The sequence below is a fragment of the Streptomyces sp. NPDC127177 genome (assembly GCF_042672475.1).
Classification (GTDB): domain Bacteria; phylum Actinomycetota; class Actinomycetes; order Streptomycetales; family Streptomycetaceae; genus Streptomyces.
The window spans coordinates 356,736-402,061 of record NZ_JBHXUW010000001.1 but is presented as its reverse complement, the minus strand read 5'-3'; the positions used below and the strand labels follow the sequence as shown (position 1 = coordinate 402,061).

The 45,326-nt window shown below is 70.8% G+C and carries 36 protein-coding genes and 4 pseudogenes (1 of these 40 only partly in view); 18 read left to right on the top strand and 22 right to left on the bottom strand.

Translation table 11 applies throughout. The features are described 5' to 3' along the window. Window positions 1-205 precede the first annotated feature (205 nt). On the bottom strand, window positions 206-1,519 hold the full coding sequence (locus ACFVJX_RS01770) for a lipase family protein (RefSeq protein WP_384126771.1): 1,314 nt from the start codon (window positions 1,517-1,519) through the stop codon (window positions 206-208). 433 nt (window positions 1,520-1,952) lie between these two features. Between ACFVJX_RS01770 and ACFVJX_RS01765 the strand changes: the two genes are divergently transcribed. From ACFVJX_RS01765 to ACFVJX_RS01755, 3 genes are read left to right on the top strand one after another with little or no spacing between them, the layout of a single operon-like run. Continuing rightward, window positions 1,953-3,725, top strand: coding sequence for a fatty acyl-AMP ligase (locus ACFVJX_RS01765; protein WP_384126769.1), 1,773 nt, complete (start codon window positions 1,953-1,955; stop codon window positions 3,723-3,725). Next, window positions 3,722-7,870: an acyltransferase domain-containing protein gene (locus ACFVJX_RS01760; protein ID WP_384126767.1), complete on the top strand. Its 4,149-nt coding sequence runs from the start codon at window positions 3,722-3,724 to the stop codon at window positions 7,868-7,870. Before ACFVJX_RS01765 ends, ACFVJX_RS01760 begins: the two co-directional genes overlap by 4 nt. Before the next feature lie 54 nt (window positions 7,871-7,924). Further along, window positions 7,925-8,962 (top strand): alpha/beta hydrolase, encoded by a 1,038-nt coding sequence (locus ACFVJX_RS01755; protein WP_384126765.1) that lies wholly within the window; start codon window positions 7,925-7,927, stop codon window positions 8,960-8,962. 43 nt (window positions 8,963-9,005) lie between these two features. Here ACFVJX_RS01755 and ACFVJX_RS01750 read toward each other — a convergent pair whose 3' ends face one another. Beyond that, the gene (locus ACFVJX_RS01750) at window positions 9,006-9,965 is read right to left on the bottom strand and encodes an acyl-CoA desaturase (protein ID WP_384126763.1); all 960 of its coding nucleotides are present in this window, start codon (window positions 9,963-9,965) and stop codon (window positions 9,006-9,008) included. A 296-nt stretch (window positions 9,966-10,261) separates the two neighbouring features. Between ACFVJX_RS01750 and ccrA the strand changes: the two genes are divergently transcribed. Continuing rightward, window positions 10,262-11,593: a crotonyl-CoA carboxylase/reductase gene (gene ccrA, locus ACFVJX_RS01745; RefSeq protein ID WP_384126761.1), complete on the top strand. Its 1,332-nt coding sequence runs from the start codon at window positions 10,262-10,264 to the stop codon at window positions 11,591-11,593. Window positions 11,594-11,736: 143 nt separating this feature from the next. On the opposite strand, the gene ACFVJX_RS01740 is transcribed toward ccrA, so the two are convergent. Next, window positions 11,737-11,919, bottom strand: a complete 183-nt coding sequence (locus tag ACFVJX_RS01740; protein WP_024489709.1) for a hypothetical protein — start codon at window positions 11,917-11,919, stop codon at window positions 11,737-11,739. 96 nt (window positions 11,920-12,015) lie between these two features. Further along, on the bottom strand, window positions 12,016-13,068 hold the full coding sequence (locus ACFVJX_RS01735) for a fatty acid desaturase family protein (protein ID WP_384126759.1): 1,053 nt from the start codon (window positions 13,066-13,068) through the stop codon (window positions 12,016-12,018). Between the two features lie 256 nt (window positions 13,069-13,324). On the opposite strand from ACFVJX_RS01735, the gene ACFVJX_RS01730 reads away from it, so the two are divergent. The 5 genes and pseudogenes from ACFVJX_RS01730 (at window position 13,325) to ACFVJX_RS01710 (ending at window position 20,990) form a co-directional block, all read left to right on the top strand. Continuing rightward, on the top strand, window positions 13,325-16,222 hold the full coding sequence (locus ACFVJX_RS01730) for a DEAD/DEAH box helicase (RefSeq protein WP_384126757.1): 2,898 nt from the start codon (window positions 13,325-13,327) through the stop codon (window positions 16,220-16,222). Beyond that, the gene (locus tag ACFVJX_RS01725; RefSeq protein WP_384126756.1) at window positions 16,219-17,619 is read left to right on the top strand and encodes an SWF or SNF family helicase; all 1,401 of its coding nucleotides are present in this window, start codon (window positions 16,219-16,221) and stop codon (window positions 17,617-17,619) included. Before ACFVJX_RS01730 ends, ACFVJX_RS01725 begins: the two co-directional genes overlap by 4 nt. A 218-nt stretch (window positions 17,620-17,837) precedes the next feature. After that, window positions 17,838-18,007 (top strand): annotated as a pseudogene (locus ACFVJX_RS01720) (N-acetylmuramoyl-L-alanine amidase); the annotation flags it as partial. Window positions 18,008-18,113: 106 nt separating this feature from the next. Further along, window positions 18,114-19,364, top strand: a complete 1,251-nt coding sequence (locus ACFVJX_RS01715) for a GAF domain-containing protein (RefSeq protein WP_384126755.1) — start codon at window positions 18,114-18,116, stop codon at window positions 19,362-19,364. Between the two features lie 102 nt (window positions 19,365-19,466). Then, window positions 19,467-20,990, top strand: a complete 1,524-nt coding sequence (locus ACFVJX_RS01710) for an aldehyde dehydrogenase family protein (RefSeq protein ID WP_384126753.1) — start codon at window positions 19,467-19,469, stop codon at window positions 20,988-20,990. 310 nt (window positions 20,991-21,300) lie between these two features. Here ACFVJX_RS01710 and ACFVJX_RS01705 read toward each other — a convergent pair whose 3' ends face one another. Together ACFVJX_RS01705 and ACFVJX_RS01700 are read right to left on the bottom strand one after the other, a co-directional pair. Then, entirely contained in the window at window positions 21,301-22,143 is an 843-nt protein-coding gene (locus ACFVJX_RS01705; RefSeq protein ID WP_384126751.1) for an ABC transporter permease, read from the bottom strand. Continuing rightward, entirely contained in the window at window positions 22,140-23,060 is a 921-nt protein-coding gene (locus ACFVJX_RS01700; protein ID WP_384126749.1) for an ATP-binding cassette domain-containing protein, read from the bottom strand. Before ACFVJX_RS01700 ends, ACFVJX_RS01705 begins: the two co-directional genes overlap by 4 nt. Window positions 23,061-23,192: 132 nt before the next feature. Here ACFVJX_RS01700 and ACFVJX_RS01695 point away from each other — a divergent pair, with 132 nt between their 5' ends. The 4 genes from ACFVJX_RS01695 to ACFVJX_RS01680 all read left to right on the top strand — a co-directional run bounded on the left by ACFVJX_RS01695 (window position 23,193) and on the right by ACFVJX_RS01680 (window position 27,709). Next, entirely contained in the window at window positions 23,193-24,377 is a 1,185-nt protein-coding gene (locus ACFVJX_RS01695; RefSeq protein ID WP_384126747.1) for a sensor histidine kinase, read from the top strand. Next, window positions 24,374-25,045 (top strand): response regulator, encoded by a 672-nt coding sequence (locus ACFVJX_RS01690; RefSeq protein ID WP_384126746.1) that lies wholly within the window; start codon window positions 24,374-24,376, stop codon window positions 25,043-25,045. The genes ACFVJX_RS01695 and ACFVJX_RS01690 overlap by 4 nt, the downstream gene beginning before the upstream one ends. 797 nt (window positions 25,046-25,842) lie before the next feature. After that, entirely contained in the window at window positions 25,843-26,463 is a 621-nt protein-coding gene (locus ACFVJX_RS01685; RefSeq protein ID WP_384126745.1) for a TetR/AcrR family transcriptional regulator, read from the top strand. Window positions 26,464-26,503: 40 nt separating this feature from the next. Continuing rightward, window positions 26,504-27,709 carry an acyltransferase family protein gene (locus ACFVJX_RS01680; RefSeq protein WP_384126743.1) on the top strand — a complete coding sequence of 402 codons (1,206 nt, stop codon included), beginning with the start codon at window positions 26,504-26,506 and terminating at the stop codon, window positions 27,707-27,709. Window positions 27,710-28,008: 299 nt separating this feature from the next. Here the strand turns inward: ACFVJX_RS01680 and ACFVJX_RS01675 are convergent, their stop codons facing one another. The 10 genes and pseudogenes from ACFVJX_RS01675 to ACFVJX_RS01630 form a co-directional block, all read right to left on the bottom strand. After that, window positions 28,009-28,251, bottom strand: coding sequence for an SDR family oxidoreductase (locus ACFVJX_RS01675; RefSeq protein WP_384126742.1), 243 nt, complete (start codon window positions 28,249-28,251; stop codon window positions 28,009-28,011). A 13-nt stretch (window positions 28,252-28,264) separates the two neighbouring features. Beyond that, a pseudogene (locus ACFVJX_RS01670) lies at window positions 28,265-28,402 on the bottom strand (SDR family oxidoreductase); the annotation flags it as partial. Between the two features lie 141 nt (window positions 28,403-28,543). Beyond that, window positions 28,544-29,353, bottom strand: a complete 810-nt coding sequence (locus tag ACFVJX_RS01665; RefSeq protein ID WP_384126741.1) for an enoyl-CoA hydratase/isomerase family protein — start codon at window positions 29,351-29,353, stop codon at window positions 28,544-28,546. 1 nt (window position 29,354) lies between these two features. Beyond that, on the bottom strand, window positions 29,355-29,879 hold the full coding sequence (locus ACFVJX_RS01660; protein ID WP_384126740.1) for a Zn-ribbon domain-containing OB-fold protein: 525 nt from the start codon (window positions 29,877-29,879) through the stop codon (window positions 29,355-29,357). Beyond that, window positions 29,876-31,057, bottom strand: coding sequence for a lipid-transfer protein (locus ACFVJX_RS01655; protein WP_384126738.1), 1,182 nt, complete (start codon window positions 31,055-31,057; stop codon window positions 29,876-29,878). The genes ACFVJX_RS01660 and ACFVJX_RS01655 overlap by 4 nt, the downstream gene beginning before the upstream one ends. Next, window positions 31,054-31,446 (bottom strand): CoA transferase, encoded by a 393-nt coding sequence (locus ACFVJX_RS01650; RefSeq protein ID WP_384126799.1) that lies wholly within the window; start codon window positions 31,444-31,446, stop codon window positions 31,054-31,056. Before ACFVJX_RS01650 ends, ACFVJX_RS01655 begins: the two co-directional genes overlap by 4 nt. Then, window positions 31,433-32,257, bottom strand: a pseudogene (locus tag ACFVJX_RS01645) (CaiB/BaiF CoA transferase family protein); the annotation flags it as partial. The gene ACFVJX_RS01650 and the pseudogene ACFVJX_RS01645, both read right to left, overlap by 14 nt. A gap of 292 nt (window positions 32,258-32,549) precedes the next feature. After that, a complete protein-coding gene (locus ACFVJX_RS01640; protein WP_384126737.1) occupies window positions 32,550-33,149 on the bottom strand; it encodes a TetR/AcrR family transcriptional regulator in 600 nt (199 codons plus the stop codon). Window positions 33,150-33,454: 305 nt separating this feature from the next. After that, window positions 33,455-34,072, bottom strand: a complete 618-nt coding sequence (locus ACFVJX_RS01635) for a DedA family protein (RefSeq protein ID WP_384126736.1) — start codon at window positions 34,070-34,072, stop codon at window positions 33,455-33,457. Further along, window positions 34,069-34,797: a class I SAM-dependent methyltransferase gene (locus tag ACFVJX_RS01630; RefSeq protein ID WP_384126735.1), complete on the bottom strand. Its 729-nt coding sequence runs from the start codon at window positions 34,795-34,797 to the stop codon at window positions 34,069-34,071. The genes ACFVJX_RS01635 and ACFVJX_RS01630 overlap by 4 nt, the downstream gene beginning before the upstream one ends. A gap of 132 nt (window positions 34,798-34,929) precedes the next feature. Between ACFVJX_RS01630 and ACFVJX_RS01625 the strand changes: the two genes are divergently transcribed. The 4 genes from ACFVJX_RS01625 to ACFVJX_RS01610 all read left to right on the top strand — a co-directional run bounded on the left by ACFVJX_RS01625 (window position 34,930) and on the right by ACFVJX_RS01610 (window position 37,811). Beyond that, the gene (locus ACFVJX_RS01625; protein ID WP_384126733.1) at window positions 34,930-36,078 is read left to right on the top strand and encodes a sensor histidine kinase; all 1,149 of its coding nucleotides are present in this window, start codon (window positions 34,930-34,932) and stop codon (window positions 36,076-36,078) included. Beyond that, window positions 36,075-36,725, top strand: coding sequence for a response regulator (locus tag ACFVJX_RS01620; RefSeq protein ID WP_384126732.1), 651 nt, complete (start codon window positions 36,075-36,077; stop codon window positions 36,723-36,725). Before ACFVJX_RS01625 ends, ACFVJX_RS01620 begins: the two co-directional genes overlap by 4 nt. A gap of 264 nt (window positions 36,726-36,989) precedes the next feature. Continuing rightward, entirely contained in the window at window positions 36,990-37,619 is a 630-nt protein-coding gene (locus tag ACFVJX_RS01615; protein ID WP_384126730.1) for a phosphatidylserine decarboxylase, read from the top strand. Window positions 37,620-37,676: 57 nt separating this feature from the next. Further along, on the top strand, window positions 37,677-37,811 hold the full coding sequence (locus tag ACFVJX_RS01610; protein WP_384126802.1) for a hypothetical protein: 135 nt from the start codon (window positions 37,677-37,679) through the stop codon (window positions 37,809-37,811). Here ACFVJX_RS01610 and ACFVJX_RS01605 read toward each other — a convergent pair. Together ACFVJX_RS01605 and ACFVJX_RS01600 are read right to left on the bottom strand one after the other, a co-directional pair. After that, window positions 37,770-37,958: pseudogene (locus tag ACFVJX_RS01605) on the bottom strand (hypothetical protein); the annotation flags it as partial. The gene ACFVJX_RS01610 and the pseudogene ACFVJX_RS01605 sit on opposite strands and share 42 nt — an antisense overlap. A 103-nt stretch (window positions 37,959-38,061) precedes the next feature. Then, on the bottom strand, window positions 38,062-38,925 hold the full coding sequence (locus tag ACFVJX_RS01600; RefSeq protein WP_384126729.1) for a helix-turn-helix domain-containing protein: 864 nt from the start codon (window positions 38,923-38,925) through the stop codon (window positions 38,062-38,064). Window positions 38,926-39,074: 149 nt separating this feature from the next. Between ACFVJX_RS01600 and ACFVJX_RS01595 the strand changes: the two genes are divergently transcribed. Further along, window positions 39,075-40,121, top strand: coding sequence for an NAD(P)-dependent alcohol dehydrogenase (locus tag ACFVJX_RS01595; protein ID WP_384126728.1), 1,047 nt, complete (start codon window positions 39,075-39,077; stop codon window positions 40,119-40,121). Window positions 40,122-40,419: 298 nt separating this feature from the next. Here the strand turns inward: ACFVJX_RS01595 and ACFVJX_RS01590 are convergent, their stop codons facing one another. The 4 genes from ACFVJX_RS01590 to ACFVJX_RS01575 form a co-directional block, all read right to left on the bottom strand. After that, window positions 40,420-41,325, bottom strand: a complete 906-nt coding sequence (locus ACFVJX_RS01590) for an alpha/beta hydrolase (RefSeq protein ID WP_384126797.1) — start codon at window positions 41,323-41,325, stop codon at window positions 40,420-40,422. Between the two features lie 252 nt (window positions 41,326-41,577). Then, window positions 41,578-42,162 carry a GNAT family N-acetyltransferase gene (locus ACFVJX_RS01585; RefSeq protein ID WP_384126726.1) on the bottom strand — a complete coding sequence of 195 codons (585 nt, stop codon included), beginning with the start codon at window positions 42,160-42,162 and terminating at the stop codon, window positions 41,578-41,580. Window positions 42,163-42,361: 199 nt separating this feature from the next. Further along, window positions 42,362-43,492: a glutathione-independent formaldehyde dehydrogenase gene (locus ACFVJX_RS01580; RefSeq protein ID WP_384126724.1), complete on the bottom strand. Its 1,131-nt coding sequence runs from the start codon at window positions 43,490-43,492 to the stop codon at window positions 42,362-42,364. Window positions 43,493-43,766: 274 nt separating this feature from the next. After that, window positions 43,767-45,326, bottom strand: the 3' portion of a protein-coding gene (locus ACFVJX_RS01575) for a GAF domain-containing SpoIIE family protein phosphatase (RefSeq protein ID WP_384126723.1). The gene runs 330 nt beyond the window's last position; 1,560 of the gene's 1,890 nt are visible here — the last part of the coding sequence; its start codon lies beyond the right edge, outside the window; it ends in the stop codon at window positions 43,767-43,769.

Genomic DNA, 45,326 nt, shown 5'->3' with positions numbered 1-45,326 from the left:
TGTTTGAGGGGCGGGGGGTTTTCTATTGTGGGTTTGTGTTATATACCCGCGGGGGGGTGGGTGGCCCAGGGGGGGCGCGCCCTGCTTGGCGGCGGGCTTTTAACTCTTCTCCCACCGCCGCCGACAGCGCTCATCCGGCCGGGCACGCCGATCGTGCGGCTCGTCGGTCGGTTTCCGGCCGGGGCGGGGTGCGGGACGGATCCGGTTACGGCAGCAGGCAGTTGCCGAACTCGGGCCTGCCCTTGAACCGGTCCCCCAGCCAGCCGACGGTGTCGCTCACGGCGAGTTGGTCGGTGGTCAGGTGCTCGCCGGGGTAGAGCTTCCACCGCGTGGCGATCCCGGCCGAGCAGTAGGCCCTGCGGGTAGCGTCCTGCGTAGCGGTCGGGATCACCTCCTCGGCGAGGCCGCGGTACTGCAGGACCGGGAAGCCGACCTCGTGGCGGGCACCCGATCCCTTGCGGCCGATGTCGACACCGAGCTTCTGGTCGTCGATGACCTGGCCCCAGGTCCTGCCGTCCGTTCCCTTCAGTGCGTAGATCCGGTCCAGCCCGAGCCCGCCCTCGGTGTTGTTCTCCAGCTTCTGAAGGGCCAGTGCGGAGACAGTGCCCACCAGGCAGAGGGACTTGGCCTTCTTGACGGTGTCCCTGCCCCGGTCGTTGAGCAGTTCGTCGAGCGGCATGGCGGGGTGCGATGCGGCCAGTCCGACCACCGCGTCGACCAGGAAGCCCGCGAAGGCGCCACCGTTCAGCCCCTTGGCGACGACCTTCAGATCGCCCGGCACTCCCCCGGACGCGTCACCGACGACGTCGAGCCCGGGTGCGTAGGAGGCGGCGAGCTGTGCGGCCCACAGGCTGGCGGCGCCTCCCTCGGAGTATCCCCACAGGCCGACCTTCGCCCCGGCGTCCAGGCCGCTGCCCGGAAGTTCCGGGGCCGAGCGGGCGATGTCGAGCAGCGCGTGTCCGGCGTCCGCACCGGAGACGTAGGGGTGGGTCTGCCCGTCCAGGTAGCCCGGCCCGTCGGTGGCCGCGACCGCGTAACCCGCTTTCAGGAGGGCCGCGATGTTGTCACCCTCGTACTCGTCCTGGAACGCCCCGGCGAGCTGTTTGGAGAAGGCGCACTGTGAACCGAGGCCCAGGGTGCCGGGGTTGAACGCGACGATGGGGCGGGTGCCGGGTCCCTTCCAGGCGGCCTCCGGCACCACGACGGTGCCGGAGACGGCGGCGGGCCCGCCCGCGTTGTCCGTGGTGCTGTACTGGACCTTCCACGCCTGCTGGGGGATGTTGCCGGGGACCTCCGGCAGGGTGGTCCGCCGACAGGCGATGACGCTGCCCGGCCGGCCGGGTACCGCATCGGGTACCTGATAGATCCGGCTGTCCGTGGCATCGCAGGTGGCGGCCGCGGCGGCCGGTTCCGCGGCACCCGCGGCCGCGGCCGGCAGGCCGAGGCCCGCACCCGCCAGGGCGGCCGCCGCGACCAGGGCGAGGCTCTTCTTCCGGTTCCTGTTCGATGGTGGACGCAAGGCGTGCTCCTCGGTGTCGGGAGGGCTCTCCTCCGGCAGCCGTGAAGTTACGGACAAGTAACACGACGTCGATAGTCAGCGGAGCCACAGTCCGGCGCGGACGTTTTGTCATGGCGTCACAAGAGGCCCCGGACCGGGCCGCGCTTCTGCGGCCACGGCCGGCAGACCGCTCCGGAGGTCTTGTCACCCAAGTGACAGACAGCACCGGACGGTCTGTCAGCAACCCGTCTTACTCGTGGGTCATTTCGCGGAAGACCCTGGTGCATCGTCCCCGCGGTCGCACCCCTGCCGTGCACCACCGAAATGAACAGCACCGTGCGGCACCGAAGCGACGCCCCGTCGTGCGCCACCGAAGTCGCCGCCCCCGCCGCGCGCCCCCGGAGTGACCGCCCCGCTCCACCGCCCCGACGCAACCTGACCAGTTGGAGCCGCCATGAACGCCGTCGAACCCCCCACGGGCCCCCTGCTCACCGACCACCTCAGGCACTGGGCCTCCCGGCGTGCGCACCAGCGCGCCTTCACCTACGTGGAGTTCCCCGACCCGGCCTCCGCGGGCCTGCACCACACGCTCGGCTGGCGGGCGCTGGACGCCCGGGCACGGGCGGTGGCCGCCCGGGTCGGCGCCCTGGCGTCCCCGGGTGACCGAGCGGCTCTCCTGCTGCCGCAAGGCCTCGACTACGCCGCCGCGTTCCTCGGCTGCCTCTACGCGGGGGTCATCGCCGTCCCCCTGTTCGCCCCCGGACTGCCCGGTCACGAGGGCCGGCTGGCCTCCGTGCTGGCGGACTGCGAAGCCGCCTGCGCGATCACCGATACGGCGACCGCCCCGGCCGTGGCGGAGTTCACCGCGGACCGGCACCTGCCGGCGCTGCCGTTGCTGTGTGTGGACCGGGCGGGCGATCCGGCGCCGGCGGACGCCGCGCCCCCGGTCCGGCCCGCGCCCGACGACATCGCGTATCTCCAGTACACATCGGGTTCCACACGCGATCCGGCCGGCGTCATGATCACCCACGCCAACGTGGTGGCGAACGCACGCCAGGCCATCGCCGCGTTCGGCGCCGGTGCCTCGACCAGTACTACGGTCGGCTGGCTGCCGCTCTTCCACGACATGGGCCTGGTGCTGAGCGTCGCCGCACCCGTGGTCGGTGGTTTTCCCTCCGTCCTGATGGACCCGGTGGCGTTCCTGGAGGACCCGGCCCGCTGGCTGCGGCTGCTCGGTTCGTACCCGGGGACGATCAGCGCCGCCCCCAACTTCGCGTACGACTACTGCGTGACGCGGACGGACGAGGCCCAGCGGGACGAACTCCGGCTGGACCGGGTCAAGGTGCTCATCAACGGCAGCGAGCCGGTGCGCACCGCCACCGTGCAGCGCTTCGATCGGGCCTTCGGTCCCTCGGGCCTCGCTGCGGGTGCGCACTGCCCGGCGTACGGGCTGGCCGAGGCCACGGTGTTCGTGACGACGGACACGTACACCGAGGCACCGTCCACCATCAGCTGCGACGCCGCCGCCCTGGCCGAGGGCCGGATCCAGGACGCCGGCTCCGGTCGGCCGGCCGCTTCTCTCGTCGACTGCGGTACACCGGCCGGTCAGGAGCTGTGCGTGGCGGACCCGGCCACGGGCGTACGGCTCGGACCGGATCTGGTCGGCGAGATCCTGTTGCGGGGGCCCAACATCGGGCCCGGCTACTGGAAACGGGCCGGGCTCTCGTCGGAGGTGTTCGGTTTCCTTCCGCCCGGGTCGGCCGACGGGCGGGGCGGCTGGCTGCGCACGGGGGACCTGGGGGCGCTGCACGAGGGGCGACTGCTCGTGACCGGCCGGCTCAAGGACCTGATCGTGGTCGACGGGCGCAACCACTATCCGCAGGACATCGAGGAGTCGGTGCAGCGCGCCGTCGACGTGGTGCGCAGGGACCGTCTGGCCGCGTTCGGCGTACCCCGGGCGGACGGCGGGGGCGAGGAACTGGTGGTGGTGGCGGAGTACCGCAGGGGTGGCGAACCGTCCACCTCGACGGTGGGTGAGGCGGTGCGTTCGGCGCGCGCCGCGGTATCCGCCCGGCACGGACTACGGCTGGAGCGGCTGTTGCTGGTGGAGCCGGGGGCCGTGCCGAGGACGACCAGCGGCAAGGTGGCCCGGGCGGCCACCCGCGCCCGTCTGCTGGACGGCGGATTCGGCCCGTCGGACGAGATGCGTACGGGTGGTGAGCGATGAGGGAGGCGGATCTGCGGGGGACGGTGGTCGGCCGGCTCTGCGCCTGGTACGGGCTGGAGCCGACGGACGTCACCGACGACCGGCCCTTCGCCGAGCTGGGCCTCACCTCCCGTGACGCCGTGGCGCTGACGGCGGCGATCGGTGAGCTGACAGCCACACGGCTTCCGGCCACCCTGCTCTGGGAGGAGCCGACGCTCGGCGCCCTGCTGGACCGGCTGGTCCATGGCGAACCCGACAGGGGCGTCCAACCACCCGGGCCCACCGCGGCACTTGAGGTGCCGGGGGGCGGGACGGCGGTCGCGGTGATCGGGGCGGGTTGCCGGCTGCCCGGCGGTGTGACCTCCCCGGCCGGCTTCTGGGAGCTGCTGCGCGAGGGGCGTGACGCGGTGGGAACCGTGCCCGACGGACGCTGGGCACCGTTCCTGCGTCCCGGATCGCAGGGGCTGCCGGACGACATGAGCAGGCACGGCGGATTCCTCGGCACCCGGGCGCGGCCGACGGCAACGCCCGGGTCACGAACCCACGGTGGCGTGGACGCGGTCGCGGGGTTCGACGCGGAGTTCTTCGGGATCGGAGCGCACGAGGCGACCGCGATGGATCCCCAGCAGCGCATCCTGCTGGAGGTGACCCGGGAGGCACTCGACCACGCGGCGGTCCCTGCCGCCTCGCTCGCGGGGACCCGCACCGGGGTGTTCGTGGGCATCAGTGGCAATGAGTACGCCCGTCTCACCGCAGCGGATCCGGCGGCGGTGGACGCCTGGACGGCGCCGGGATCGGCCCTGAGTGTGGCGTCGGGCCGGCTCTCGTACGCGCTGGATCTGCGGGGTCCGAGCCTCTCGCTCGACACCGCGTGCTCCTCCTCGCTCGTCGCGGTCCACCACGCGGTGCGCAGCCTGACCGACCACGAGAGCGACACCGCACTGGCCGCAGGCGTCAATCTGCTGCTCTCGCCGGCGGTCACGCTCGGCTTCCAGCGGGCCGGGGCGCTGGCGGCCGACGGGCGCTGCAAGGCGTTCGACGCCGCGGCCGACGGGATCGTACGCGGGGAGGGGTGTGGGGTCGTCGTACTGAAGCGGCTGGCGGACGCCGAGCGTGACGGTGACCGGGTGCTCGCCGTGATCAGTTCCACGGGGGTCAACTCCGACGGCCGCTCCAACGGGCTCACGGCGCCCCGGGCCGATGCCCAGCGCACACTGCTGGCGCGGACCCATGCCGAGCCCCTCGCCGTCGACTACGTGGAGGCGCACGGCACAGGAACCGCGCTCGGCGACCCGATCGAGGCGGGTGCGCTCGGCGCGGCGCTCGGGGCGGGCCGCGGGCGGGACGCGGACCGGCCACTGCTCATCGGCTCCGTCAAGACGAACCTCGGCCATCTGGAGGCGGCCGCCGGGATCACCGGTCTGATCAAGACCGTGCTGGCCCTGCACCACGGTGAGATCCCGGCCCAGCTGCACTTCCGGGAGCCGGGTCCGCATGCCGACCTGGACGGGCTCGGGCTGCGGGTCGTCACCCAGCCCGAACCCTGGCCGCGCTACTCGGGAACGGCCACGGCGGGGGTCTCCGCGTTCGGCTTCGGCGGAACGAACGCGCATGTCGCGCTCGCCGAGTACCGGCCCGCGCCACCAACGGCGGCCGCCCCGACCGGCGGTGGCGCCCGCCCCGCGCTGCTGCTCCTGGACGGACCGGCCGAGGACCGGGTGCGTTCCTACGCGGGCGAACTGGCCCACTGGCTCGGCACACCGGCGAGCAGACCGGTACGCCCTGCCGATCTCGCCCGCACCCTGGCCGGGCGCACCGGCCGCGGCCGGCACCGGGCGGCGGTCGTCGCCCGTGGCCGTGAGGACATCGTCACGGCTCTGGAGCGGTACGCGACGGGCCGGGCCGATACGCGGCTGGTCACCGGCACCGGTCCGGCACGCCGGTCGGGCGGCGGCACCGGTCCGGTGTGGGTCTTCTCCGGCTACGGCTCGCAGTGGCCAGGCATGGGGCGTGAACTCCTCGCATCGGAACCGGTGTTCGCCGCGGCCGTCGAGCGCATGGCCGGGCTGCTGCGCGAACACTGCGGGTTGTCGCTGCACGATCTGCTGCGTGCGGACGCCGAACTGCCGGCCCCGGACACCGTGATGCCGGTGCTCTACGCCGTGCAGGTCGCCCTGGCCGAGCTGTGGCGTTCCTACGGCGTGGAGCCCGGCGCCGTCATCGGTCATTCGATGGGCGAGGTGGCCGCGGCGGTGGTGGCCGGAGCCCTGGACGAGGAGACCGGAGCCCATGTCATCGCCGTGCGTTCGCGGCTGCTGGCCGGGTTGTCGGGCGGCGCGATGGCCGTGGTGGACCGGTCCGGCGACCAAGTAGCCGGTCTGGCAGTAGAGTTCCCCACGGTACGGGTCGCGGTGCACGCCTCCCCCGTGCAGAGCGTGGTGACCGGGTCGGCCGCGGATGTCGCCGGGCTCATGGCGCGGGTCACCGGTGAGGGCGGGTTCGCGCGCTCGCTGGGCGTCACCGCGGCCGGGCACTCCCCCGCGGTCGAGCCGCTGCTCGACGAGCTGGCCCGGGAACTGGGTACCGTCCGCCACACGCCGCCCCGCTGTCCCCGCTACTCCACCGTCCTGGACGACCCCCGATCCGGCGTCGGCTGCGATGCCCGCTACTGGGTGGCCAACCTCCGGCAGCCGGTCCGCTTCGAACAGGCGGTGCGGGCGGCGGCCGAGGACGGCCACCGGGTGTTCGTCGAGGTCTCGCCCCATCCGACCCAGCTGCGTCCACTGATGGACACGCTGACACACGCGCTGGGCGCGGGGGACGACGCCGCCGACGGCTTCCTCGTTGTGCCGACGCTCCGCAAGAACACCGACGACGCACTGGCCTTCCGCTCGTCCCTCGCCTCCCTTCTGGTGCACGGCGTCCCCGTGGCAGGTGCCCGCGAAGGGCTCAACCCGGGCGGCCGCATCGTCGACGTGCCGGGACCCCTGTGGCGCCATCGCCGCTTCTGGGCCGGTGAGCAGGTCTCGCCCGGGACCGAGCCGCCGCGGCCCGTGTCACTGCCGCGAGGGACCGGTGTCATCGACCGGCTACGGCACTGCGTCGCCGCGGTCATGGGGTACGCCCCGGACCGCATCGACCCGGACACCCCACTCACCGAGCTCGGCCTCGACTCGCTGACCGCGGTACGCGTGCGAACCGTGGTGGAGCAGGAGTTCGACACGGTGGTGGAGCCGGGTGTGCTGTTGCGGCAGGGGACCCTGCGAGGGGTGGCCGCCCTGCTGGAGGGGTCCTCGGGACAGGCGCGGCTGCGGGACGGCACGCCCGTCGCGGACGGGACGGGGACCGTATCGGGAACGCCGGGCCGGCTGCGTACCTTCCCGGGCACGGGGCCACTGGCCCCGCTCTTCCTCGCCCACGCGGCCGGCGGTTCGTCGGACGTGTACGGGCGACTGGCCGCACGGTTGGACGGCAGCCGGCCGGTGCTCGGCCTCGACCGGCTGGACGGCCCCGACGACGTACCGGGGCGGGCCGCCGAGTTCGCCCGGCGCATCCGCGAGGTGCGCCCGGACGGCCCGTGGGTGGTCGGCGGGTGGTCCTACGGCGGGCTGCTCGCCCAGGAGACCGCCCGGCTGCTCTCGGCGCACGGCGAGGTCGGGGCTCTCGTCCTGCTCGACTCGGTGCTCCCGCTTCCCGCGCCGCCGGACGCCGCGACGCCTGCCGAGGAGGCGCGCCGCCGTTTCGCGGGCTTCGCCGCTTTCGTCGAGCGCACGTACGGGGAGCCGTTGCGCCTTCCGTACGAGGAGCTGGCCCGGTACGACGACTCCGGTCAGGTCGGTCTGGTCATCAAGCTCTTGGAGCAGGTCGTCGATCTGCCACCGGCCGTTCTGGAGCACCAGCGGACCTCGTACCTCGACCTGCGCAGCGGCGAGCGCCACACGCCGCGCCGCTACGACGGACGGACCCTGCTCTACCGCGCGTCCGAACGCGCTCCGCACACGGTCCGCGATGCCCGCTACGAGCGGGACGACGAGGCGCTGGGATGGGACGCGCACTGCGCGGACCTGACCGTCGCCCCGCTGCCCGGCCACCATCTTTCGCTGCTCGACCCGCCGGTCGTCGACGTCCTCGCGGGGCTCCTCGCCCGCGACCTTCCGCACCGATGACCATCCACGTCTGCCCGGCCCCTGACACACACCCGAACGAGACGAGGTTCTGCCATGCCCCGATCCGTGCAACGCCCACGGCCCCGCCGGGCTCCGCGCGCCCGCGCCAAGTACGCCGCGCTCGCAGCGGCGACCGTGCTGTTGGCGACGGGAGGCGTCGTCGGCACGTCGACGGCTTCCGGTGCTCCAGCGACCGTGCGGGCGGCGGTCGCCGCCGATGACGGCGCGCGCGTCACCGCCGAGACCCGGATCGACGCACGCACCGTCGATCTGACCGTCGACTCCCCAGCGGCCGGGAGATCGCTGCCGGTGCGGGTCGTGCTGCCGGCCGGCTTCGACGCACAGCCCGACCGCACCTGGCCGGTGCTGTACCTCCTGCAGGGCGCGCACGACGACTACACGTCGTGGAGCAGGGAGACGGACGTGGAGCAGTTCCTCGCGGACAAGGACGTCATCACGGTCATGCCGTCGTCCGGGCCCACGGGGATCCCCACCGCGTGGTGGAACTACGGGAGTTCCACCGCCCCGGACTACGAGACCTTCCAGGTCGAGGAGGTGATGCAGCTTCTGAGGCGCAACTACCGGGCGGGGGCGACGCGTGCCGTCGCCGGGGTGTCCACCGGGGGGTACGGCGCTCTCGCGTTCGCCGCCCGGCATCCGGGGACGTTCGGTGCGGCGGCCTCGTACAGCGGAATCCTGGACACGACGGCGCTCGGCATGCCCACGGTGGTGAACGCCATCGTCGCCCGCGAGCTCCAGCTTCCCTCGCTGCTCTGGGGCAGTCCGATCCTCAACCGGAGCATCTGGAACGCGCACAATCCGGCGGCGCAGGCGGCGCGGCTCGCCGGCACCCGGCTGTACGTATCGCAGGGCAGTGGGATACCGAGCGCCGACTTCGGCAATCTGGAGGGCGCCGTCCTCGAGGGCACGCTGTGGCTCCAGGCGCACGGCTTCGCGAACCGTCTCGCGAACCTCGCGATTCCCGCCCAGGTGCACTTCTACACCGGCGGATCCCATGCCTGGTCCTCCTGGCAGGGCGAGTTCAGGGCGTCGTGGCCGACACTGGCCGCGGGGCTCGGCCTCAACGACTGAGCCCCGGCGAACCGTGCGCCGAGAAGGCCCGCGGGTCCGTGCCTCAGCGGACCGGCGGGCCTTGCGTCCCGACCGTCCTGGCGGCGAGCCGGCGCTCGTCCGGCCAGCGGACGTCCCTGGCCCAGGACAGCTGCTCGAACCAGCGGATCAGCCGGGCGCTGCTGTCCACCTGGCCGCGCAGCACCCCGTGCCGGGCTGAGGTGGGGTCGGCGTGGTGCAGGTTGTGCCAGGACTCGCCGCCGGATACGGGGGCCAGCCACCACACGTTGCCGGACCTGTCGTGCGAGCGGAACGGCCGGGCGCCGCTGATGTGGCAGATGGAGTTGATCGACCAGGTGACGTGGTGGAGCAGTCCGACGCGGACGAGCCCCGCCCAGAAGAACGCGGACCATGCCGCGGCGGTGTCCCAGGTCCCCTCGCCCCACAGCCCGCCCGCGAGGGCGGGTGCGCCGAAGGAGAACAGCACGATCAGCGGCTGCCAACGCCCGACCCGCACCAGGTCCCGGTCGGCGAGCAGATCGGGTACGTACTTGCGGCAGTCGGTCTTCCTGTTGTTGAACGTCCAGCCGATATGGGCCCAGACCATGCCCTTGACCAGTGCCCGCACCGAGGTGCCGAAGCGCCACGGCGAGTGCGGGTCGCCGGGCCGGTCCGCGAACCGGTGGTGGCGGCGGTGGTCGGCGCACCAGGTGATGACGTCACCCTCGACGGCCAGGGTGCCGGCGACCGCGAGTGCGATCTTGAGGGATCGGGTGGCCTTGAAGGCCTTGTGGGTGAAGAGCCTGTGGTAGCCGATGGTGATGCCGTGCACCGCCACCGCGTACATCACGGCGCCGATCACCAGATCGTGCCAGCTGACGCCCCACCCCCAGAAGACGACCACCGACGCGATCACCGCGAGGAACGGGACGCCGACGAAGACCCCGACGAGGGCCCGGTCGGTGCTGCTCATGCGCTCACCGGGGATGTCGTGGGGTCCGGCTGCCGTGTGCGACTGTGCCATGACGGTCTTCACCTTCCGTGGGTCAGAGCGGCTGCCCCGGACGCTACTGAGCCGCTTCGGCACACCTCCACTCACCGGACGCGCGGTTCGGCGGTGGGTGTCCTCACTCGGATGACAGGCGTCGCGCGCCGGGCGCGGGGGCTGTCGGGATGTGACAACGGCCGAGGGCGCGGGTGCGCGATCCCCGTGAATTGGCGCCGGTTCCCTTGTGGGCCCACGAGAGGCACCCGCACGCTGTGGACCGCTGCGGCCCGGCCGGGCCGCGGTTCGGCCGTGCCGCGATCGGGAGGAACTTCATGGATGCGCTCGCCGAGGCAGTCCTGGCCGGAGCCACCGCACAGGAGCTGGAGCGTCTGCCGGTCCCGGCGGAGTTCACGGCCGTGCATCTGCGGGCCGAGGACGTCGGCATGTTCGCCGGGTCGGCTGACCACGACGTACGCGGGTCGCTGCGCGTGGGGAGCGTGCCCATGCCCGAACTCGCCCCCGACGAGGTGCTGGTGGCGGTGATGGCCAGCGGCATCAACTACAACACGGTCTGGTCGGCCATGTTCGAGCCGGTGCCGACGTTCGCCTTTCTGCGGGCGCTGGGCCGGCAGGGCGGCTGGGCCGCCCGTCACGACCGGCCGTTCCATGTGATCGGCTCGGACGCGGCGGGCGTGATCGTCCGTGCCGGGTCGGGGGTGCGGCGCTGGCGCGTGGGCGACGAGGTGGTCGTCAGTCCCGTGTACGCGGATCCGGAGGAACCGGCGACGCACGCGGACGGGATGCTCGGCGAGTCCCAGCTGGCCTGGGGGTTCGAGACGAACTTCGGCGGTCTGGCCCACTACGGCGTGGTGCACACCAGCCAGCTGCTGCCCAAGCCGGCCCATCTCACCTGGGAGGAGGCGGCGTGCAACCCGCTCTGCGCGGGGACCGCCTACCGGATGCTCGTCAGTGACCGCGGGGCCCGGATGACGCAGGGCGATGTGGTGCTGATCTGGGGTGCGGCCGGGGGCCTCGGGGCGTACGCGACACAGTTCGTCCGCAACGGAGGGGGCATCGCCGTGGGCGTGGTCAGCAGCGAGGAGAAGGCGCGGCAGGCGCTGGCGCTGGGCTGTCACGCGGTCATCGACCGGTCGGAGATCGGTCTGACCGGCAGTGAGCCGCCCGCTGATCCCGCGGTGGCCGGCAGGAGGCTGGGGCAGCTGATCAGGGAGGCGGTGGGCGAGGATCCGCACATCGTCTTCGAGCATGTCGGCCGGGCGACGTTCGGCCTGTCGGTGTTCGTGGTCAGGCGCGGCGGGACCGTGGTCACCTGTGGTTCGAGCACCGGCTACCGGCACGAGTTCGACAACCGGTATCTGTGGATGCGGCTCAAGCGGGTGATCGGCAGCCACGGGGCCAATCTTCAGGAGCAGGCGGCGGTGGGGCGGCTGCTCAGTCTGGGGCACATCCGCCCGGCGCTCTCCGCGACGTACACCCTGGACGAGGCTCCGGAGGCGGCCCGGCTGGTGCAGCGCAACGGCCACAGCGGCAAGGTGGGGGTGCTGTCACTGGCACCGAAGCCCGGACTCGGGGTCACCGATCCGGAGCTCCGGGCCCGGATCGGTGAGGACCGCATCACCCCGTTGCTGCGGCCCGCCCGCTGACGCCCGCCGGGCAGCCGTGAGGCCGGCAGGGACCGGGCCTCCCGGTCCCTGCCGGCCTTCTCCGTGCACGATTCACACAGGCGCGGATCCGGCTGGGCCGTGGACCTGTGCGGTCAGTGGGCGGTACCCGGCCGCCGGCCCCGTCAGCGGCCGATCTCCTTGCGGCTGATCCTGCGGAGCCTGCGCCGCTGGCTCGGATCCAGTGCCAGATAAGCGATAGCGGGGACTCCGATGAGCACCAGCAGTGACAGCCAGAACCCGATGAACGGCATCAGGACGACTGCGACGACTACTCCCCCGATGGCGATCTTTGCGCTGTTCGACATCGTCCACGCCTCCTTCGCGGCCAGTGGCCGCTCCTGCAGTGAGAACGCCTGTGCGTGCTCATCGGTTCCAGCCTGCCCCGGACTCGTCCGCGACGGTCACCTCAGCGGTGCGCCGACCTCGTGCATGTGCTCGAGCGCCTGTCGGTAGGACTCGATGAGTCCGGTCTCCGCGTACGGCATGCCGAGCGCCTCGCAGTGCGCCTTGACCAGGGGCTGCGCCAGCCTCAGGTGCGGGCGGGGCATGCTCGGGAAGAGATGGTGTTCGATCTGGTAGTTGAGCCCGCCCAGGAACCAGTCCGTGAGGACGGCGCCCCGTACGTTGCGCGAGGTGAGGACCTGGCGCTGCAGGTGACCCCAGCGGTCGCCGTCGGGGTCGGGCATCTCCATGCCCTTGTGGTTCGGGGCGAAGGCCATGCCCAGGTGGAGGCCGAAGAGCGCGTGGTGCACGAGCGCGAAGACGACGGCCTTTCCGGGCGACATGACGCCGAGCAGCAGCGCCGCGTACAGGCCGAGGTGGGCGACGAGCAGCAGGCCGGAGAGGGCACGCTCCCGGGCGGGCTGCTGTCGCAGGTACTGGAAGCCGGAGATCTTCAGTGCGATGCCCTCCAGGAGCAGCATCGGGAAGAACAGCCGGGCCTGGTTGCGGGTGAGCCAGCGGGCGAAGCCCTCACGCTGCGCGGCCTGCTTCTGGGTCCAGACGAGGGCGCCGACGCCGACGTCCGGGTCCTTGTCGACGTGGTTGGGGTTGGCGTGGTGGCGTACGTGCTTGTCGTTCCACCATGCCTCGTTCATGCCGAGGAGCAGATTGGCGTGCACCAGACCGATGGCCCGGCTGGCCCGGCGGTCACCGGATATCTGCGCGTGACCGGCGTCGTGCCCCACGAACGCGGTGCGGGACCAGAAGACGGCGAGGGGCAGAGCGAGCAGCAGGCTCCACCATGTGTTGCCGAGGAGGACGAGCCCCGTGATCACGGAGCCCAGGGCGATCAGATTGACGGCGATGCCTGCCGCGTACCAACCGGTGCGGCGTTCGAGGAGCCCCTGCCCCTTCACGGCCCGCAGCAGTGGCGCGAAGTCACTTCCTGTACTTCCGGCACTTCCGGCACTGTCGCGGGTTCGTTCCGCGACGGTGGTTGCGGCCTGAGGCATGATGTCTCCGGTCTTGAGGGGTGCGCTGACCTGATGAAACGTACGGGTCGCAGATATATGGCAGCCATGGAGCCACCACCCGAGGTTTCCTGGTGCCAACCCCCTCACTCCGGAGGGGTGCTGGCTACACCTGGCCGATATGCCGGACAAAGGTGTGTGATGTGAAACACGTGACGACTAGACCCGTCGACGTCGGGGATGGAGTACCCTCGGCGACCTCGGCCCACTAGTCAAATTTGAGGAATCTGACATCGCTGTGCACAGCCTCCCCGCAGCAACGCTCTCCGAGATCTCCGCACTCGCCGCCTGTTCGGTGGTGTTCCTGCCCGCGGATCCCTCCCGGACGGGACGCGTCGCCTTCTGGTGCCCTGACGGTAACAGGCCGCCCGACGCTCCCGGGACCGTCGAGGACCTGACCGTGGCCGGCGCCGACGCCGTGCCGTACGAAGTGCCGGCCCGGCTGCTTCCCGTACGGGACGCCCTGCCGGTCCTGACCCGTGCGCGAAGCTCCGCGCAGGCCTCACCTGCGGCCTCGTTCTGGGGAGCGGCGGCGCTGTTGGCCCTTCAGTTCACCGCGCGTGGCCTGCTGTTGCCCGGACTGAGCACCACGGATCACGACGCGTGGCGGGCCGGGCCGCTCACCGCGGACGACCAGACCAGAATCCGGGCGCTGGCCGCGTCCATGCCGCCAACTGCCCATGCGGCGCCGCTGGATGTGACCGCCGATCCCCTGCTGCTCCCCGAACCGGAGTGGCTGGTAAGGGCGTTCCTCGATGCCGTCGCAGACGGACTGCCGCGTACGCCCGCGGCCACCCTCGCCACCGGTGGACCGGCGTTCGCCTCCGACGCACCGCAGCGGCTGCCCGGCCGGCGTGCCTGGGTCGCCGATGTGGCGGCCGGGCACGACGCGGGCGTGCGGCTCTCGCTGCGCGTGGAGGTGACCGGCCTCGACCGTGCCGAGGCAGCGTCCGGGCCGGCCTTCCGTGTGGTTCCGCAGATCCACAGCGTCAGCGATCCGGCACTGGTCACCGACGCCGCCGCGATCTGGACGGGCAGCGGGCCGGCCGCCGCCGCCCTCGGGCCGAGGGCCCGGATGGACGCCCTGCTGATGCTGCGCCGGGCCGCGCGCGCCTGGCCGCCGCTGGCCCCGCTGCTGTCCGCCGCCGTCCCGGACGCCGTGGAGCCGGCCGACGACGAGATCACCGAACTGCTCGGCCCCGCCTCACGGGCCCTTGCCGCGACGGGCGTACAAGTGCACTGGCCCCGGGAGCTGGTACGCAAGCTCACGGCGCGCGCGGTGATCGGCCCCGCGAACGACGAGGACAGCGACGGCGGGCCGGACGGTCCCCGGGGCCCCGTGCGTACCGCGTCGGAGACCGCACCGCTCCTGTCCGCGGACGCGCTGCTCACGTTCGACTGGTGGTTCGCGCTCGGTGACCAGAAGCTCAGCCGCGCCGAGCTCGACCGGCTGGCCGAGGCGGGCCGCCCACTGGTGCGGCTGCGCGACCAGTGGGTGCTGATCGATCCCGACGAGGCGCGTCGCGCCCGGGACACCCAGGACCACAAGGTCACGCCGATCGACGCGCTCGGCGCGGTACTGACCGGCTCCACAGAGGTCGGCGGCCGCCGGGTCGAGGTCCGGGCGACCGGCTGGCTGGAGGCACTGCGGCAGCGGGTCGCCGATCCGGAGTCCCGGCAGGCGCACGACGAGGAACCACCGCTCGATCAGCCGGCGGCGCTCAGCGCGACCCTGCGCGACTACCAGCTCCGAGGTCTGAACTGGCTGCACACCATGACCTCGCTCGGGCTCGGCGGCTGTCTCGCCGACGACATGGGCCTCGGCAAGACCATCACCCTGATCGCACTGCATCTGCACCGGCAGACCCTCGATTCGGCAGCCGGACCCACCCTCGTGGTCTGTCCGACCTCCCTGATGGGCAACTGGCAGCGGGAGATCGAGAAGTTCGCTCCGGGTACCCCGGTGCGCCGCTTCCACGGTGCTTCACGGAGCCTCGAGAACCTGGCGGACGGCGAGTTCGTCCTCACCACGTACGGCACGATGCGGCTGGACGCACCGAAACTCGCGGACACCCGGTGGGGCATGGTCGTCGCCGACGAGGCGCAGCACGTGAAGAACCCGTACTCGGCAACGGCCCGACAGCTGCGCACCATCGGCGCCCGGGCCCGGGTCGCCCTCACTGGTACTCCGGTGGAGAACAACCTCTCCGAACTGTGGGCGATCCTCGACTGGACGACCCCCGGCCTCCTGGGCCGCCTCGGCACCTTCCGGACCCGGTACGCGCGGGCCGTGGAGGGCGGCAGCGACCCGGCCGCGGCCGAGCGGCTCGGTGCGCTGGTGCGCCCGTTCCTGCTGCGCCGGCGCAAGTCCGATCCGGGCATCGCTCCGGAGCTGCCGCCGAAGACGGAGACGGACCGTACGGTCTCCCTGACGGTCGAGCAGACGGGCCTGTACGAGGCGGTGGTACGGGAGACCCTGGCGGCGATCTCGGACGCCGACGGCATCGCCCGGCGGGGGCTGGTGGTGAAGCTGCTGACCGCCCTCAAACAGATCTGCAACCACCCGGCGCAGTACCTCAAGGAGGAGGAACCGCAGATCACCGGGCGTTCCGGAAAGCTGGAACTGCTCGACGAGCTGCTGGACACCATTCTCGCGGAGGGCGCGGCCGTCCTGGTGTTCACCCAGTACGTGCAGATGGCCCGGATCCTCGAACAGCATCTCGCGGCGCGCGGGGTGCGCACCCAGTTCCTGCACGGCGGCACACCGGTCGCCGCGCGGGAGTCCATGGTGAACCGGTTCCAGGCGGGCGAGGCTCCCGTCTTCCTGCTGTCGCTCAAGGCGGCCGGTACCGGGCTCAACCTCACCCGGGCGGGCCATGTCGTGCACTTCGACCGCTGGTGGAACCCCGCGGTGGAGGCCCAGGCGACCGACCGCGCGTACCGCATCGGGCAGACCCAGCCGGTGCAGGTGCACCGGCTGATCGCGGAGGGCACGATCGAGGACCGGATCGCCGACATGCTGGCCCGCAAGCAGGGCCTCGCGGACGCGGTGCTCGGTTCCGGCGAGAGCGCCCTGACCGAGCTCAGCGATGCGGAACTGGCCGATCTGGTGGAGCTTCGAGGGGGCGCACGATGAGCGAGGGATACGAACCCGGCGACTACGGTCGGGACGACTACGCCGACGTCTACGAGAGCGAGGAGCCGGACGCCGTGGCGTCCTCGGGCCGCTCGGGGCCTTCCGCGTCCGAGGAGGAACGCACCTTCGCCGCGCTTCCCCCCGCGAGCGGCCGCGGCTTCGCTCAGTCCTGGTGGGGCCTGGCATGGCTGAAGGCGCTGGAGGACACGGCGCTGGACAACCAGCAGCTCAAGAAGGGGCGCGTGTTCGCCCGTGAGGGCCGGGTCGGAGCGGTCTCCGTGCGGCCGGGCCGGATCACCGCGGTGGTCCAGGGCCGGGACGCGAGCGCGTACCGCAGCGATGTACTGCTCCAGGAGCTGAGCGAGGAGGACTGGGACCGGTTCCTCGACATGGCGGTCGAGCGGTCCGGGCACATCGCGGCGCTGCTCGACCGTGAGATGCCGCCCCATCTGGTCGAGGACGCCTCCGCGGCCGGCGTGGATCTGCTCCCGGCCATCGGCGACCTCGATCCTGAATGCACCTGCGAGGCGTGGGACCACTGCCCGCACACGGCGGCCCTCTGCTACCAGATGGCACGGCTGCTGGACCAGGACCCGTTCGTCCTGCTGCTGATGCGGGGGCGCGGCGAGCGGCGGCTGCTGGACGAACTCCAGGTGCGGATCACCGCACGGGCCGTGGGGCACGGACCGTCCGGCCCCGGCGACGACTCCCCCGCTGGGCCCGGTGACAGCGGCGTGCGTGGCGTTCCGGCGGCGGAGGCGTACGCGGCGGCCGGCGGCCTGCCTCCGCTGCCCGTACCCCCGGAGCTTCCGGCCGAGGCCGGTCCGTCCCCGTCGCTCGACACGGAGACCGATCCGGAGCCCGGGGTGGACCCGACAGCACTGGAGATGCTGGCGACGGACAGCGCGGCGCGGGCCCACCGGATGCTCGCCGACGCACTGACGCCCGGCCACGAACTGCAGCCGGTGCCCGTCGCGTTGACCCCTGAGCAGGACGCGGTTCGGCTGGCCGCCGGTGCACGGCCGGAGCCGTGGATCGCGAACCGGCTGGCGGCCGGTTCCGGGCGCGGGCCGGCCGGTCTGCGGGCCGCGGTGCGTGCCTGGCAGTACGGCGGCACCGCCGCACTCTCCGTGCTCGACGAGGAGTGGACACCGGATCCCGCGTCGCTGGCCCGCGCCAGGACTCAGCTCGCCAGTGCCTGGGATGAGGACGAGGCGCCCCGACTGCGGGCCGAGCAGAACCGCTGGACGTCGGTGGACGGCACCGTCCAGCTCCGCTACGGCCGGGACGGGCGCTGGTATCCGTACCGTAAGGAGAGCGGGCGGTGGATACCGGCAGGACCCTCTGACGACGATCCTGCGGCGGCCCTGGCCGGGGCGGTAACGGCCGACGTATGACGCACGACGCGGAATGACCGACGTCCGGCCGACACCTCACGGGCCGGCGGGGGCGAGCGCTCCCGCCGGCGCCCGGCGTCGCGTTCCGCCCTACGGCCCACACCAGACGGAACAGCCCCGAACAGCGCCTGCACGACGAGGCTTTGAGGATCTGCCGTCCTCCGTCAACCGCGCCGCGCCCGCACGGTAGGGCCCGCCTGCCGCTCGGCCGCACATCGGAGAAGTTGGCGCTGCTGACCGCCTCGGTCTGCGACCGCTACGGCATGCCCAAGACCGTGCGCACATTCTCGGCCACGTCGAGGCCCCCGGCACCGACCACACCGATCCGGGCCCGAACTGGGACTGGGTCCGCTACATCCGCCTCGTCAATCTGTTCGGCGCCGTCTGAACCAGGCCGGTTCCCGCCCTTCCGATTACTCTCCGCACCACGCTTGTCGCAGACGCCGGCTGCGACGACGATGGGGGTGTACGGCGCCCCTGGACGGGAGGGTGAGTTGACGGACCCCTGGTTGGCCCTGGATACCGACGCGGACCCCGGTGAACGGCTCGGCGAACTGCGGCACGCGCACGAGGTGTTCACCGCGGGCGGCCGCCTGGAGCGGCCGGTCCGCCCCGTGGTCGGAGAGTCCTGGCGGCGCTCGGCGCGGGCCCGCGTCTGCCCGGACGGTGCGGCACTGATGGATCTGGACGCCGACGACGTGGGACCGTACCGGGAGTCCCATCCGCTCGCTCGTGTCATGCCGGTGATCCGGGAGCTGATGAGCGCGTACGCGACGGACGGGGAACACCTGCTGGCGGTGTGCGACGCGCACGGCAGGCTGCTGTGGGTCGAGGGGCACGCGGTGGCCCGACGGCGGGCCGGGCGGATGAACTTCGTGGAGGGCGCCCGTTGGGCGGAGTCCGTCGCCGGGACCAACGCGCCGGGGACGGCCATCGCCGTGGACCGCCCCGTCCAGGTCTTCGCGGCCGAGCACTTCATGCGACCGGTCCAGCAGTGGACGTGCGCGGCCGCTCCACTGCACGACCCGCACACCGGACGCGTGCTGGGCGCGGTCGACATCACCGGAGGGAACCGGCTCGCCCATCCGCACAGCCTGGCCTTCGTACAGGCCGTCGCGCGTGCCGCCGAATCCCAACTGGCTCTGCTCGCCCCGCCCCCGTCCACCGGGACCGTGCGGCTCAACGCCCTCGGCAGGGACGAGGCACTGCTGATCGTGGACGGCCGGGCGCTCCGTCTCAGCCGCCGGCACAGCGAGATCCTGGTGGCGCTGGCCCGGCGCCCCGAGGGCATCGGCGGCGAGGAACTCCTGGTCGAACTGTACGAGGACGAGTCGGTGACCCCGGTGACGCTGCGGGCCGAACTCTCCCGACTGCGCCGTCTGCTCGGTCCCGGCCTGCTGCTCTCCCGCCCCTACCGTCTCGCCTCCCCCGTCGACGCGGACTTCGACACCGTCGCGCGGCGGCTTGCGTCGGGCGCGGTGGCGGCGGCGCTGAGCGCCTACGCGGGCCCCTTGCTGCCGGGGTCGCAGTCACCGTCCGTCGTACGGCTGCGGCACTGGCTGAACGAGTCGCTGCGGGCGGCACTGATCGCGCGCGGCGATCCGGGGCTGCTGACGGACTGGGCGTCCAGCCCGTGGGGCGAGGACGACCTCCCCGCCTGGCGGGCGCTGGCCGCGGCCGCACCAGCGGCGCAGCGGCCGGCGTTGCTGGCCCGTGCCAGAACGCTGGACGCGGAACAGCGCTGAAGCACCTCCGCGGTACGCAACGGGGTTGCAACGTCGCGCTGCCTAGCCTCGCCCCGAGGGCCGCCCAACGGCGGACGGCCCCGGATCCGGGAGGCCACAGAGATGACCCGTTACGCTGCGCCGGGCACCGAGGGCGCGATCGTCTCGTACGAGTCGCGCTACGACCACTGGATCGGTGGGGCGTACGTACCGCCGGCCCGCGGCCAGTACTTCGAGAATCCGAGCCCCGTCAACGGCCGCCCGTTCACGGAGATCGCCCGCGGTACCGCGGAGGACGTCGAGAGCGCCCTGGACGCGGCCCACGCCGCCGCTTCTGGCTGGGGCGCCACCTCGGCGGGCGACCGCGCCTCGGTCCTGAACCGGATCGCGGACCGGATGGAGGCGCACCTGGAGGAACTCGCGGTCGCCGAGAGCTGGGAGAACGGCAAGCCGGTACGGGAGACGCTCGCCGCGGACATCCCGCTGGCCATCGACCACTTCCGCTACTTCGCGGGGGTGTTGCGCGCCCAGGAGGGTTCGCTGAGCCAGCTCGACGAGGACACGGTCGCCTACCACTTCCACGAGCCGCTCGGCGTCGTCGCGCAGATCATCCCGTGGAACTTCCCCATCCTGATGGCCACCTGGAAACTGGCCCCGGCGCTCGCGGCGGGCAACGCGGTGGTCCTCAAGCCGGCCGAGCAGACTCCCGCTTCCATCCACGTCTGGCTGAGCCTGGTGGCGGACCTGCTTCCGGCGGGCGTCGTGAACATCGTCAACGGTTTCGGAGCGGAGGCCGGCAAGCCGCTGGCCTCCAGCCCGCGCGTCGCGAAGATCGCCTTCACCGGGGAGACCACGACGGGGCGGCTGATCATGCAGTACGCCTCCGAGAACATCAAGCCGGTGACGCTGGAACTGGGCGGCAAGTCGCCCAACATCTTCTTCGACGACGTCTGGTCCGCCGACGACGACTTCCGCGACAAGGCCCTCGAAGGCTTCACCATGTTCGCCCTCAACCAGGGCGAGGTCTGCACCTGCCCGTCGCGGGCCCTGATCCAGCGCGGCCACTACGGCGAGTTCCTGGAGGCGGGCATCGCCCGCACCGAACAGATCGTGCCGGGCCACCCGCTGGACACGGACACGATGATCGGCGCGCAGGCCTCCAACGACCAGCTCCAGAAGATCCTCTCGTACCTGGACATCGGCCAGCAGGAGGGCGCGAAGATCCTCACGGGCGGCAAGCGGATCGAGTACGAGGGCGAGCTCGCGGGCGGCTACTACGTGCAGCCGACGATCTTCGAGGGCGACAACCGTATGCGGGTCTTCCAGGAGGAGATCTTCGGCCCGGTCGTCGCCGTCACGTCGTTCTCGGACTTCGACGACGCGATCAGCACGGCCAACGACACCCTGTACGGACTCGGCGCCGGCGTATGGACCCGCGACACCAGCACCGCGTACCGGGCGGGCCGCGCCATCCAGGCGGGCCGCGTCTGGACGAACTGCTATCACGCGTACCCGGCCCACGCCGCGTTCGGCGGATACAAGCAGTCGGGGATCGGGCGCGAGAACCACAGGATGATGCTGGAGCACTACCAGCAGACCAAGAACCTGCTGGTGTCGTACTCGCCGAAGAAGCTGGGCTTCTTCTAGGGGCACAAAGGACGGCGCCTGACCTGGGCTTGGGCCCGGCAGGCGCCCTACTGCCGGCCTGACAGACAGCGAGTTCGGTTTGCGGGCTATCTCCCAGTGCTTCCGTTTCCAGGACCCGCCCGGTTTCGCTTTTGAGTAAGAACGAGTTGTGACAGTGAATCCGCGATCCAGGCCGCTTCCGCCGACTCTTCTTGTTCCTGCTCCGGGAAAGGGGCGTTCATGAGGGGCGTTCATCGAGGCCGCGGCCAGCTTTGGGGGGGCCTTGTCCCTGTGCCTCCGCGGGCGCGAGATGCGCGTCTCGTCGGCGCGTTCACACGTCGCGGCGTCGTACGAGGACCACCGCGAGGACGACCGCGAGCAGCGGCCAGAGGACGTACACGGCCCAGGAGCCGGGGACGGTGGCGTCGTAGCCGAGCGAGTGGGGATCCGGTTCCCAGGTCTGCACCAGGCGCCGCCACGCCGCGGCCGGCATGGCGTGGTTGACGGCGGCGGACCAGCGCGCGCCCTGCGAGAAGATCGGCGGCAGCATCACCAGGACGGAGGCCGTGGTGACCATGGTGGCGGCGCTGTGCCTGATCAGCGCTCCGAAGCCGAGGCCGACCAGGGCGCAGACCGGGGCCAGGAGGGCCGACGCGATCAGCGCGCGGAGCACTCCGGGATGGCTGAGCGGGACTCCGGCCCGCTCGTCGCTCAGGATGGCTTGGGATACCAGGAACGAACCGGTGGATACGACCGTGCCGAGCGCGGTCCAGAGTGCGGCGGTGACGACCGCCTTGGCCGCCGTCACCGCCCCGCGGGCGGGGACGGCCACGGTGGTGGTGACGATCAGGCCGCTGCTGTACTCGCTCACCACTGTGAGGGCGCCGACGCTCCCGGCAACGAGCATCAGCGTCATGTAGCCGGCCGGGGGGAACGCGGCGAACACATGGAACCCGTCGTGGGTCCGCGCGGCCGCACTCATCCGGCGCAGGTCGTCGTTCTCCGCCAGCGCCGAGACCGCGGCGGATCCAATGACGAAGAGAGTCGTGAGTGCGAGGGTCCACGGGGTGGAGCGCAGCGACCGCATCTTGATCCACTCGGAGGCGAGCAGATCGAGAAACCGCGCGGGCGGCTCGGCCGAGGTGGTCGCGGGGGCAGAGGCGATCGAGGTCATCGGGGCTGTCCTGCCTGGTATTCGACGCTGTCGGCGGTGAGTTCCATGAAGGCCTCCTCCAGCGAGGCGGTTCGTGTGGTCAGCTCGGTCAGCAGGATCCGGTGCTCGAAGGCGAGCGCCGCGATCCGCTCCGCGGGCAGCCCGGTCACGGCCAGCTTCTCGGCGCCCCGCGATCCCTCCGGGTCGACTGACGCGCCTGCGGCGGTCAGTACGGCGGCCAACTCGGCGGCCTGCCGCGTGCCCACCACGACGCCGAGGCCCGTTCTACGGGCCGCGAAGTCCCATACCGACTCGTCGGCGATGAGCCGGCCCCGGCCGATGACGACGAGCCGGTCGGCGGTGTTCTCCATCTCCGACATGAGGTGGCTGGAGAGGAAGACCGTGCGGCCCTCGGCTGCGAGGCGCCGGAAGAGGCGGCGCATCCAGAGCACGCCTTCCGGGTCCATGCCGTTGACGGGCTCGTCGAACATCAGCACGGGCGGGTCGCCGAGCAGGGCGGTGGCGATCCCGAGCCGCTGCTTCATGCCGAGCGAGAAGCCGCCGATGCGGCGATTCGCCGCCTCGGCCAGGCCCACTTCGGACAGCACCTCTTCCACGCGACGCGGTGAGATCCCGTTGCTGCGTGCCAGGGCCGACAGGTGAGCATCGGCGGTGCGTCCGCCGTGGACCCGGCCGGCGTCGAGGAGCGCACCGACGTGTCGCAGCCCCCGGGCGTGGCTGCGGAAGGGGACCCTGCTGACGGAGGCGGAGCCGCCGGTGGGCGCGTCGAGCCCGAGGATCAGCCGCAGGGTGGTGGTCTTGCCGGCTCCGTTGGGGCCGAGGAATCCGGTGACATGGCCCGGCCGCACGGCGAAGGAAAGGTGGTCGACGGCGGTCTTGGCGCCGTAGCGCTTGGTGAGTTCGTTGACTTCGATCACGGGAGCAACACTCCCGGGAGGAACCCCGTCCGGTCATGGGGCCGTGGGCGACCATCGTCGGGCCGGCATCGTCCCGGGGGCGTAATCCCACGGGACGATGCCGCGCCGGTGACGGCTGGATAGCCTCCCTGGATGAACGACATACCGACCGCCCCGTCGCCCTCGCACCTCGCGGCCTGGGCGGGGGGCGTCTCGTACTTCCTCGCGGTGGGTCTGCTCATCGGAGGCGCACCGCAGGCTTCGGGCACGGTCCACGGCCTCGGGGCGATGCTCGCCGCGACCCTGCTCGTCGGCGTCCTGCGTCGAGCGCCGCTCCTGGCCCTGGGCCTGGCGCTGCTCGGATCCTCCGTCGTTCTGGCGGGCGCCCCCGCGGACCTCTCGGACGCGTACCGGAGCCTTTTCCTGGCGTACCTGTCGGCGGACCTCGCCCTGGGGTTCATCGTCGCCACGCTCGCGCGGCGGGTTTCGTTCCTCGCCGCGGCCGGATCGTTCCTCATCCAGTTCCTGATGATCGGCGGGTTCACGCACGGAAGCGACTTGGTCGGCAACGTGGTGATCACCGTCCTGGCGATGGCCGCGGCCTGCACCGCCGGCCAGTTGAGCCGCGAACGCCGGGAGCACACGGTGGCGTTGCGCACGCAGGAGGTGTCAGAGGCCGTCGTCGCCGAACGGCTACGGATCGCCCGCGAGTTGCACGACATGGTGGCGCACAGCATCGGCATCATCGCGATCCAGGCGGGGGTGGGGAGCCGGGTGATCCGGGCCCATCCCGAGGAGGCCCGAGAGGCGCTGTGCGCCATCGAAGTGACCAGCAGGGAAGCCCTGTCGGGTCTTCGGCGCACGGTGGTGGCGCTCCGTCAGGCCGATCCGGACACGGAGGTCTCGGGGCGGGCGTCGCTCGCGCCTTCGCCCGGCCTCGCGGACCTCGAACGGCTGGCGGCGGCCACGGCCGACGCCGGAGTGCGGGTCGAGGTGCGCCGCAGCGGAGAACAGCGCCCGCTTCCGGCCGACATCGACTTGTCGGCCTACCGTATCGTCCAGGAGGCGCTGACCAACGTGGTCCGCCACGCGGGCACCGGGGGGTGCCGGGTGACCGTCGACTACGGGGACGAGGAACTGTCGGTGGAGATCGTCAACGACGGGCACGGGCGCGCCGGGGAGGACCCGGCCCACGGCTTCGGCATCGTGGGCATGCGCGAGCGGGTCGCCCTGCTGCACGGCCGCTTCAGTGCCGGGCCGCGTCCCGAGGGCGGTTTCCGCGTGGCGGCGCGGCTCCCGCTGCCGGAGCCCGTCGGAGTTGCGGTGGGGGCCCGATGAGCGGAGGTCCCGTACGCGTCCTGCTCGTCGACGACCAACCTTTGGTGCGGTCCGGGCTGCGCATGCTCATGGCCCACAACCCCGACCTGGAGGTCGTTGGCGAGGCAGCCACCGGCGCCGAGGCGGTCCGGCTTGCCGGGGACATCGACCCCGACGTCGTGGTGATGGACATCCGGATGCCGGGCATGGACGGGATCGAGGCCACGCGCCTGATCACCGCCGGGCCTGCGACCTCCCGCGTCCTCATCCTGACCACCTTCGACGAGGACGACCACGTCTACGGCGCGCTGCGGGCCGGGGCCAGCGGCTTCGTGGTCAAGGACATGGCGCTCGACGAGATCCTCGCTGCGATCCGCGTGGTCGCCGCCGGCGACGCGCTGATCGCGCCCGGCGTCACGCGCCGCCTGATCTCGGAGTTCGCCGGTCGCCCCGCGAGCGCCCCGGCGCGCTCACCGCGTTCGCCCGAGGGCATCACCGAGCGGGAACGGGAGGTCCTGACTCTGGTCGGACGCGGCCGGTCGAACAGCGAGATCGCGGAGGACCTCTTCATCACGGTGGCCACCGCCAAATCGCACGTGTCACACCTGCTGACCAAACTGGATGCCCGGGACCGGGTTCAGCTCGTGATCACCGCCTATGAGACGGGGCTCGTTAGACTGCCCGGCTGAGCACGTCTGGCAGCGACGCGGCTTTCCTGGTTCGCTCCTCGCACAGCGCTGCCGCTTGCCCAGAACGCTTCACCGTCCTGGGCAACGTCGTGAACGGCTCGGCGACAGGGCCCCGGCCGCGGCGATGCGCCGCTGGCGGCCTTGTTCGGCTGGGACTGGATCGCCACGAAGAACGGCAGCAGCGTGGTGAGAGCGGAGGCGATCCCGACGACGGGGAAGACGACGCGGGCAGGCAGATCGTCGGGGTGCGCCCTGCTGAGCGTAGCCAGCGGGGCGCATCGTGACCCAGAAAGTCGGTGACCGCGACGTGTTCTCAGGAGGCGGGGCACGGCGGCTCGTACGGTTTGTCGGGCAGGTAGTGCTCCCATTCCTGCCGGGTGATGGGGTCGCCGGCCGATGCACAGATGTCGCCGATGGCCCGGTCCGGGTTGGCGTCCCACAGTTCTACGCCTGAGGACGCCGACTTCGGGGCGGCGCAGTCACGGGCGGCATCATCCGCGCCCCGGGCCCGCGCTCTCGCCGCCCAGTACCCGGCATCGAACGCCGGCTGGGACGTCCTGCAGCACCCCGACCCCGCCATCGGCAACTGCCGGTCGCTTCCCTACGTCCGGCGCCGCGCCCTCCCGTTGGACCTGCTGACCAATCCGGGTCCCCCAATTCAAGCGGCCCTGCCACGGACGACCGCGACACTGCCCAGCACTGGTAGGAGGTACTGCAGGCGCACGCCTTTTTCCCCTTACCCGCCCGTGTCAGTTCAGCCCAGCGGCAACCCGCGGCAGCCTGGTTACGCTGCAGACATGCGAGCGACGGAGAAGAGTGATCTGACGGGGCGGGCGCGACTGCGTGAGGCGGCGCTGGAGTTGTTCGCGGAGCGGGGGTTCGAGGCAACGTCTACGAGGGCAGTGGCAGCTGCGGCAGGGCTTTCGCCCGCACTGGTGACGCGACACTTCGGGTCGAAGGAAGGGCTGCGCGCGGCTGTTGATGAGCATGTGCTGGGGCGGATCACCCAGCAGTTGGCAAACCTGGATCCGAATGCCGGACTGATGGATTCGCTCGGTGAGGTATCGGCCCGGTTGTTCGGGGCGGATCCAGTGCTGCGTGGGTATCTGCGGCATGTCCTGCTGGAGGAGAGCGAAGCGAGCGCGGCTGTGTTCGGGCGATTGCTGAGCGGCGCCAGCACCGAGTTGGAACGGCTGTCCACAGTGCACGGCGGCGGGGGCCCGACCTCGGACGAGGAGTGGGCGCCATTTCAAGTGCTTTGCCTCGTCCTGGGGCCGCTCCTGCTGGAGCGAGTAATGCAACCCAACCTTGGCAAGCCGATGTTCGCTCCGGAGATCCTGGCGCAGCGCAGCGGGGCCAATCAGCGCCTCCTGTTGCAGGGGTTGTACGGCTGCCTGGAGGGCGAGAGCGGGGGCTAACCCCAGTGCGATGTGTACGTGTGTTGAGGATGCTAACCACATGTACACACTCGCATCTGATGCCCCGCCTCCCAAGGCGCAGCCCGCACTCCGTCACGCCTGGCTGGACAACCTCCGGATCGTCCTGACCGTGCTGGTCGTCGTCCATCACGCCGCCCAGCCGTACGGCCCCTCCGACTGGTGGTACGTCGAGGGCCAGCCCCGCAACCAGGAACTCGCTACGCTCTCCGCAGTGGACGGCGCGTTCTTCATGAGCCTGTTCTTCTTCGTGTCCGCGGTGTTCGTGCCCGGCTCGTACGAGCGGCGCGGGGGATGGTCATTCGTGAAGGGCCGGTTACTCCGGCTCGGCATCCCGGTTCTCGTCGGTGCCCTGACGATTGTGCCGGGCCTGATGTACGCCTTCTACGTGCACTATCGCGACTACCCCCGGGTCTCCTTCGGGCGCTACTTCACCGACGTCTACCTCGGGCTGGGGAACAAGCCCGCCGACTGGACGGGACCCTCGTGGCCAGACCTTCAGTTCGGGCATCTGTGGTTCATCCAGAACCTGCTCGCCTACAGCATCTTGTATGTGCTGTGCCGTCAGGCGGCTCGGCTGCTGCGGCGACGCGGCAGCCACCGCCTCCGCGTCGAAGCACCGGTGCCGGGGCACCAGGCGCTGCTTCTGCTGACCGTCGGCATCACTGTCGCGACGTTCCTGGTCCGGCTGCGGTATCCGCTCGACACCTGGGTGCCGGTCCTGGACTTCCTCCAGGTCGAGCCCGCCCGGTTGCCACAGTACGCGGCCTTCTTCACGCTCGGCGTGATCGCCCACCAGCACGACTGGCTGAGGCGGTTCGAGTCCCGCACCGGCTGGGTGTGGCTGAGCGCCGGCCTGGCCGGGGTGGGACTGCTCGCCGTCCTCGGCGCAGATGCCTCTTGCTTCGGGACCGGCGGGCTCGACGGCCCCTCCGCTTTGTGGGCAACTTACGAAAGCACTCTGTGCGTGGCGCTGTGTGTCGGGCTACTGATCCTTTTCCGCGAGTTCGTCACCGGAAGTTGGCGGCTCGCGAGGGAACTGGCGGCCTCCGCCTACGCCGTCTACATCATCCACCTCCCGCTCGTGGTGACCCTGCAGTACTACCTCGCCGGGCGAGGACTGTCCGCAGCCACCGCGTGGACGGTGGTGTCGGTCTCTGGCGTTTCGGCAGCGTTCCTGCTCGCCGCCGGGATACGCCGACTGCCGCTGCTGCGCAGGGCGTTGTGATGCTACGGGCGGCCTGCGGCAAAAGCGGCGGAAAGGAACCGGGACACCCACCGTCCGTCCAACGTGTTTACCCCATGCGGGAAGCGGTGTCCCTCCTTACCGTCGGCGCCTATAGGGATCGCGTTCTACTTTAGTGAGAGCTGGGAGTTCTGGGGTCCCCGGAAGTCGGACGACGGACCTGGCTGCGTCTGACCGAGGAGGGAGCAGGTGCTTACAGGCGCCACCTCGCCGCCCTTCCCGCAACTGCGGGCCCACTGACGTGGGGGACATTCGCAGGAGTTGTCAGAGAAGGCGGTCGGTCAACTCGCGCTCGTTCGCCCGCCACCGCGCGCGAGCTGACCGGGCGCTGCCAGTCGGACTGCTGTGCTGCCGCCGTCCACTACGATCTCGCCGCCGTGGGCAGAGGAGGCGCCATCCGAGGCGAGGAACGCGACGACCGCTGCCACCTCGGAGAGTTGTGCGTAGCAGCCGAGCGGTGTGGTCGCGCCGGACGTCTTGATGGCCTCTTCCCCGTACAGGTCGAGGATCATCGGGGTGATCACTCCGCCCGGGGCGGAGGCTGTTCACGCGGATGTTGTGCCTGCCGTACTGCTTGGCCGCCGCCTTCGTCATGCCGCGTACGGCGAACTTCGCGGTGTTGTGGGCGGTGTTGGGCGTTCCGACAGCGTGCCGCAGCCCGGCGGTGGAGGACACGTTGCGGCTCCCCTGCCTTTGGCAGCGCCGGTCACGAGTGCGAGCTTGCCTGTCAGGCGTCCCATCTCTCCTGCTCCTGTTTCTAACTGTGGGCACCACAGGGTGACGCGCTGCCGCCCCGGGTTCGCATGGGTTGCGGGATCACCGGCCCGACCAGCGGGGTGCGCGCTTCTCGACGAAGGCGAGTGGTCCCTCGCGGGCGTCGTCGGAGGCCATGACGAGGTCTTGGCAGCCCGCCTCGATCAGGAACGCTTCGTCGAGGCTTCGCCCACTCCCCTGCACAATTGCCTCCTTGGCCTTGGCCAGCGCGAAAGGCGCGCCGAGCGCGATCTGCTGGGCGTACTCCAAGCTGGTGGCGAGGACTTGATCGCGGGGCACGACGCGGTTGACGAGGCTGACCTCGCGGGCGTGTGCGGCGGTGATGGGTTCGGCGACCAGGATGAGTTCCATCGTGGCCGTCCACCCGATCTGCCGGGCCAGCCGTGCCAGCGAGCCGCCGCTCGGGATGATGCCCCGGCGGACCTCGGGCAGAGCGAAGCGGGCGGTCTCGGAGGCGATCCTGATGTCCGCGCTGAGAGTTATCTCGGTCCCGCCGGCGAAGGCGTCGCCTGTGATCGCGGCGATGAGCGGCTTGTAGAAGTCCGTGCGGCGCAGTAGCGCGCGGTTCAGGATCGAGCGGCTGTCCGCCAGGAAACGGTGGTCCCAGTCGTTCTCCGGCGGACGGGCGCCGGTCGCGAGCGGTACCAGCTCGGCGAGGTCGCCGCCGGAGCAGAACGCCGCGTCACCGGCGCCGGTCAACACGGCCACCCGGATCGCCGGATCGGCCTCGATGTCGTCCCATGCGTCGGCGAGCCGGACGAGCATCTCCGGCGTGAAGGAGTTGCGCCGGGCAGGCCTGTTGAGGGTGACGATCGCGATCGGGCCCTGCTTCTCCACTTCGAGGACAGTCATGTCATGAGCCTTTCTGGTGCGGGTGGTGGCCTGCGGGGGACGGGGCCGGGCGGGGGAAGCGGTGCCGGGACGTCGGCCGGAAGACGGGCAGGACGATCCCGTCTGCCGTGTTGCCGGACTCGGGGCGGGCCGCCAGGTCAAGCTGGACGGGCAGGCCAGGGCGCAACTCCTCCGTGCGGGCACCGACAAGCGGGACGACAAGCCGGGGGCCCTCGTCGAGGGTGATGACGGCCGTGGTGAAAGGGGTGCGCGCGTGAGCGGGGTGCAGGGCCCGGTGCGTGGTGGTCCACGAGAAGAGCACACCGTGCCCCGTACAGGCCATCCAGTCCGCCTCGTCGCTGCCGCAGGCGGGGCACAGGTGGCGGGGCACGTGACGGAGCACCGCGCAGTCCAGGCAGCGCTGCACACGTAGCTCACCGCGCGCGAGCCAGTCGTAGAACGCGCCGGTGAGGGCGTCGACGGCGGGGAGCAAGGGGGGCGCGGTCCGCCCGGTGGGCTCGTGCCGCGAGTGGGGCGTGTCGCTCATCGGACGGCCCTCCTCTCGTTGCGCAGAACGGCGATGCTGCCGTCGCCCAGATCGCCCCAGCCGGTGACCACGCCGACCCCTGCACCCGCTACCTGGCGGTCCCCGGCGGTGCCGCGCAGCTGCCGTACGGCCTCCACGACGTGGCTCATCCCCATGACGTGCGCCTCGGAGAGCAGACCGCCGTGGGTGTTGACAGGCAGCCGGCCACCGAGCTCAATGGCGCCGTCGCGGACGAAGCCGTCGGAGGCGCCACGGGCGCAGAAGCCCGCTTCTTCCAGTTGCTGGAGTACCTCGAAGGTGAAGCAGTCGTAGATCTCAGCGAAGTCGACGTCCTCGGGGCCCACCCCGGCCATCTCGAATGCGCGCGGGGCGGCGGACGTCAGCCCGACGGCCAGCGGATCGGCGCGGCCCGCGATGTCGTCGGCCGGATGGGGATGGCCTTCGGCCACGCCGGAGAGGTGGACCCTCGGGTGTCTGGCGGCTGCCGGATGATCCGGTGCGGTGACGACCACAGCCGCGGACGCGTCCGTCTCCAGGCAGCAGTCCAGCAGGCGGTACGGGCTCGTTATGACGGGGGAAGCGAAGTAGTCGTCGAGCGTCATCGGACGTCCGTGCATGTAAGCCCGCTTGTTGAGCTGTGCATGTCGGCGGCAGGCGAGCGCGACGGCGGCAAGCGCCTCCTGACTCGTCCCGTACTCCGCCATGTGGTGCTGGGCCATCAGTGCGTACCACTGTGGCGGCGCGGTCGCTCCCGCCGGGAGGTAGAAGTCCCGCACGGTGGCGGGCAGCGGGGATTCCACGTCCCGCCGGGCGGCGACGGTACGTGCGCGGAAACGGGAGTAGAGATTGAGACCGGCCGGCACCAGTACGGCACGGGCCACCCCTGCGGCCACCGCGAGCGAGGCCCCGAGCAGTGAGGCGACCGCAGCCGCGCCCCCCATCATTGAGCGGCCGGTGAAGCGCAGGTCGCTGATCCCGAGGTTCGAGGCGAGATCGTCGGCGCTCACCGCCATGACCGGGGCCATGATCCCGTCGATGTCATGCGGACGCAGGCCCGCGTCGGCTATCGCACGGCGCGAGGAGGTCAGCATCAACTCCAGGTCGCTGACGCCGGAACCGCGCGTGTAGGCCGACTCTCCGACACCCACCACGCACGCCCGGTCGCGCAGGGCGCTCACGCGACGACCTTCGGACCGCCGTGGAGTGCCCCGCACCGCTCCAGGGCGTCGATTTCCTCGGGGGTGCAGCCGATCTCACGGAATACGTCGCGGTTGTGCTCGCCGATGAGGGGTGCGGGCCGCCGTATGTTCTGCGGGCTGACGGAGAACCGTACGGGTGCCGGGATGGAACGGTATTCGCCGGCCACCGGGTGAACGGCTACCGGAAGCTCTTCGACGAGGTGTTCCAGCGTCTCGATCTCCGAGGAAGCGATGCTGTGCGCACGCGCCCAGTCCCGCCAGTACGCGGTGGTGTGCTGGGCGACGATCTGGGAAAGTTCCGTGTACAGCTCGTCGTAGTGTCGGGTGCGCGTGACCGCGTCGGTCGAGCCGGGGGTCGTTCGCCGCATCGGGTATTCCGCCCGCCTCGAACATGTCCACCCAGTTCCTCTTGCTGTACGGGATCAGCAGGATGTGTCCGTCGGCCGTCGGGTACGGCCTGCGCTGCGGGGAGAGAATCCTGGCGTACCCGGGTTCGCCGAGTCCCTGGATGGCATCGGCACCGTGCTCGGCGAGGACGAATGCGGCGATGGTGTCGTGCATGGGAACCTCGACGCGCTGTCCCAGACCGGTCTGCGACCGGTGGTAGAGGGCCGCCAGGACCGAGTAGGCGATGGCCAGACCAGCGACCTTGTCGGCGAGGATGGTGGGCACGAGCATCGGTTCTCCGTGCAGCTTTCCCATCATCGAGGCAATCCCCGCGGATGCCTGGATGGCGTCATCGAAGGCCGGCTCGTCGGCGCGCGAGCTGTCCGAGGCGAAGCCGTGCGCCTCGCAGTAGACGAGGTCCGGCCTGAGCGCCGAGAGGTCCTCGTACGCTATGCCCAGGCGGGCGAGCGGCCGGGGCCGCATGTTCGTGACGAACACGTCGCAGGTGACGAGGAGTCGACGGAAGACGGCCATGCCCGCAGGGTTCTTGAGGTCGAGCGACACGTTGCGCTTGTTGCGCAGCATGTTCAGCGAGGCCCCGCCCAACTGGGCGTCCCGGCCGGCCCCGATGGCCCGCAGCGGGTCGCCCTGGGGCGGTTCAATAGTGATCACCTCCGCACCGAGATCACCGAGAAGCTGGGTCGCGTAGGGGCCCATGACCACCTGCGTGAGGTCCAGCACCCGTATGCCCGCCAGCGGACCGGTCGCATGATCCTCGAACTCTTCAGCCACCGTGGAGCTCCTTCGCTCGCCGAAACATCGGTAGGGACGAAATTCGTCCCATCGCCGACTGTGGCATTGCGCGACACGTGCGTCAAGGATGGATTTCGTCCTTAGTGGCGCCGGTGGAGTGTGTGCGGGTACCGGACACAGCGGGTGAACCGCTCTGTGAGCTGCGGTTTCACGGCAAGGCGAGCGGGAGTTCCTTCCGCACCGATGGGCCTGCGCACCGGATCATCCGGCGCGCAGGCGCACGACGTAGCTACTCCCCGCCCGTTGTGCGCGTCGGCGGGCCGGACACCGATTACGGGCGGGCGGCTCGCAGTACCCCGGCGACCAGTTCGCGCAGATACCGGCGCCCAGCCGGTGTGGTGAAGACGGTGCCACTCTCGGCCCGCGAAGCCGCGACCTGCTGGACAACCCCGCCGAGCAGCATGTGCAGCACCACGTCCGTCGGCATGTCGTACCGCAGCTCGCCACTCTCTTTGGCTGCGTCAATCAGGTCATACAGCCTGCGTGTCGACTCGATGAAGCGGGGGCTGGACAGCCACAGGGCGCGGAAGTCGGCGTTCAGGCGATCCTCGACGAGAAATCGCAGCGCGAGCCGCCCCTCGGGGCCGTCCAGCCACCCGGCGTACCCCTCGACGAGCAGGTGGAGGTCCCTGGCGACATCCCCCGAGGCGGCGCGAGGACCGTCGAAGGTATGGGCGTTGATGATGACGCCCATCAGTTCCTCGCGAGTGCGGTAACGGCGGTAGATGCTCGCCTTGCCGACACCGGACGCACGGCTGACCGCCTCAAAGGTGAAGCCCGCCCACCCCTGCGCCGCGAAGACAGCAATGGCCGCGGTCAGGATGTTCTCCCCGACACGCTCACTGTCCAGCCGCTTCCGCTCCGCACTCATGACGCGGATGCCCCCTTCGTCCCTTCGGCCCGCGACGGCCCGTACGACCTGCAAGAAAGTAGTACCACCACCCGTGGTATCACCTCCGAGCGCGGTTGCGGGTACCAGCCCCGGACGGGTGGCGTCAGCTTGTTCTTTATCTACCAAGATCTTCCGGGCTCACCGATCACCTCGATGGCCTCGGGGTGTTCGACGGTCCCGCCGACGTCCGCGAGGCGGTCCACGACCCCCGATGCGGACCGCATGGTTCGACCCCGCGAACCTCCGGATCGAGCAGGTTCATTGGGCGCATCGACCGCCTGCGGTCAAGCGATCGTTTGACCGCAGGCAGCGCGTCGGATCTTGTGCGCGGCCAGGGAGATGGCCGCGATCACTGCTACGGCGCCTGCGAGGGCCGGGCCGCCGTACGTAATGACGTGCTGGAAGGAAGGAGCTGCGGCGTACCCGGCCGTGGCCTCGGCGCCGGCCCACAATGGTGCGGCAAGCAGGCTGTAGGGGGCGATACGGCGGTAGGGCAGGCGGGCCGCCCCCGCAAGGTGCGGGGTCAGGGTTCGCACGACGGGGACGAACCGGGAGAGCAGGACGGCCCATCCTGTGCGCCGGGTCATGAGTGCCTCAGCCCGCCGCCAGGCAGCGGAGGGGACGCGCCGCCCGAAGCGCCCGGTGCGCAGGCGGCCGCCCAGCAGGTGCCCAGTGCGGTGGCCCAGCGCGTCACCCGCCACGACGGCGCTCGATGCGGTGACGATCACCAGCACGAGGTTCAGGTCGCCGACGCGGGCCAGGGCGCCGGAGGTCAGCAGCAGGGTGAGGGTGGGCACGAACGCGCCGATCAGCAGGACGGACTCGGCGAGCACCGCGGCGGCCAGGATCGCGTAGGCGGCCGGAGCCGGAACCTGAGTGATCAGTCCGGTCAGCATGTTCATCGTGCCGCCCCTGCCAGGATGTCCGGCGCGGCCGGGACGGACGCGTCGGCCGGGCGACGCAGCTGCCAGACGTCGGCCGGGGGCAGGTTGGACCACGCGGTCCAGCAGCCGGTGGCGTACCGGCGCTGGTAGTCGGCGAGGACTTCTTCAACGGCTCGGTGGCGGCGGGACTCGGCGCGGGAGGACACCAGGGCGCGGGCGTAGCGGGTGCCGCGGTAGGCGAAGTAGGTGAGAGTGCCGCCGGGGTGGAGCAGCTCCACGTAGCGGCTCATGATCGTGTCGACCTGGGCGGGGGTGAAGTTGGTGAACGGCAGGCCGGAGACGATCACGTCGTAGGAGCGATCGGTGTCGAGCTGCTCGACCAGGGTGTGGTGGACACGGACCCGTTCGCTCGCGCCGGCCAGCTCCGGATGGGTGCGGACGAGGTGGCGAAGCTGGGCGGCGAAGCGCGTATTGGCTTCGACGATGTCCAGTCGGCTGCCCGGGGAGAGGCGGGGGATCAAGGTGCGGGTGACCGAGCCGGTGCCCGCGCCCGCCTCCAGGATATTCAGGGGCTGCATTCCGTACTCTTGGACCGGGTCGGTGAGCAAGCGCGCGAGCGCTGTGCTGCTGGGGGCGATGGCTCCGGTGGTGCGCAGGTCGCGGGCGGCTTCGATAAGGAACATCCAGCCCTCGGCGTTGCGCTGCGCGAGGACACGGTCGTATGAGGTGCTCCAGTTGTCCATGTCTTCGACGCTAAAGACCGGCTCTTCCCTGCGGACGCTACGTTGTGCGACCGCCTTCCCCTACGAAAGTAGGGGGTCGTCCGGGCCGAATGTCGGCGGTGGAACCGGCGGCCGTCTACCTACGGTGCACAGGTGAATCGAGAACGAAGCCGCAGATGGGCCACGTACGGGCGCTACGCACTGGTGCTGGTGCTGACCCTGGCTGCTGTGCAGAACGGGGCATCGTCCAGCGGCGGCCGGTACGACACCGTCCGCAGCGCGGCGGTGCTGGCATGCGGGCTGGCTCTGTTGTCGGGCCGGAGGCTGTGGTGGCTCGCTCCAGCTCTCACCACGGTGGCGACGGGCCTGTGGGGGTGGCCCGTGCTGCCGTTGTTCCTGATCGCCCTGTTCGACCTTGCCGACCGACGGCGCATTCGGATGGCCGTGCTCTGCTCAGCCTTGGCGCTCGCCGGCAACGCCGCCCTGCACCCGGCCGCTTCGTTGTGGATCCCGCAGAAGTACGGCGCGACGCTCTTCTTGCTGCTGGCCTTGATCAGCGGGCTGTGGATGGGCAACCGGCGGCGCCTGGTCCAGGCACTGCACGCCCAGGTGGAGCATCTGCGGACCGAGCGGGAACTGCGGCAGCAGGCCGCGCGGATGGCAGAACGTTCCGCCATCGCGGCGGAGATGCACGACGTGCTCGCACACAGGCTCAGCCTGATCGCCCTGCACACCGGGATCCTGGCCACCAAGAAGGACACGCTGCCCGATCCCGTCATCGAACGCCTCAGCCTGCTGCGCACCGCGTCGACCGATGCCCTGACCGACCTGCGCGACGTACTCGGCGCTCTGCACACGGCCGAGACCGTGTCCGCCGCCCGTACGCCCGCACCGGTCCTGCGCAACGTCGAAGAAATGATCCAGCAGGCACGGTCGGCCGGCCAGACCGTCAACGTGACCGTGGAGGGCAGCCCCTCGCAGGTGCCCGCCGCGCACCGACTGGCCGTCTACCGGCTGGTGCAGGAGGCGCTGACCAACGCCCGCAAGCACGCCCCCGACGCGCCGGTGGGCGTTCGCATCACCTATGTGCCTCCGGCAACCCTGGTCGAGGTCACCAACCCGCCCGGCACCGGCCTGACCGGCGTTCCGCCGGTTCCTTCCGGCTTCGGCCTGATCGGTCTGCGCGAACGCGTCGAAGCACTCGGCGGACACCTCAACGCCGGGCCCAGCGGCGCCGGCACCTGGCGTCTGGCCGCCCGCATCCCCCACCCCGTCACCGAACAGAACGGCCTCGATTCGTGATCCGCGCCATGGTCGTCGACGACGACGCACTTGTCCGCCTCGGGCTGACCGACCTCCTCGACAGCGACGACACCATCGAGGTCGTCGCCCAGGCCACCGACGGTCTCCACGCCATCGAGCAGGCAACCGCCCACCGCGTCGATGTCGCCCTGGTCGACGTCCGCATGCCCCGCATGGACGGCATCACCGCCATCAAACGCCTGCGTGCCCTGCCCCACCCGCCGAAAGTCATCACCCTGACCACGTTCGACCTCGACGAGTACGTCTACGACGCACTGGCCGCCGGAGCGGACGGCTTCCTCCTCAAAGACACCGACCCTGCCGAAATCCTGCGAGGCGTCCACCTCGTCGCGGCCGGATCCGCCATGCTCCACCCCGCCGCCGCCCGCCGTCTCATCGATCGCTACCACCACACGAGCCGCCCCCAGGCAACCCGAGCGCACAAACGGATCGAAGCCCTCACCCCACGCGAACGGGACGTCCTGGCGCTGCTTGCCCAGGGAGACACCAACGCCGACATCGCGAAGACCCTCGGCATGCAGGAGAGCACCGTGAAATCCCACGTCAGCCGCATCCTGACCGCCCTGGGCGTCACCAACCGTGTCCAGGCCGCGCTCCTGGCCAGCGACGCGGGCCTCACAGCCTGAGATCCGTCCCCGGCCTCACCATCATCAAGGAACTGCCAGTCCGCCGGAGCACCGCTCGTACTGCGCCTGACGTCATGAAAGTCGCCGTCCGGCTCGTCACCGTCGTACCGCCGCTGGTCTACGTCGTTATCAGCTCGAGGTATGACCTGACGCCTGTTGATCATCCTCCGAGCCGGCTGAGCTTTCCCTCTGTGGTGGCACTGCTGGACCAGTGATGCCTGCCAGCATGGGAGGACCCCCTCGAAACCCTTGTCTGGAGTACGCGTGCCTGTTCCTTCTTCTGCTCGCCTCGCCCGCGGGTCCTCGCCCTGGCTTGCGCCGACCGTCGCAACGGCGGTCGTCAGCCTGGCCCGCGCCCACCGTTCGAAGCGCGCCCGGGCCGTCGCGGTGCCGGCCACCGTGCTCGCCGCCGGCATGCTGTGGTTCTTCCGCGACCCCGAGCGCGAGATCGCTCAGGGCCGCGTCATCTCCCCCGCCGACGGCGTCGTGCAGAGCATCATGCCGTGGAAGGACGGGCGCACCCGGGTCGCGATCTTCATGAGCCCGCTCAACGTGCACGTCAACCGTGCGCCTCTGACGGGGACGGTGACCTCGGTCGAACATGTCCCTGGCGGCTTCGTCCCGGCGTTCAACAAGGAGAGCGAGAACAACGAGCGCGTCGTCTGGCACTTCGACACCGAACTCGGCGACATCGAGATGGTCCAGATCGCGGGTACCGTGGCGCGGCGCATCGTGCCATACGTCCCGCAGGGGACGAAGGTCGAGCAGGGGGACCGCATCGGCCTGATCCGCTTCGGCTCGCGCGTCGACGTCTACCTCCCCGAGGGTGTCGAGGCCGCGGTCGAGGTGGGGCGGAAAACCATCGCGGGCGTGACGCGCCTCGACCGCTCCTGAGGTGCGCCCGAACCCGGCACAGGAAGAACCGCTCGAACCACCTGGGCCACGTCAGGTGTGAGGCTGGGACTGCTGGCATCGGTCATCGCGGGCACCGCGGTCGTACGGATCTCGGCAGCACCTGCCGGCCCCGCCCCCGACCCCGACCCCGTCCTCGTCCTCGTCCAGCACCGGCGCGTCCGGGTCGCGTAGCGGGCGCAAGGATCCGGCGGCCGGAGTTGGGGCGGTGAGGCTGTAGCGCCGGTCGGGTTCAGGTTGGTTGCGGTGCTTGAGCGGGGAGAGCCGGGCGATGTCCTCCACGCGGCTCCCGTGGCCCTCGGCGCGGAGCCGGACAGCGGCAATGATCCGTGGACGACGGCTGGTTCGAAGACGCACCGGCATACACCGCCCCAACTCGCCATACCTGAAACAGGATTGAGTGATGTCGTGAGGGGAGGGTCGGTCAGCGATTCACGGGCCGGGGGCCCGTGTCCAGGCCCCAGCTGCCCAGCAGCCGCATCGACTCCTCGGACGCCGAGCCCGGCGCCGCGTGGAAGGTGATCAGGGACATGTCCTGATCGGCGGGCAACTTCAGCGTCTCGTACGCCAGGGTCAGATCGCCCACCAGCGGATGGTGCAACCGCTTCGTGCCGAACCCCTTCTCCTGAACCGTGTGCGCGGCCCACAGGGTTCGGAACTCCTCACTCTTCACCGAAAGCTCTCCCACCAGCGCCGACAGCTGCTGATCGTCCGGCCAGCAGCCCGCGCAGAGCCGCAGCGCACTCACCAACTCGACGGCCTTGCACTCCCAGTCCACGTACAGCTCTCGCGCGTTCGGGTCGAGGAACACGATCCGCGCCATGTTCCGTTCCTCGGGTGGCAGCGTGGTCTCGTCACCGAGCAGCGCCCGCGCCATCCGGTTCGACGCCAGGATCTCCATCCGCATCCCCAGGACGTACGCCGGCACGCTCTCCATTGCATCGATCAGATGCTGGAGCTCCGCCCGCAGCCGCTGTGGGCGGGCGGCCGCGGCCCGCTTCTTCTTGGTCTTCGGGTTCGCCAGATGCGTGAGGTGTGCGTGCTCGGTGTCCGACAGGCGCAGGGCCCGGGCGATCGCGTCCAGCACCTCGCTGGAGACGTTCCCGCTGTTCCCCTGCTCCAGGCGTGTGTAGTACGCCACGGACACCCCGGCGAGCTGCGCCAGCTCCTCCCGGCGCAGCCCCGGGACCCTGCGGGCGCGCCCCACGTCCGGCAGGCCGACGTCCCCGGGCTTGAGCCGGGCACGGCGGATGCGGAGGAATTCGCTGAGTTCGGCACGCTGGTCCATACCTCCCAGTATCCGGGTTCGGCACGACGGTCAGCGTGACCCTGCCAGTGGTACGCACAGCAGGCGTAGGCCCAGCTGGGACCTGGGTGTTTGCCGGGGCACGAGGCACAGTGGAAGAACCACCCCACCTTTGAGGAGATCATTTCCGGATGACTGTCACCACCGTCGCCGCATACGCCGCCCCCGCCCCCGAGGCCGCGCTGGAGCGCACGACCGTGCCGCGCCGCCCGGTCGGCGAGCACGACGTCCTGATCGACATCAAGTACGCGGGGATCTGCCACTCGGACATCCACCAGGCACGCAACGGCTGGGGCGAGGGCATCTTCCCGATGGTGCCCGGCCACGAGATCGCCGGCGTCGTCGCCGAGGTCGGTCCGGGCGTGACGAAGTTCGAGGTCGGCGACCGCGTCGGCGTCGGCTGCATGGTCGACTCGTGCCGCAAGTGCGAGAACTGCCTGGCCGGTCTGGAGCAGTACTGCTCCGAGGGCAACGTCGGCACGTACAACGCCGTCGGCAAGGACGGCGAACCCACCTACGGCGGGTACTCCACCCACATCGTGGTCGACGAGAACTACACCCTGCGCATACCCGAGGGCATCGCCCTGGACGAGGCGGCGCCGCTGCTCTGCGCCGGCATCACCACGTACTCCCCGCTCGCCCACTGGAAGGCCGGCCCCGGCAAGAAGGTCGCGATCGTCGGCCTCGGCGGCCTCGGGCACATGGGCGTCAAGATCGCGCACGCACTCGGCGCCGAGGTGAGCGTGCTCAGCCAGACGCTGCGCAAGAAGGACGACGGGCTGAAGCTGGGCGCCGACCACTACTTCGCGACCAGCGATCCCGAGACGTTCGAGCAGCTCAAGGGGTCCTTCGACCTGATCATCTCCACCGTCTCGGCACCACTGCCGCTGGACGCGTACCTCGCGCTGCTCAAGACGGACGGCGCGATGGTGAACGTCGGAGCACCGGAGGAGCCGGTCTCGCTGAACCTCTTCTCCGTCATCGGCGGCCGGAAGACCCTGGCGGGTTCCGGGATCGGCGGGATCCGCGAGACGCAGGAGATGCTCGACTTCTGCGCGCAGCACTCCCTCGGCGCCGAGATCGAACTGATCCGTGCGGACCAGATCAACGAGGCATACGAGCGGGTGCTCGCCAGCGACGTGCGCTACCGCTTCGTGATCGACACCGCCACCATCTGATCCCCGGCCAAGGCCCGTCGTCCTTTCCCCGTCCCGGTGAACCGCCGGGACGGGGAAAGGACGGTCCGGGGACCGATCCGGCCAGCCCCGGCCAGTCCGGATGGTCCAAGAAGGTCCAGCCAGTCCGCGACGGTCCAGCTGTCCCGCCGGCGATGAACGAGGGCATCGCGGGCATGAGGTCCGCGCCGGATGGCGGGGCGGGCTGGAGCCGAACCGGTCGTCCAGGAGCCGTCCGGCTTCCGGCGCTCGCAGGCAGAGACGCTCTTGGCCTGCTGACTACTCCGAGCGCCCTGCACCTCTACGCTGCGAGCCTGTCCAGGGCCTCCGCGACCGGGACGGGATCCAGCGGGCCGACGTGTGACGCCCCGGGGAAATCGTGCACGCGGAAGCTGTTTTCAGGCGTGAACGCGTCGGCTTCCGCGATCATTCTGTCCTGGAGTGCGGTGGCGATCGTCCGGTCCTTGCCGAAACGGAGGTAGGTGCGGGGAATGCGTCCCCAGCTATCGGCCCGGCCGACCGCTCGGCCCGCATAAGCGGCGACGGGTTCGTCGGTCTGCATGCCGGCCAGTGTCCGGCGGAAGTCGGCGTCGGGATAGTCCGCGCAGATCATCTCCTTCAGGAGAGCCAGCTCACGGCTTACACCAGTCCTGAAGTTCAGTCGGAGTACACCGAGCCGGTCCGGGTCACCCACCGTCAGCTCGACCGGGCTGACAGCGTTCGCGTTCTCGGGGGCCTCCGTGCAGACATCCGCTGTGGGCATGACACGGCTGGGGCAGAAGGCCGCCATGTAGCAGATGTGGTGAAGCAGGTGCGGGACGGCATCGCCGACACGGCTGACCGATACGCCACCCAGGCTGTGCCCGACCAGGACCACCGGGCCGTTGCGTGCCGCCCGCCGCACGATGCCCGTGACGCGCGCCTCGTAGTCGTCCAGCCCGAGGCCCTTCAGCGGGGAAGGTTCGACCGCCATCGCCTTGAGGTCCTGCCGCTGATACGACTCCGGCAGGAAGGCCTCCGCGCCGTGCCGCGGCTGGTCCACCATGACCACGCGGTGGCCGCGCAGCGTCAGCTCACGCGCGATCGGTGTCCAGAACGCTCCGGCGCTGTGGGTACCGTGCACCAGCACGTAGGTGGTGACCCCGCGACGCGGGTCCGCCGCGGCCGGCGAGGTCCCCAGCCCGGTGGCCAGAGCCACGCCCCCCACCGCGAGTCCCAGCCCACGCAATGCTGCCCGCCGGCTCGTACCAGTTCGTTGTTCGTTCGTCGAATTCATCATGCGCACGACGCTACGAAAGGCCCACTCGGCCCGCCAGCGGCCCAGCACCCCCACAGGGGTGGACCCAACACCACCTTCCAGCACGGCCGTTACGCGGGATCTGGAACGGTGGACCTACCGTGGCCGCGAGCGGAAGGCCATCCGATGGTCTCTTCTAAAAGCTGCCCTACCAGGAACGTCTCAAGGCCGCTCTTCGCGGGCCGGAGTCGACACGGCCGCCTGCCGCCACTCACGCCTGATCAACCCGAACACCCACGAGTCGGAAACCTCGCCGTTCACGACGCAGTCCTCCCGCAACGTCCCTTCACGCAGGAACCCGATCTTCTCCAGGACCCGGGCGGATGTCACGTTGCGCGTATCGGTCTCGGCCTGAACTCGATTCAGGTCCAGTGTGTCGAATGCCCACCGCAGCAGGGCACCCGCGGCCTCCGTCGCGTAGCCGTGACCCCACATCCCCTCGTCGAGGACGTAGCCCAATGATGCGCTGCGGTAGTCCGGGTTCCATCCGGTCAGACCGCACCAGCCGACGAAGGCCCCGTCAGAAACGCGGTCGATGGCCACCCTCGCCCCTGCACCTTCGTCCGCCATCTTCCGGCACATGGCGATGAAACGCTCGGCGCGGGCCCGCTCGTCCCACGCCGGGGAGTCCCAGTAGCGCATCACGTAGGTGTTGCTGTGCAGCGCGAAGAGGCGGTCCACGTCGCCTGCGGTGAAAGGGCGCAGTCGCAGGCGCGCTGTGTTCAGTACGGGGGTGGCCAAACTCATGCGCACCATCTTGCGCCCTCATGGCGCGAGCACGGAACGGCTGCGGGGCCGGGCCCGTTGCGCACAACTGCCGTTGCCCTCCTGGGCCCGGCCGCTCGCCGCGGCGCGGAACTGGCAGGGATCCGGAGGAGGCCGATGCTCGGGCGTCGTCCGTCATGCTGGGCACTTGTCGAGCAGCAAGGCGGATGGGTGCGGGCCGTCAGGGCTTGAGCACGACCTTGGTCCACCCGGGGTCGCGATCGTCGAAGTGACGGTAGGCGTCGGCGGCCTCGGCCAGGGGCAGTTCGTGCGAGACGATGAAGGACGGCCGCGCTCTGCCGTGGTGGATGAGGTTGCCGAGGCGGCGGTTGTACGCCTTCACGTTGGCCTGGCCTGTTCCGATCCGCTGCCCCTTGAACCAGAACTGACCGAAGTCAAAGGGGAGTTTGCCCTCCTGGGTCAGTTCGGTCGGGGCGCCGTCGTCCTGAGGGAGGAAGACGCCGACTACGCCGATGCCTCCGGTCGCCTTCACTGAGGCGACGAGGTCGTTCATGGTCGCTTCGGGGCGCTCCACGCCTTGCGGGTCGTGGGCCTGGTACCCGACGCATTCGCAGCCCTTGTCGGCACCGCCGTCGGTGAGGTCGAGGATCCGCTCGACGTGGTCCCCCTGCGAATCGTCGACGGCGGTGGCGCCGGCTTCCTCGGCCAGCCGCAGCCGGTCGCTCCGGCGGTCGACGACCAGGACCTGACTGGCTCCGCGCAGGTAAGCGGAGTAGGCGGCCATCAGCCCTACCGGCCCGCCTCCGTAGACGACTACGGACTCCCCCGGCGAGACAGCTGCCAGCTCGGTGGCGTGATAACCCGTGGGGAAGATGTCCGCGAGCATGACGTAGTCGTTTTCCTTCTCCGCGGCGTCCTCCGGCAGGACGAGGCAGTTGAAGTCGGCCCAGGGGACACGCAGGTACTCCGCCTGGCCGCCGGCGTATGTGCCCATGGCGGCGAAGCCGTACGCCCCGCCGGGTGTGTCGGAGTCGGCCGAGAGACAGAAGCCGGTGAAGCCCCGCTCGCAGTTGGCGCAGAAGCCGCAGCCGACGTTGAACGGGAGGCAGACGATGTCGCCGGCCTTCACCCGGTCCACCCCACCACCGACCTCGACCACTTCTCCGAGGTTCTCGTGGCCGAGAGTTCGGCCGGTCTCCATCGTGGTTCGACCTTCGTACATGTGAAGGTCGGATCCGCAGATGTTGGTCGAGGTGACCTTGACGATCACATCCGTGGGACGTTCGATCCTGGCGTCGGGGACGTCGACAACAGCGACATCCCGCGGGCCCTCGTACACGAGCGCTTTCACGCGGCTCACCGGCTTCCGGCAGGGGGCGCCCACCGGCCGGTGCGGCCCGTGGGCGAGGGAATCGAGCACCTCCCTCCACCATGCGCGCCGAACGCCACCCGCGCAGAACAGCCTGGCCGCGGACGGCCCCGGGGCTACCGCGTCTCGTGTCACGCGCTCGGGCAAGCGCGTCTTCGTACCCGGTGAGCCTGCTGCGGCAGGGAGCGGGGAGTCTCGCCACGACGACGAGAACCCTCACCGTCCGCCACGTACCGTCCCTGGTTCCTTCCCCTGTTCAGTGGCCGTGCTCGGGTCCTGGGGCCGCCTCGCGAGCCGGGCTGAGGTGGGGAATGCGCAGGGCGAGGAGAGCTATGTCGTCGCTCGGGTCGGGCGACGCGACCTGGTCGACGATCGCGGCCAGCAGCTCGGGCAGGGACTGCTGAGCATGGTCGGTGAGGATCCGTCCGGCCAGGCCGATCGCCTCGTCCATGTCCTTCCCGGTGCGCTCCACCAGGCCGTCGGTGTAGAGCAGCAGCGCACTGCCCGGACCCAGCGTGATCCGGTTGTCCGTCCGGGCGGGACCGGCCAGGCCGTGGAAGAACATCATCCCGTGCTCATCCAGCCGCCCGGTCGGGGCATCGGGGGTCGCGACAAGGGGTGGGGGGTGGCCGGCGTTGGTCCACGTAAGCTCCCAGTTCCCTTCCAGCGGCGCCGGGCAGGGCCGCAGATGGGCGTGGACGAGGGTGCCACTGGCGCCGATACCGAGCCGTGTGTTCGCGTGTTCGACGGCGGTGACCGCACGGGCGGGGCCGCCCCCGGGGTGGTCGAGGCCGGCCTGGCGGAGCATGCTGCGGATCTGGCCCATCAAGGTCGCGACGCGTAGGTCGTGGCCGGTGATGTCGCCGATGGACAACGCCAGCTCGTCCGGTGCCGCGGTGTGCTCACCGCCCTGGTCGGTGCTCGGCAGCGAGTAGGCGTCATACCAGTCCCCGCCCACGAGATCGGTGGCCGCGGCAGGCCGGTACAGTGCCGCCAGCTCGACCCCCGCGACCTCGGGCAGGTCCGTGAGCATGGCCTCCTGCATCTGCCGTGCCGCCGTGACCCGGTTCTCCACGAACAGCGCCCGCTCCACCGCACGCCCGGTATAGCCGGCCAGCGCTGCCAGCACGGCCTGTTCAACGATGTCGATCTCGTGCGCTTCCTCCCAGCCCAGCACCAGTGTGCCCAGCGGGACTACCGTGCCCGGCAGCGGCACACACACCGCGCTGCTCAGCCCCAGGCTGTTGAACGCGGCCACCGCCTCGGGGGCGTAGTCCCGGCGCAGCTCCACCTCACCGGTGACGGTGATGGTGCGGTTCTCCCGGACAGCCCGCGCGGTCGGCCATCCCGCGTCCAGACCGTACGTTTCGTGGGCGCGTTCCATCGGTGCGCTGCCCGTCTCATCGACCAGGCGCCGCAACCGGCTCTTGCTGGTGTCGTCGACCAGGACGAGCCCCACGTAGACAGGTTTCAGGTCGCTTGTGACCAAGTTCCGGAGGGTCTGGCTGACCTCGGCCAGGACCGTGGCGCCGGCCAAGGCAGCAGCCGCGCTCAACAGTAGCTGGGAACGGTCCAGAGCACTCCGGTACGCCCGTGCGCTCGCCTCCGCCTCACCGACAGCACGCTCGCGCTGGCGCGAGACGATCCGCAGCCGCAGCTCCGCACTGCACGCAGCGGCCAGGTCCTCCAGCAGCGCCAGTTCCCGCTCGGTCCACTGCCTGGGCCGGCTGTCGATAGCGCACAGGGACCCCAGCACATGCCCGTCCCCGTCCGTCAGCGGCATCCCCGCATAGCCGACCACACCCAGATCCGGAAT

Coding starts and splice junctions, on each gene's coding strand:
- ACFVJX_RS01765 (WP_384126769.1), top strand. CDS start 1,953: ATGAACGCCGTCGAACCCCCCACGGGCCCCCTGCTCACCGACCACCTC.
- ACFVJX_RS01760 (WP_384126767.1), top strand. CDS start 3,722: ATGAGGGAGGCGGATCTGCGGGGGACGGTGGTCGGCCGGCTCTGCGCC.
- ACFVJX_RS01755 (WP_384126765.1), top strand. CDS start 7,925: ATGCCCCGATCCGTGCAACGCCCACGGCCCCGCCGGGCTCCGCGCGCC.
- ACFVJX_RS01750 (WP_384126763.1), bottom strand. CDS start 9,965: ATGGCACAGTCGCACACGGCAGCCGGACCCCACGACATCCCCGGTGAG.
- ccrA (WP_384126761.1), top strand. CDS start 10,262: ATGGATGCGCTCGCCGAGGCAGTCCTGGCCGGAGCCACCGCACAGGAG.
- ACFVJX_RS01740 (WP_024489709.1), bottom strand. CDS start 11,919: ATGTCGAACAGCGCAAAGATCGCCATCGGGGGAGTAGTCGTCGCAGTC.
- ACFVJX_RS01735 (WP_384126759.1), bottom strand. CDS start 13,068: ATGCCTCAGGCCGCAACCACCGTCGCGGAACGAACCCGCGACAGTGCC.
- ACFVJX_RS01725 (WP_384126756.1), top strand. CDS start 16,219: ATGAGCGAGGGATACGAACCCGGCGACTACGGTCGGGACGACTACGCC.
- ACFVJX_RS01710 (WP_384126753.1), top strand. CDS start 19,467: ATGACCCGTTACGCTGCGCCGGGCACCGAGGGCGCGATCGTCTCGTAC.
- ACFVJX_RS01705 (WP_384126751.1), bottom strand. CDS start 22,143: ATGACCTCGATCGCCTCTGCCCCCGCGACCACCTCGGCCGAGCCGCCC.
- ACFVJX_RS01695 (WP_384126747.1), top strand. CDS start 23,193: ATGAACGACATACCGACCGCCCCGTCGCCCTCGCACCTCGCGGCCTGG.
- ACFVJX_RS01690 (WP_384126746.1), top strand. CDS start 24,374: ATGAGCGGAGGTCCCGTACGCGTCCTGCTCGTCGACGACCAACCTTTG.
- ACFVJX_RS01685 (WP_384126745.1), top strand. CDS start 25,843: ATGCGAGCGACGGAGAAGAGTGATCTGACGGGGCGGGCGCGACTGCGT.
- ACFVJX_RS01680 (WP_384126743.1), top strand. CDS start 26,504: ATGTACACACTCGCATCTGATGCCCCGCCTCCCAAGGCGCAGCCCGCA.
- ACFVJX_RS01665 (WP_384126741.1), bottom strand. CDS start 29,353: ATGACTGTCCTCGAAGTGGAGAAGCAGGGCCCGATCGCGATCGTCACC.
- ACFVJX_RS01660 (WP_384126740.1), bottom strand. CDS start 29,879: ATGAGCGACACGCCCCACTCGCGGCACGAGCCCACCGGGCGGACCGCG.
- ACFVJX_RS01650 (WP_384126799.1), bottom strand. CDS start 31,446: ATGCGGCGAACGACCCCCGGCTCGACCGACGCGGTCACGCGCACCCGA.
- ACFVJX_RS01640 (WP_384126737.1), bottom strand. CDS start 33,149: ATGAGTGCGGAGCGGAAGCGGCTGGACAGTGAGCGTGTCGGGGAGAAC.
- ACFVJX_RS01635 (WP_384126736.1), bottom strand. CDS start 34,072: ATGAACATGCTGACCGGACTGATCACTCAGGTTCCGGCTCCGGCCGCC.
- ACFVJX_RS01630 (WP_384126735.1), bottom strand. CDS start 34,797: ATGGACAACTGGAGCACCTCATACGACCGTGTCCTCGCGCAGCGCAAC.
- ACFVJX_RS01600 (WP_384126729.1), bottom strand. CDS start 38,925: ATGGACCAGCGTGCCGAACTCAGCGAATTCCTCCGCATCCGCCGTGCC.
- ACFVJX_RS01595 (WP_384126728.1), top strand. CDS start 39,075: ATGACTGTCACCACCGTCGCCGCATACGCCGCCCCCGCCCCCGAGGCC.
- ACFVJX_RS01585 (WP_384126726.1), bottom strand. CDS start 42,162: ATGAGTTTGGCCACCCCCGTACTGAACACAGCGCGCCTGCGACTGCGC.